Below are 54,098 nucleotides of genomic sequence, written 5' to 3' on the forward strand. Positions count from 1 at the left end.
GTCGGGCGACTTCGCCAAGCCTCGAATCGGATGGCCATCCGGTTCGAGGCTCAGTCGCTCTTCTCGCACAAAGTTTCCTCCGTGCAGATACAAGGGGTGTTCCAGCGGAGCGAGACGTCGGCTTTCCTGGGAAAAACCCTCATGCGACCTAGCTTCGCGAGGCCGCGGCCCTGGGCGAGTCACGAGCCTCGCCCGCCGCACAGGGGGGCAAAAGAAGTGAGTCTCAATACCCCAGCAGTTCCTTCAGCGGGATGACGCGCCAGACTTGCTTGATGGCGTAGCGGTTGAAGGTCAGCGTCTTGGGCGGATTGTATTGTTCGACCACCAGCTCGCCCGCCGTGCGCCGGACCAGTTTCTTGATGAAGGCCTTGCCGTTCTTCTCGTTCTCTTCCGGAAAGGTCTCGATCACCACATGGTCGCCCGGCACCGCGTCGCGGCCGCCGCAATAGATCATGTCGCCGGGCTCATAGCGCGGCACCATGGAATCCGAGAGCACATGCAGCGCGAACACTTTCGGCAGGTTGCGGACCCCTGGCGGACGCTGGACGTATCCCGCAGGCTCGCCATTGAAGGTGAAGTCGCCGTCATCGCCGCCGACGGCGGCGCCGAGCACCGGAATATCCATGGCTCCGGCCGGCAGGGGGCCGGCATCGGTGACGATCTCGGCGTCCGCCACCGGGCCGGCATCGTCGAGGAAAACGACCTCGCCCTTGCCGAGCGCCACGGGGTCGACACGCAGGAAGGCGGCGGTCTTCAACAGGTTCTCGGTCTTGGGCAGGTTGCGCCCGGTTTCCCAGTTGCCGACGGCGGCGACATCGGTGTCGTTGTGCTCGGCGATGTGGCGCATGACCAGGCCGCGCTGCTTGCGTGCCTGGCGGATCGCGGCCCCGACCCTGATCGACAGTTGCGTTTTCACCATGGCCTCATGTGACCAACAAGTCCTGCTTTCGTCCATGAAAGAATAGCTTGCGTCAATTTTTGAGTTATGCTTATATCACCTCATGCAAAAGCTCAACCCCTCAGAGTCGACAGCGCCTCCAGCCCGGCCTTGCCGGGCTGCCCTTTCCCTTCCGCCCCGGCCGCCTCCTCCCCGGCCGGGGCGAAGCGCGACGCCCGATTGCCTTGGTGCATCGGCCTCGCGTCCGGTCCGCCCGTCACTGGCGGCCGGAACGGCCGGAGCCGCCGCTCCCCGCGGCTCCGGCCCCCCATTCGACCCGGCCGCGGGTTGTTCCCTGATCCGCACCCAGGACGGCACCGTCATCCCTGACGAGCCCAAGACGGGCAGGGCGGTCTCCGCCCCTGACGGGGACATGGCGCGGGCGCGGTTTGCGCACCTCGCCGCGCCGGCCGACCGGCGGGGCTGACAGCAGCCCTTCCACGGCAATCCCAGCGGCCGACAGGCCGGACCAAGCCCGGCAGCGCCCATGGCGTCCGCGGGCGAAACCCGACGCTTGCCTGACGGTGCCGTGCGCGGCGGCCGCTGGCCGCGCAATGGAGACGGACATGGCAGGCTACAGCGACAGCGAATTGCAGGCGATTGCCGCCTGGCTGAAGGACGGGCTTTCGGCATCGAGGATCGCGGCCGCGTTCAGCGCACAACGTGGCGCGCGCGTATCGCGCAACGCCATTATCGGCATCGTCCACCGCAACGGCATGCTGGGCGCGATCGGCTTTGCCAATGGCAAGGGCCTGCCGGCGGCCGGTGCGGCGACGGCCAAGGCAGCGCGCCGCGCCGCCAAGGCGGAAACCAACCGTGCCGGCGCCGCGCTGCAGCCGGCCAAACCCGCCGCGCGGCCGAAGCGGGCTCCTTCGCCCGTCCGGCCACGGCTTTTCCAGCGCGAGGCGGGCGTGCTGATCGCCGATGGGGAAACCTACCGTTTCAAGGTACCCGCACCGCCACGTGGTCCCATCGGCCGACAGCCGCATGGCGTGGCCATGCGCTTCATCGACTGCCTGTTCAGCCGCTGCCGAGCGCCGCTCGACCTGGCGCTGGAGGAAGACCCTCAAAATGGTGCGTCCGGCGGGCGGCCGGGCCAGGACATGCTGTGCTGCGGCATGCGCACCAGGGCGATGAAAAGCTACTGCACCTATCATCAGGCGCGCTTCCAGCGCCGTGTTTGCGAGGCCGGGTGAAGCTTGGTCCCTGCTTCCAGTTTACGGGGAGAAAGTCGCTCCTGCGTGCCGTCGCCAGTCCCGATCGCCGGGGAATATTGGGAGAATTGCTTTGAACAGCTATCGCGCCGCACCGCTATTTCGGTATCTGGCGGCCCTGTTTGGGCAGGCGGCTCTGCACCGTTCGTTGCTCCAGCACCGTCGCCGGGCCGCCGCCGGCAACCAGGATGCCGGCAACGCGGGCAAAGCCGGTGAACACTTTTATCGCATCGGACTGCGAGATTTGCGCCGCGATGGCCGCGCTGCAGGCGTTGAGCGCGCTACGATAGACGTGGCCCCGCCGCTCGATGGGCCAGCGCTGCAGGAAATCGGCGGCATCGCTGACGTTTTCGATCTCCTCGACATGTCCGTCCAGGGACACTTTGAGCGGTACTCCGGTTTTCATCGTACCCACGGCGTTCACCTTCGGTCCAGGCGCGGCATTCAAGCCGACGCTCATAAACGCACAAGGCCGGCAAGCGGTTGCATCGCCGCCCTCTCAGGGGCTCGCCGCGGCGTCGAGCCACTCATGCGCGCGGCTTCTTGGCTTGGCCACCAATATGCCCTGTTGCCTTGCCGCCTCTCGAAAGGCCTCGAAGGCGGGGCGCGGGCAGCAAGTACCCTCGACCGCAAGCCGGATGAGCCGAACTGCCTCGAGATAGGCCGGCGCGGTCTTGTCGGGCCATTGGTGACGAAGCGCCGTTGCCGCATCGGCCACCGAGCCGACCAGCATGGTCTTGTTGTCGCAAAAACGCAGGGTCACCGGCATGAAAGCCGTCATGGGCGGTCCTCCCGTTCGCAGGAACGCGTCATAACGTGCGGACCGGCGGCTGGTTCCATCAGCGCGGCTGGAAGCACGGCGTGGAGCGCGGCATGAGCGAACGGCCCTTCATGCAGCTCTACGTCTCTGATTTTGTCAGGCGACACGCTGCAGCTCTCCACCGAGCAGATCGGCGCCTACATGCTGCTGCTGATGGCAATGTGGAATGCCGGCGGCGGCTTGCCCGACGATGACGCCAGGCTGGCGCGCGTGGCGCGGCTGCCGTTGAAACGATGGCGGGCGATCAGCGCCGAGCTGCTGGCCTTCTTCGAGCGCGAGAGCGGCGAGATCGGCCACAAAAGGCTGACGAAGGAGCTGCGCAAGGCGCGGCTCAAGAGCGAGGCGAGGGCGGCCGCCGGCGCGCGCGGTGGGGCCGCCACCGCCTTGAAAACAAAGGCGCATGCCGGGGCAAATGCCGATGTTTTGATGCGGCATTCTCCAGAATCCAGAAACCAGATGGAAAAAGCTCCCGCTTTTTCAGCGCACGGGGCGCGCGAAAGACCGGGGATTTCGATCGGGGGCCGTGGGACGGCTTCGGGATCGCGCGGCCCGGGCCGGCCCAAGAAACCGCCGGGTTGGATCAGGCCAAAAACCCACAGCGACGCCGCCAACGCCATCATCGAGGAGATCCGCGGATATGACCACGGCCGAACTGCAGCAGGCGACGAAGGCGCTGGCGGCAATGTTCTCCTGCTTCCCGCAATCCACCCTGACTGATGTCGAGATGCAGATGCGCGGCTATCTCGGCGCCGTCAGGGATGCCGAGCTGGCTGACTTGCAGGCCGCCATCCAGCGCTTCGTGCGCGGCGAGGTGAGGAGCGGCAACGCGCAGTTCTGCCCTTCGAGCGCGCAGCTCTGCATCGAAGTGCGCGAGCGGCGCTTGATGCGGGAGCTGCTGGCGCGGCGCGGCGTCGAGGCGGCTGCAAAGCTGGCGAAGCGATGAGGAGTTTCGATCGACAGGTCGGCGCGAAGGATCGCGACCTTCCAAGGAAACACACCCCAACAGGAGCCACATCCATGCCCAAGAAAACCAAAGCCGCCAGGCCGCAGGCGCCGAAACTGCCGAAGGGCGAGGCCGAGCAGGTGCGCATCCGCCGCGAGGTCGGCCATGATTTCGCGCTGAAGGATGATGCCTTCGGCCGTAAGCGGCTGACATCAGGCACGGCCGAGGCGCGGCGCGTCTACGAGGTGTCGAATGACGGCCACACTTCCACCGGCGGCATCGTACGGGTGCGCAATGTCGACCCGCTCCTGGGCATCACCTCGCTGTCGCGCCAGCAGCGCGAGGCCGGCCTGCGCTACCGCGAGCATTTCCAGTCCAGCCAGCGGGCTGATATCAAGCCGATGCGCTGGACGGAGCGCGTCGACGGCGGTCGCATCGGCGGCGGCATCGCCGACAGCGTGCTCAACGCCGGCCGCGCGCATGCCGCGGCGACCCGGGCGCTCGGGCATTGGGACGTGGCGGCGATCGTGCAGAAAGTCGTGTGTCTGGAACAGCCGGTGAAGACCGTGGCCGAGCAGAATGGCGAAGGACGCGACGTGGTGGCGAAGCTGCTGAAGGTGGGGCTCGACCTGCTGGCCGTGCATTATGGGATGATGGGGCGGTGAGGTGGTCCCACACCGCCGAATGCTTCTGCAACGGCTATGATTGATCCGGCCGACGGCATGCCGGCCAGATCAATTTGGACGGTCAATAGCGGCAGACACGCACTCTTTCGATGATCCGGTGGTGATGACGCCAGTGCTTCACCACCTCGGTGTGGCAGCGACGACTGTGCATGCCGTAATAGCGCGGCCGATAGCCGTTATCGTACATGCTGTAACGGTAGTGGTGACGGCCGTAATAGGGACCATAGTCGGAGTAGTCGCGGTAATAGTCCCCATAGTAGTCGCGATGTCTGGGAACGTAATAATCGTCATCATAGCCGTTTCCGATGCCGAGCGTGATGCTGGCGGCATTCGCGGGGGCCATCACCGCCACCGCCGAAGCAACTGCAATCACGGAAGCGAGCAAGAGTTTTTTCATGACAACCTCCTCTTTCAAGGTGTGTCTAATAAACGCTGAGGTCGCAGCCCTGTTCCCATAAATCGGTGAATCGATGGGTTCGAGCGGTGTGACGTGGCCGCGAAAGCACCTGCCACTGGGCAGTGCCTGCACCTGTCAGCAGTCACAAAAAGACAACCCCGCGAGCGGGGCTGTCTCCATGGCCGCGCCGCGTTGTCAGCTGCCGCCAATCAATTTCACGCTGCTGCAGAATTCCGGATGCGTGTTGGTGGGGTTGGCGTTCTTGACCTCGTCAGCGCAGGCGGTTCTCATCGCCGTCTGGTCTTCGGGCGTCAGCGCCTTCCAGGCTCTCGCGAAGGCGTCGTTGCTGACCATCGTCTTCATGCCGGAGTCCGTGTAGAACGGCTTCATCTTGGCAGGATCATCGAGAGCGGACGTTCCCTTGCTGGATCCCGCGAGAGCCGAACCGGTGACCATTGAAAGCGCCATCGCGCCAAGACAGATCATCTTGATGTTCATGGTGAGATCCTTCCCTGTTGCTTTGTGACCGTCGAAGCAACGATCAAGCTTTTTAACGAAACAGTTTGCCCGGAAGTTCCGGATTGTCAGGTCAAAATTGCTCAAACAAGCCAAAACCTATTCCAGAAAGTTCTAAAATGTTCGAGAAATTCGAACGCAGGGCAGAGCGGTCCAGGACTTTGTTATGTTCGGCAACCTTCTCCCAGTTTCGCGATTTGCGGATGGGGCCGGAAGCGGTCTCGGCTCGGCAAAAAAGCCTCGCCGGCGAGCCAGCGAGGCATTGTCGTCGCCCGGAAAGCGATCACGCAGCAACGAGGGCGGCTCGCGGAAAGTTTCAGCGCTCCCTCTCTGTTTTCGCGGCCATGGTTAAGCCGGTCTCTGCCGGCTCCTGCCCGGCTTCCCCGCGCGGCTGCGCCATCGACCGTGCCGCATCCGCTCCGGCCGCCAGGATGCGATCCGACAGGTCCGCACCCTCCACCGCGCGGGCCAGTTGAAGCGCGCCGATGAGCGTCGCGAAGATACCGAATGCCACCGCCTCCGGATCGCTTGTATGCGGCGGGAGAGCGGCCGACACCTGGCGCACCAAAGTCATCAAGCGTTCGGTGTAGAGTTGTCGCGTTTCCGGCTGCTCCCGCGCGATTTCCGGCAACAGGGCGGCGGAAGCGCAGCCCGTGCCCGGATTGTCGCGATGTTGCGCCGACAGATAGGCGTCTATGGCCGTTGCCAGGCCGCCGGAGGCCAGCGCCTGCGCGATCTGACCCGACTGACCCTCCAGCGCCCCCGCCACGCATTCCCGGACAAGTGCCGCCTTGGAGGGGAAGTGCGGATAGAAGGCGCCGTTGGTCAGCCCGGCGTCGCTCATGATGCTTGCCAGTCCCGAGGCGGCGATGCCGTCGCTCCGGAACCGCTGCGTGGCGACCTCCATGATCCCGCTGCGCGATGCGTCCTTCCGGCCCTTTTCGTACCGCATGTCCTGTCCTTCCCAAGCCTCTATTGCATTATGGTCATAATATGATATTACGAACATAATTCAACGCCTGGAAGAAAGCTAGCCCTGATGGGCTCTGGAGCATCGAAATGAAAGCGCATTCCGGAAAGATCGCGATCGTGAAAGAGCGAGTACGATGAAAACCTTTGTCGCCGACAAATATGAGAAGAAAGGCGCGCTGCGGCTCGCCGATATGCCGAAGCCGGAATTGCAAGACAATGATGTCCTGGTCGAGGTCCACGCCGCCGGCGTGAACCTTCTGGATTCCAAGCTGCGGGACGGGGAGTTCAAACTCATTGTGCCTTATCGACCGCCTTTCGTCCTTGGCCACGACGTGGCCGGCATTGTCGTGCGGGCCGGATCGAAGGTCCGCAAGTTCAAAGCCGGCGACGAAGTCTATGCGAGGCCGCGCGACGGCCGGATTGGGACATTCGCCGAATTCATCGCCATGGATGAGGCCGACGTCGCCTTGAAGCCAAAAAACCTCAGCATGGAGGAAGCCGCTTCCATTCCCTTAGTTGGTCTGACCGCCTGGCAGGTGCTGGTCGAAAGGGCAGGGCTGACGTCTTGGCATCCTGGCTGTTCACGACGACGTCATAGCCCTGCAGGACCTTCTCGAAATCGTCCTTCCGATAGTCGACGACGACATCGGCGGCCTTGCTTCCTGGCGAACCCGGGATCCGGCGGACCGGAAATGGATATCAGCTTGCCGCCCGGCTTCAGCACGCGCAGCGATTTTTCAAGCGCCGCAGGGCCAAACGCGCCGGTGTGGACTATTCCTTCCTGTTCATGTGGGCGCCTCAACGTCGTGCTGAAGCTGGTGCTGCGGCTGCTTAGTCTCGGCATACCCGGCTCCGGCGGGGTGGGCACGTTTGCTATCCAACTGGCGAAGCATCTCGGCGCGACGGTTGCGACAACGGCGAGCGCGGCGAACATGGGCCTGGTGAAAAGTCTCGGCCTCCCGGCCGCCTCTATCTGACCTTCACGACCACCTTGCCCTTGGCACGCCCCGTTTCGACATAGGCCAAGGCTTCGTTGGTCTGTTCAAACGGAAAAGTCCGGTCCATGACGGGACGTATGACGCCGGTTTCGATGAGCGACGTGATCCGGCTCAGCTGGTCGCCCTGCGGGCCGCAGGACCCAATGTCGCGGCGACGGCCGGTTCGCTAGCCGGCGCTAACCGCCGGCCCTGTTTCGATCTCCTGAAGATAAAAAACCTTGCTCGGCTGCAGATGGTCGACGCAGAGCTGCGCCAGCACCCAATTGTCGCTGCGTTTCAGCGCCTCGATCATCATCAGGTGGTGCTGGCGCGAGATGTCGAGCTTGTCCCGGTCGGCCAGCGAATTGGCCCGCACAGGCAGGCTGAGGCGCATATAGTGCTCGATCGAGGACACCAGATAGGCATTGCCGCAAGCCGAGAACATGGTGAGGTGGAAACGGTCATTGGCTTCGTGAATGCCTCTGAGATAGCCGGCGTCGACATGGGCGCTGTAAACGTGGTGGATCTCGGTCAATTCCGCGATCAGCGCGTCGCTCGCCGGCAGGCGGATCATCAGCGCGGCCTGGCGCTGCAGCATCTCGCGCACCTCGTAGATCTGGCGGACCTCCTCGGGCGCGAGCCGGCGCACCATGGCGCCCTTGTTGCGCTCGCGCGTGGCGACGCCGAGCCTTTCCAGCTGGTAGAGGGCCTGGCGGATGGTGTGGCGCGAGACTGGGAAACGGGCCAGAAGCACGTCCTCGACCAGGCGCGTGCCGGGCGCCAGCCGGCCGAAGATGATGTCTTCCTCCAGCGCGTGGACGATATCGGCTTCCTTGCCGCCATAGTCGACCGTGTTGAGCATCGCGACCCTCTTGTTGGTCCGGCCAATGAGGATTGACCCCGGCCAATTTTTTATTGGCCGCAAGCCAGTCTAGAGCATTTCCGGCGAAAACAGGATGCTCCATCCCTTTGTTCGCTGCTTGCGGGCCGACAGGGAAAGGCCCGCCACCGACGCGACTCGTGACGGGCCTTCTGGAGTACGCCGGGCTTCCCACCGCCCGGCCATTTGCAAAACCTGCCGGCGGCGCGATCGTTCCATCACAACAGGAAGCTTACCCCGGGGGGAACGGGCCTTGCGGAGGTGCAGCTATCCGCGGTAACCGCCGACAGTCTCTCACGCTTCAAAAGCGTCGGCTTATTTGTGAATGAGCCATTCTATCAAGCCGGTCTCGACCCGCTCGCAGCCGGTAAACTCGGACACCAGGTTTTTGGCCAGATCGCGCCATTGACACTCGGGCAGGTTCGCTTCCCTGACCAAATCTCGAAATACAGCGCGGAGAATGTCGGCATCGAACGCGGAGACGGCAACGGGAGCCGCGTCTTCCCAGGCTTGGCCGGTGTTATCGCGATGGCGTCGGCGAAGCCGTTCCAGAAGCTCGCGTGATTGCGCGATCGCGCGCCGGGAATGGTCCAAATCGCGGCGAAAGGCGGCTTTTCCAGCAATGGAACGATGCCGTAACAGGAAGCTGGCTTCGATAGCTGCCTGCGCCATGTCTATATGGCTTTCAACCATCGCTACCTCCCTCAGGACTAATCTACTCCTCCGAAGGGGTATCTCAAAGAGGATTCAACGTACGATTTGGTACGAGGGGGAAGCTTGGCGGAGTATTGAACGGACCGGCCCGAACAGCGCAGGCGTGCGCAACGGCGACGCCCGCTTTGGTCGGGTGTAATGTCCCGACGACCATGTCAGCCCCTGGGCGACATGCATCAGTTCCTGTCCGATGGCTTCGAGCGCATCCTCGACACTGTCTCGCGCTCGGCGCGTTTGGAGCGCAGCGGCGGCAGGCCGCGATCGATCAGGTCCATGTCTTCCAGCACCATGTCACCCATGCGCTTGAAGGCGATGTCGAGGGCGCCGGCGCGGTGGGCGGAGCGCAGGAAGCCGGGCAGCGCGCGCACGGGATGGTCGCCTGCCAGCGGCTCTTCGGGGAAGACGTCGCTGGCGGCGAGGATGTGGCCGCTCTTCACCGCCGCCATCAAGGCGGGGAAGTCGACCACGCCGGCACGGCTGAGCAGGATGAAGGCAGCGCCCTTTCGCATGCTGGCCAAAGCATCGGCACCCAGAAAACCCTGGTTCTCGGAAGTCACTGAGGCGACGACGAAAACGAAGTCGCTTTGCGACAGCACCTCGTCCAGCGAGGCCGGCTCGACGCCATTTTCCCTCAGTATCGACGGCGGCAGCCAGGGGTCGAACACCTTCGTACGGGTGCGGAAGCCCGACAGCAGGCGGTTGAGCGCGCGGCCGAGATCGCCGAAGCCGATGATGCCGACATCGGCGCCCGAAAGCAGCCGCGCCGTCTGGTTGCCGTCGCCGCCCCATAGTTCCTGCCCCTGGCGGAAAGCGAGGTCGGCATCGACGACGCCGCGGGCAAGGTTGAGCGCCATGGCCAAGCCGAGTTCAGCCACCGGCTCGGCGAAGACCAGGCCCGTCGTGACGACATGGATGCCGCGCGAAAACAGCGTTTCATAGGGCATGTTGTCGAGGAGATTGCTCTCGACATTGAAGACGCAGCGCAGCGCCGTCATCGCGTCAAGCGTCTCCGGCGAGATCGGCGGTTGGCCGACGATGTAGCGGGCCTCGGCCAGCACCTCGGCCGGCAGCCGCGCCACGCCGTCCGGCGTCGTCTCGACGATGCGGTAACGCGCCTTGAGCCGCGCCAGCTGCGGCGGCGTGAAGATCAGCTCGAGCGTGCGCGGCTCCGGCGCGCTGATGACCAGCGGCAAGGCGGTCTCTGACATGGCAAGCTCCTCCCGAAACGGCTTGTGGCGCTTTCTCGGTCCTAAATCTATCCCGGACTAGCGGATTTAAAAGCACGGTAGACCGATTTACTCGGCGCAGGAGCGTTTCGCTCAAAATCAGAGAGCCGTCCCGGCACGATTGACATTGGCGGTAAAGCCGGTCTTCTCTGCGTATCCAACAAAGGGGGAATAGCTGATGAAGAAATACGAGAAGCCAAGCTGGCGGAAGCGCGAACGGCTTTCGGCCGTCACTGCCGCCGTTGTATTTTCGGTAACGCTGACCTGACGGCATTCGCTTGCCGTGACAAAGGCGCGACCGGTCGCGCCGTTTGCTTTGGGAAAAGCACGCCTCACCCCCGCGGCTTTGGCGGTGCGGGCTTCTGTTCCTCGCCGCTTGGCTCGGCGGACAGCCGCTGCTTGCGAAGGCGGGCTGTCTTTGCGTCGCGGGCCTTTCGTTCGGCGTCGAGGATGATCCGCGACTCTCGATCCGCTCTCTCAAGCTTTTTCTTGTCGACCAATCGGGCCACTTCGTTCTCCGGCGGCATGTCGCATTCCATAAAACCAATCGTGTGCGGCAAGGTTCCGCCGGATGCCGGCTGCGAGCGATCGCGTCAGGATTTTGCCTGGCCTGATCGCTCGGCGCGATGACCGGATTGCCAGCTGGTAAGTTGGCGCTCGGCTTCGGATATGGTCACGCTCATCAAGCCGTCAAATTCGGCCATGGCTTCCATGTGCCCATGATCAATGATGGATTTGCGAAGGATGCGCATCGCCAGAATGGCATCCTGCAACGCTCGGTCGATGTTCTTGACCATGACAGGATCTCCTGCGGGCATAACCTGTCTGCGCGCCGCTGGTTCCGGCTGAACGGCACTGGATTTGCCTTTTTTCAGCGCTATGTCATTGCCCTGGGGAAGCGGTCCGGCGCTCCCCTTCCGCCGCAGGGGAGGGAGAAGGGTAGAGGTGCTGTCCTTGGGACAGCACCAGGGGAGGGGCTTCTGACGATAGAGGGCGGGAGCGCCCTCATGCCATGCCCGGCTCCCGCCGCAGTCCCAAATGGCGCACCTTGCGGCCGACGATCACCAGCCGGCGTGCCATGTTGTTGCGCAGGCGCCGCGCGCGCCATTCCAGTCCGGTTTCGGTGGTGATCCGCTTGGCATATACGCTCACACGCATGCCTGCCTCATCGGAAGCTAGCTTGACCGGATCGTCATAGAAGGTGCCGATCTTGTCAGCCGCCATGCCTGGTGTTTCCAGCCAGCGCGGAATGTGGACGGAATGGAGCCGATCGACGTCGATCATGACCCGTCCTATGCCGACGCCCGGCGTCGGGCATGTCGTACAGAACGCGTCGCCGATGAAGACGACCCCGTCGCGACGGTGGCCTTGCGTCGTGGTCAGATTGACCTGCCGGACCTCGACGGGACTTGCGACAGCGAAGTTGCCGCATTGTGCCGATATTTCGGGCATCAACTCGCAAAGCATCTTTTGCGGATCGGCCCGGAAATCCCTCGTCCATTGGTCGGCCACGGTGCGATAGACGAACATGTTGGCCCGCATCTTGTCGCCGAGAGGGAAGATGCTGATGTAGGCTACGCGGTCGCTCGCCCGCCTGCCGTAGCAGGTGACGGCCCGAAAGCCGCAGTCGCGCTGGGAGACAGCGAGGTCGAAACCCATCGACAACGAATGGGCCTTCGATTGCTCCACGCGTTCGACGCCGATGGCGCGCCGCACCGCTTCGCCGTAGCCGGTGGCGACCACCAGCAGGCGGGCGATGATGACGCTGCCGTCGCTCAGCACCAGGCGCTGCCGGTCCGGTCCGGTCGAGACCTCGACGACCTTGCCGACCGTTAGCGGCACTTGCGGGGGAAGGGCGTCACGAAGCCCGTTGATCAACGCGCCGTAGGAAAATGCGTATTCCGGCCTGCGCTCACGCGCGAACAGCTGGCCAAGGCGGAAGACGTGAATGTCGTCAAACGGTGTGACGAGACGTTTGATCGTTTCGTCGAGGCCGAGCTTCTCGAACAGCCGTATCTGGTCGGTACCGATTTTCTCGGCCCGGAACTCGTCGTGATGGATCCGGTGCGGATCGATCAGCGCCACCTTGCGGCCGGCTTTTCCCAAGGCGGTGGCCAGCGTGGTGCCGGCCATTCCGGCGCCAACGATCGCCACGTCGACTTCGGCCGGGACAGCCTCGACGGTGGTCATCTCGCTGCCCTTCATGCCAGTCACCTTTTGTCTCCACAAAGTGTGGTGGAAAATATCTTCCGGGCCGTATCAACCTCAAGCAACCAGCACGGGTGGCTGGTAGTAACAAATGTTTAGGTTAACTACGGTCGGATCTTCTGTTTCCAGCGCGGCGCGACCGCCGAGCCATCGATGAACTCCAGGCCGCCCGCCTCGTTGAGCGTGTGCAGCTTACGCCCGCTCCATAGCGCGCCAGGGGTTAAGATCGTCTCGACACGCTGGTCCATGCCGTTCAAATCAAGGTGAGTGACGCGTGCGATGCCAAGGGCGCCGCCGTAGCTCCTGCGGCAGTCCTGCACCGGGCGCAGCAACTGGCCGCCGCGCTCCACCATGCGTCCGGCCGGCCGCGCCGAGGCGATATCGATCAGCACCGGATTCTTGGGATGCGGCGTCCAGGGGCCGCGAAAGTCCGGCGCCGACCACAGATGCAGCGCGTCGGAGAAAGCGCCGCCTCCGTCCCGGGCAGTGCCTTCACCGTCCCGGACGGTGGTAAACATCCACCACGAGCCACCATGCTCGACCAAGGTGGCGTCGCTGGCGACGATATCGGACAGCAGCGTCGCTTCCTTGACCCATCCGCCGGGGAAGGCGGTGGCGCGGTAGAGATCCACCGTGCGGTTGGCGCAGCTTTCCGGCACCATCCAGACCTCGCCGTCGCGCTCGAAGACGAAGGGGTAGGACAGGTGATAGGACAGGTCGAGCACCGGCTCCGGGCGGCCGATCGGCCCCGACGGGCCGAACGGCACGGCGGAGATGATGGCTCGGCCCAGACGGTGGATATAGTCCTCGACGAACAAGGTTACCTGTCCCTGGTAAAGGATCGGGAACGGATCGGCATAGAAGCGGCTGCCGTCGTCGGGCAGCTCTTGCCAACCCGATGCCGGATGCGCGCGCAGGTCGAACAGATCCCGCCCTCCGGTCTCGCGCCAGCCGACCTTCCAGTGCGGAGCATTGTAGCAGAGATGGTAGATCTTCTGGGCGACGCGCCGCGCCAGCGCCTTGCCCGCCCTGACCCCGAGCTTGCCGGCCGAGGGCAGCGACGGCGCAGCCCTACCGTCCATCGGCTCGGGCAGGACGGGCAGGGCACCGCGTGCGGCACCCGTCACCGCCGCCAGGATCAGGCTTGCCGTGCGCGCCAGCATGTCCTGGAAGGCGGCAAGCGCGATGCCGCCATATTCGGTGCCCAGGCGTCCTTCGGCGACGACGGCACCATTCTCCTCGACGCGGGCCAGCGGGGTCCGGCCATCGAGGATCGACGCCAGCAGGGCGGCTTCGCCGCCGGCGCCGTCATAGGTCAAACGCCAGACGCGTGTTCCCTCCACTTGCACGTCCCCGCAGAGGTCGAGCACGAGGTCCGGCGAGACGGGCGTCCGCGTTTGGAAGGGTGCCAGCGCCGACAGCGGCAGGCGCTTGGCCAACCCATCCGCGGGCAAGCCGTGGATGACCGTTTCAAGCTGGAACAGCGCGGCTATGCTGCCTGGAATGCCGCTGCCGGCCGGGCGTGCGTCGACGCTGACCTCGACATCGGCGAGCGCGGCCAGGCGCTGCAGCAGCAGCAGGTGAAAAGCACGGAGGCAGTCGCTGTCCAGGCGCAGGCTGACCTGCATGTCGCACCCCTAGAATTCTGATGTTCGGTAACGGCCGGTGTTCGATTTTTGGGCACGATAGGTGGGCGATGGTCGGACTGGAGGGAGATGTTGCTCCATTTCCATTCGTTTCCCGCTCGCTTGCGCCCTGTCAACACGGCCCGTGCCTTTGCTACGCAAACTCCGTGCCAAAAAACAGAAGAGCTCCCAACATAATTAATAGTGTTTTAACAGTTGGAGTAATAGCTAGGCTGAAGCCGCAATTTAGTCTTTTGAGGCATATGGAGTGTTGTCGGAGCGACCTTTGCAATCATCCCTGCTCTCGTTGCCGCAACAACAAGCTCCGCAGGCGATGCAATATGCGCCGGAGCCGCCTCCGGCCGCGTCGTATCCGTCCTCGTCCGTCGAGCTGGGTGACCTGAAGCGTATATTGGTGCGCCGCCGTTTCCTGATCCTCGCCACAGCCGCACTGCTGACCCTTGCAGCGCTGCTCTATGGACTGTTCACGCCGGCGCTCTACAGCTCGGTGGCGGAGATCATCGTCGATCCGCAAGACCTGCAGGTGGTCACCAACGACGTCAATCCGAGCCGGGTTCCGCCCGATGGCGGCATCACCATGGTGGAAAGCCAGGTTGCCGTCGTCCAGTCGAGCGGCGTGCTGCTCAGGGCTATCGCGGCGACCAACCTGACCGAGGATCCGGAATTCAACGGGCAAGGTGGGTTGTTGAGCCGTTTGCTCGGCGGCGTGCTAGGCTCGGAGTCGACCGAGACGGACAAGACGGGCGAAACCGACAAGACGGGGACGACGCTCGATGCACTGCGCCGGCGGCTGGCGGTCAAGCGGGCCGACAAGGTGCTGGTCCTCGACGTGATCGTCACCGCTAAGAGCGCCGACAAGGCGGCGAAGCTCGCCAATGCCATCGCGCAGGCCTACCTGGCCGACCAGGCCGCGGCGCGCGCGAAGATGGCCACGGACGCTTCCGACTCGATCACCGCGCGGCTGGAAGAGCAGCGCAAGCGCGTCCAGCGGGCCGAGAATGCGGTCGAGGCCTACAAGTCCGCCAACAACATGGTGATGGCTGCGGGCAATCTGGTCAGCGACCAGGAACTGACCGAGATCAACACGCAGCTGGCGGCCGCGCAAAGCCGCACCGCGACGCTGAAGGCGCAGGTCGACCAGTTGCGCCGGTCCGGCGGCGCACCGGACGCGACCTCGGAAGCGATGCGCTCGGCGGTGATTTCGAGCCTGCGGGCACAGGAGGCGACGCTTGTCGACCAGGTCTCGCAGCTCGGCACGGAACTCGGGCCGCGCCATCCCTCGATGATGGCGGCCCAGCAGCAATTGCGCGACACGCGCGCGCTCATCGCGCGCGAACTCGGCCGCATCGGCGCCGCCGCCGAAACCGACTATGAGCGGGCACTGGCCAACCAGCAGGCGCTGGAGGCCAAGGTCGCGGGCATGAAGAGCAAGTCGCTCGACACCGACCAGGCCTCGGTCAAGCTGCGCGAACTGCAGCGCGATCTCGAGGCGGTGCGCTCGGTCTACGCCACCTACCTGCAGCGGGCGCAGGAAACGCGCGAGCAGGTCAATGTCGACAGCACCAATGCGCGCATCATCTCCGACGCCATGCCGGCCCTGAAGAAGAGCTGGCCGCCGCTGCTGCTGCTGGTATTCGGCGCGTTCTTCGGCGGGCTGGGGCTCGGCACCGGCATGGCGCTGATCGCGGAATATTCATCGCCGACGGTGCTTTCCAGCGCGCAGATGCAATCGGCGATCGACGCGCCCGTGGTGGGCGTGCTGCCGGCAAAATCGGCGCGCCGCCGCTGGTGGCCTTTCGGTGGCGCCGCCGCGCAGGCCGGACAAAAAATGGACGCCGTCGCCGGCCTGGCGTTGAGGCGCCTGTTCTCCTCCAGCCGGCGTCCGCCGGACTGGCCGCTGGTGCCGTCCATCCTGCTGACGTCGGCGCCGGAAGATGCCGCGCAACGGGGCCGGGTGGCGCGCCTGCTGGCCAACGCCGCGGCTGCCAGGGGCAGCCGTGTCCTGTTCATCGACACCAATGCCGGCAAGGGCCACAAGGAACCGCAGCCCGGCCTGCTTGACGTGCTGCGCGGCGAATATGCCTTCGAGGCGCTGAGCCAGTACGCGCCCGGCAGCAACGTCGCGGTTCTCGGCAAGGGTCGGCCAAAGGCTGCCTTCTCCGAGGCGAAGGGCGTCTATTACACGCAGCACATGCTGGCTCAGGCGAGCCGCAATTTCGAACTCGTCGTCGTCGACGGCGGCGCGCTGGCCGACAATCTCAACGCCTCGCCTCTGGTCGCCATGGTCGACGAGATCGTGCTTGTCGCCACGCTGAACGCGACGCCGATGCGCGATGTCACGGCGGCCGCGCAGGCCATTTCCGTCATGGGACGGTTGCCGACCGGCGCCTTGCTGGTCGACGAGGCGGCCTGACATGTCTGCCATCCGGGGTGCCGCCCGGTCCGCCACCCCGGCAGCCGGCTGGGCCGGCCAGGATCAAGCAGCGGCTTCGCGCCGCACCGGCAATTCACTCGACTGGGTGACCGGCTATGGCCTGGTTGCGGTGGTGGCGTTGCTGTTCAGCATCTCGGGCGGCATGCTGTGGCTGGTGGGCTACAATTACGACGGGCTGACCGGCAATCCGGCGACCAAGATCCATCCCTCCACCTATCTGCTCGTGCTGATGTTTGCCTGGCGCGCCTGCACGTTCGGCAACCCGGTCGGCTACACGCTGGCCATCGCCGACAGGCGGCCGGCGAGCGCGCTGCTGGCCGTCATGTCGATCATGCTGCTGGTCATCGTCATCATCAGGCAGCGCCCCGGCATGGCCGGCATGATCGACACGTTCGTGGCGCCGGCGCTGCTGGTGATGATGCTGGCCGAGGCCGATGAAAAGATATTCGCCCGCATGCAAACGGTGGTGCACGCGGTGATGACGGTGAACGCGCTGCTCGCATTGTTCGAATTCGCCACCAAGACGCTGGTCTTTCCCTACCGGCTCGACGGCGTGGTGTTCATGAACGACCTGCGCTCGACGGCGCTTCAGGGGCATCCGTTGTCCAACGCCACGATCACCGCGATCTACGTGCTGGCGCTGCTTTCGGGTTCGCGATCGCTGTCCATGCCGCTGCGGCTCNGGCTGATCGGCCTGCAATGCGCGGCGCTGGTCGTGTTCGGCGGGCGCTCGGCGATGGTGACGACGATCGCGCTCGGCGGCATCTATCTGCTTTTCAGCGGCGTCGCTTATCTGCGGCGAGGACGCATCAGCCTGCCGGGTGCGGCCCTTGCGGTCATGCTCGCCTCGCTGCTGCCAGTCGTGCTCGCCATGCTGTTCTCCTACGGCTTCTTCGACGCGCTGCTGGAACGCTTCGTGTCGGACAGCGGCAGCGCCAATGCCCGCGTCGAAATGTTCGAGCTCTTCAAGCATTTCGAACTGCGCGACTTGATCGTCGGGCCCGATATCGATCTCATCGAAAGCCTGCGCCGCATCAACGGCCTCGAACAGGGCATCGAGAACCCGATCATCCGCCTGCTCCTCTATCAGGGCGCCTTCTTCACCCTGCTGTTGTTTCTGGGCTTCGCACTGTTCATGCACGAAGTGGCGCGCCGCTGCCATCCCGGCATCTGGCTGACGGTGCTGGGCTGGCTGATCCTGCTCAACACCTCCGAAAGCCTGGCGTCCAAGACGACGCTGATGACCAAGTTCGTGGTGATCGCGCTGGCGCTGTACCGGCCGGTGAGGGTGGGGGTACGACGCCCGGCGCAAGTGCCGCGAGCGTAGCGCTCTCTACTCCGGCATCCTCAGCCCCAGCGCATCCACCATCGCAGGGTCGAGCGCCCGCGTCGTGTCGTCCATCATGCCCATGCCGTCGAAGAGGTCCCAGAAGGCCCAGGGAAAGCCTGATGCCTCGGCGCTCTGCCTGACATCTGATATGTAGCGGGCGCGGTCGGGGTTGGGGGCGGCGACGTAGCGGGCGTCGGTGCGCAGCGCGCCGAATTCGCCCATGATGACGCGCTGCGGCGCGATGCCGTGGCTGTCGGCCCAATCGCGCGCCTGGCTCAGATATTTGTCGATGAACCAGCGGCCGGGCCTGGCGTCGAAATAGACCTTCAGCACGCGTTCGGTCTCGGCATAGGCGGCCTGCTTGTCCGCTTCGGAGGTCTTGGTGTCCTGAGCCATGCGCGCCCTGACCGAAGCCAGCGTCCGTTCGAACGAACCGGCGGAGGCCGGCCATGGCACGTTGTTGAGCGCGCGGTAGACGGGCTCGCGCATCCAGGGCGCGCCCTGATGGCTGAACAGATAGGGTTCGTAGAAATGGAAGGTGAAGAGGATCGGCTCGAAGGCCGCCAGCGGCTCCGGGTCGAGCGCGGCGAGCCCGCTCACCATCGAGCCGCAGCCGCCGGTGACGACAAGCGGCAAGATCCGGGACGACGCCCTGGCCGCCGTCAAGAAGGCCGCCTGGACATTCGACCAGACATTGGAGGAGCAGGATTGCGGCGGTTCGTTGACGGGTTCCAGCGCCACCATGCCCTGTGCGAACCGCTGCAGCCTGCCGGCAAGCGTGCCGACCAGCGCGCGATAGGCTTCGAATTCCGGCGCGGCGGTGCTGGAGACCATGCGGTCGGGAGTCCAGTAATGGGTGGCGCCGTTGGCCTGCACGTTGACGATGATGCCCAGACCGGCATCGATGACGGCCGCCACGGCATCGTCCAGCATCGTCAGCAATTTTGCACGCGTGGCGGCGTCGGCGGCCAGGAACGGGCCGGGATCGACGGGCAGGCGGATGAAATCGAGCCCGGTCTGACGCAGCCGGCGAAGGTCGTCCGGTGTCGGCACCGGCCGCTGCGGCTGGAAGGGCGGCCAGTCATAATCGGTGCGCGGCGCCGGAAATTCGCGTGTCAGCGCGAACCAGGGCCAGGCATTGACGCCGCGGCGAAAGCGCCATTCGCCAGTGGCGGCCAGCGCGGGCGCTGCGGTCGAAAGCGCCGCCGTGGCGGGCACCAGCGCCGTCGACAGCGCGGTCCTCAGCAGCCGCCGTCGCGACCAACCCGTCATACGGCGCCGGGCGAGGGGCGATCGACCGGCACGGCCGCAGCGGCGGGCACGCCCAGAAGCCGATAGGCTTCGCTTTCATAGGCAAGCAGGACGTCGTCCCAGCGAAAGGCTTCGTTGGCGCGGGCCCTCGCGGCGTCGCCACAAGTCCTGACCAGGGCGTCATCCTCCATCGCCTGCCGCATCCGCTCAGCGCAGCTCCGCGCGTCGGTGAAATAGATGGCTGCCGCACCCGCGGTCCATCGGTTGTAGGGGTTGTCGTGGGCGATCACCATGTTGCCGGCGGCCAGCGCCTCGACCAGCGACGGGTTGGTGCCGCCGACCGTGTGGCCATGCAAATAGGCGCGCGCGTGAAAACGCAGCGCCTTCACCGCCGCCTGGTCGTAGATGGCGCCGGGCAGCACCACCGAGGCGTTCGCCGCCTTGCGAACGGCGACATGATAAGGGATCTGGTCGGAAAGCGTGCCCAGGACCACCAGCTTCATGTCGCGCTTCTGGCTGCAGAAGGCTTCGACGAGGGGCAGGATGTTGTTGTCGGGCTCGATGCGCGCGATCGAGATCAGATATTTGCCGGGCTCGAGGCCGAGCGCGCGCACCGGCGCCTCCGGTGCCGATGTCACGGGGTCGGCGCCATAGGTGATGGTGGCTATGGCGCTGCGCGGCCGGCGCGTCGCCAGGTGGTCCGCGATCACGGGATGGTCGGCGACCAGGCGGTGCGAGGCCCAGGCGCCGATCCACTCGTTGAGCCAGAACCATGTGCGCGCCGCCACACCCCATTTGGGCCGGCGCCACTCAATGCCGTCCATGTTGGTGATGATCTTGCGCCGCATCAGCCTCAGCCAGGTCAGGAAGACCGCGCCATTATAGCCGAGTACCAGGCAGACACCGGGCCGACGGGCAGCGTCGAGCACGCATTGCCAGTCGAATTCCAGCGTCGCGCGCGGGCCCTTCGAGGCGACCTGGACATGGATGAGCTCGATGCCTTTCCAGGTGTCGACGCGCACCCTCTGGTCGACCCGCTCGACTTCATCCTGGCAGTAGACGCCGACCTTCCAGCCGCGCCCGGCAAGAAACAGCGCCACCTTCTCGGCGAAGGTTTCAAAGCCGCCATGGGCAGCGGGAATGCCGCGCGTCCCGAGGATCAGGATGGTGGTTTCCGGTTTCATGGCTGGTGGCGCTTTCAAATCCGCTTGCTCCGCAATGCGCGGGCCGTCTCGTCTGGAAACCACAGTCCAGCGATATCCATGCCAGACTCAGTTCCGCTCATTATGGCACCGGGGTGTAAAATATTTCTTCCAGCGGCCGGAGTTGTTTCACTATCGGTCAACTATCCCGGCGTATGTGTATCGAAACAAGGCAATGCCGCGACCTGGCGACCAGCAGACGGTCAAGTCAGGGCCGGCATGATCCTTGCTCATGGACTTCTGTGCGCCACATCGGCGGAGGACGTGCAGCATTGGCATGGTGATCCGGGTTCCACATCCGCTCGTCACCATGCCGGCTATAAGTGAAGTCCAAAGGGGTGTTGGGCTTGAAATTTCCAGTCGCCTGATCCGTCAGGTGGCGGGAACATCAAACTACCCCTGGCAGAAAGATGCATGGGAATATGCGGATTGCATGCGTCCATCAGGGCTATGAACTCTATGGTTCCGACCGCAGCTTCGCGGAGAGCGTGGCCGCGCTGCGCGCCGCGTTTCCCTCAGCCGACATCGAAGTGGTCCTGCCGCGCGGCGGACCGATCGTACGGATTCTCGAACCGCATGCGACCCGGATCGTCTTCGAGCCGCTCTGGGTGTTGAGGCGCCAGGCCATTGCGCGCCTTGCCACGATCGAGATGGCGCGGCTGCCGGTCGCGGTGCTGAGGGCCTGGCGGCGGCTCAGGGATTGCGATCTCACCTATGTCAACACCTCGATCGTGGCCGACTACGCGCTGGCCGCGCGCCTTCTGCCGCACAAGGCCGTGCTGCACGTCCACGAAATTCCCGAAGGCGCCATGCGCAGGATCCTTGTCGGCCTGATGCACTGGAGCCATGCCGATCTCATCTTCAACTCGCGCGCCACCCGCGCCGCGTTCGGCGAGCCCAGATCCGCGCGCTCCCATGTGATCTATAACGGCGTCGCCGGCCCGGCCGCGGCCGAAGCGACGACCTATGACAACAAGCGCCCGCTCAAGGTGCTGCTGCTTGGCCGCATCAACAGGATCAAGGGCCAGGAAGTGCTTTTGGAGGCGATCGCCTCGCTGCCGGCGGAACTCAAGTCGAGGATCGAGGTGCGGCTGGTCGGCGGGGCCTTCGAAAGCGTCGAACGCGAACGCGCGCTCGCCGAACTGGTCGGGAGCATGGGACTCACCGGACGCGTCAGCGTGCTGCCCTTCATCCCCGACCCGTCCGAGCATTATCGCTGGGCCGATATCGTCACCGTGCCGTCGCGGCGTCCCGAATCGCTCGGCCGTGTCGCCATCGAGGCGATGGCCTATGGCCGGCCGCCGCTGGTGTCGGCGATCGGCGGGCTGGTCGAGGTGGTAGCCGACGGCGAAACCGGCTGGCATGTTCCGCCCGGCGATGCCGCCGCCCTTGCCGGCAAACTCGAGGAAATCATCCTGCGGCCGGAGGCATGGCGCTCCTTTGTCGCCGCCGGGCGGGCGCGCTACGAGGCGGTCTTCAGCGAGCCGGTCGCGGCTGCGGCGATCGCGGTAATAGCCGCGGACAAGCTGAAGGCGGCCATCGCCAAGCCGGGCCGGACGGCAACCGCCCGCCAGGCGGAGACACGGCCGTGAAACTGCCTGGCCATCTTGTGCGGCGCCTCGTGCTGATGATCGGCGGCGAGGCGATGCAGAGCGGCTTCCACTTTGCCCTCAACATCGCGCTGCTGCACATGCTGTCGGCGCAAGGCTACGGCCTCTTCGCCATCGGCATGGTGATGGGCGGCGTCGGCCTGTCCTACATCAGGTCGCTCACCGCCGTTCCCGCCTCGATATGGATGAGCAAGAGCACCAACAGCGCCGGCGTCAATGCCTATGACGTGGCCTTCGGGACGGCGGCGCTGGTCGTTGCGTTGCTGATGGCCATCGGCACGGCGATCGTGATGCGTCTTTTGGGCGATCCCAGCGGAATTGCCGCCGGCTGTTTCGTCGGCACATGGTCCCTGCGCAGCCACATGCGCACGGCCTTCTTCGCACGCCGCCAGCAGGTGATCGTTTCCATCAGCGATGCCGCTTTCACGATCGCCGGCACCGTCATGGCCGGCCTGGCGATCTGGCTGGCCAGGGATGCGCTGCAGACCGTGTTCTATGCACTTGCGGCGGCCAACCTGTTTGGCATCTTCGTCCTTGTCCGGCTGGCGCGCCGCACGATGCGCATCAGCTTCCGCATGCCGACGCGGCGGCGCTATGCAAGGCTCTGGTCGCAGCTCTGCTGGTCGGCCTTCAGCGCCACCACCACCAACATCCAGGGCCAATGCCTGGCGCTGCTGGTCGCGGGCATTGCCGGGCCGGCCGCCTATGCGCCGCTGGCGGCGGTGCTCGTGCTGTTCGCGCCGCTGCGCATCATCAGCCTCGCCTTCGTGAACATGACGCAGCCGGAACTGGCCAAGCTGATGCGCGGCAACGAAACGCGCCGTGTCTGGGCGCAGGCAAAGCTGTGGGCTGTCGTCATGGGATTCGGCGCGGTGGCCTATGGATGCGCCATCATGTTCGTCCTGCCGATGATAAAGTCCCAGGCTCTCCAGGATGCCTCGGTCGGGTTCATCGGGCTTTTCGTGATCGCGAATTTCGTCCCGATCATGCTCTACATCATGCCCCGCGTAGTGCTCGAGATAATGGGTGACTTCCGCATCGTCGCGTTCATCACCTTGGGCGGCGCCATTGTCGGACTGGCGTTGATCGCGATCCTGCTGGCGGTCGCGTCTCCGCCCTGGTCGCTGGCGGGTTCCGCGGTCTCCGAGATCTTCGTGCTCGTGGCATCATGGTACTTCGTGCATCACCGCATGTGGAACATCGAACACCCGGACCAGCAGCACGACAGCCGGCTGGGCTCGTGGCGGCGGGCGGTTTCGTTCGCCGCGGCAAGACGATAGGAGAGAGATGTGTCAGGCCAGGCAGTGCAAATTGCTGCGGTGACGGACTTGCCCGGCGGGCAGGTTCGGCATCCCGCCGCGATCGCGGCGAACGGCACCTATACGGCGAAACTGCACACCAGCCTGGAGGCGGTCAGGCCGCTCTGGCTGCGCCTCCAGGCGGATGGCGTGTGCACCGGCCACCAGATTTTCGCCTGGGCGGAAGGGATCGTGGCGCGGCTGTTGCCGGAAAGCGCGGAACTCCTCATCGTGGAGGTGGGCGACGCCGCGACCGGCGAACCCAGAATGCTGGTGCCGCTGATGCGGCGTAGGGCGTTCCAGCATTGGGTGGTCGAATGGTTGAGCGGTGGCGTCTGCGACTACGCGGCGCCGCTGCTGGCCGATGCCACCCCGTGGACCAGGCAATCCGCGCAGGCTGCGTGGGCGGCGGTGCGCTCGGCGCTGCCGCCGTCGGACCGCGTCCACATCGTGGGGATTCCGCGACAGATCCACGGCGTCGCCAATCCGCTGGCCTTGCTCCCGGACACGCGCGATTCCATCCAGACCGCCTTCGGCCTCGACATCGACGGCGACCCGGAAACAGTCCTCAAGCGTCATTGCAGGCCATCCTTCGTCAAGGAATTCGGCAAGGACTGGCGTCGCCTGGAACGGCTTGGCAGTGTGGAACTGGTCGAGGCCGACGCGCCGGCCGAGGTTGAGCGTATCTTCGGTGAATTGGTGCGGATGCGGCTCGATCGCTTTCGCGAGCTTGGTCGCTTCGACTTGCTGACGCAGCAGAAGATCGTCGATTTCTACCGGAGCGCGGCCATTCAGGGCCTGTCGGATGGCTCCGTGCGGCTTTTCGGGCTGCGCGTCGGCGAGGCCCTGATCGCGGTTCAATATCTGCTGGTTCATCAAGGGACCGTTCATGCTCTCCTGATAGCGATGGACCAGAGCGTCGCGCCCAATGTCTCACCAGGGCTTGCAATCATGGGCAGGTTGATCGGCTGGGGGCGCGAACAGGGCTTTGGGTATTTCGACCTGTCCGTCGGAAACCAGGGCTACAAGGAACATATGGGTGCAAAGGGTTCGGTATTGGTCGAACTCTGCCATGGGTTCACGATGCGGGGCAGTGTGGCCAATGCCGTCATCGAGTTCCGCAGGCGGGCCGAGGCTTTCGTGCGCACCAAGCCGGGGCTTTACAAGGCCGTACAGGGCGTGATGCGCCGTTTGCGGCGGTTGAAGAACTGAAGGACGCCCGCGAAATTGACAGGGCCTCGCGTCTCCGCCATCCTTGGGGGCAGTCGCCGGGCCGCCAGGAGCGGCCGAGTTCCTTGTCGGGCGACCGAGGGCGAAGCGCATGTCCACTGCCGTGAACAGCCAGAACTCCAAGCGCGCCGCGGTGCGCAAGGCGCTCGACCGCCACAAGGTCTACATCACCGCGCAGCGTTTCTCCGATGGCACCTACAGTGCGCGCGTGCTGGTCGACGGCGAGGCCTACTGGGTCGACGAATTCCGCTTGAGCCAGTTGCAGCAGGGGCTGTCGCCGGCCGAGCTGGAGCTGACGCCGGCGATTGACGATTGAGACCAAGTGAAAAATCGCGAATGGTGCAAACGTAGCGCCCTACGGCGCCCCCCTCTGTCCTGCCGGACATCTCCCCCTCTCGTGGGGAGATCGGCAATTTCGCCTGCCGCGCTATTCTTTCAACGTCCGATATTCGCGAAGGTCGCCGTGAAGTTCGATCTCCCCTCTAGAGGGGGAGATGCCCGGCAGGGCAGAGGGGGGCGCGAAGGAACGAGGCGGTTGTTGATTTCCGCCAGGCTCGGCTTTTGACATGCCGCCCGCCAAGCTCCAGACCTATCGCGCCAAGCGCGAATTCTCGAAGACGCCGGAGCCGGCGGGCGGGTCGATGGCCGGCGACGGCAACCGCTTCGTCATCCATAAGCACCATGCGACGGCGGACCATTACGATCTGCGCCTGCAAGTCGGCGATGTCTTGAAAAGCTGGGCGGTGCCGCGCGGGCCCTCGCTCAACCCTGCCGACAAAAGGCTGGCCGTGGAGACCGAGGATCATCCGCTCGAATATATCGATTTCGAGGGCGTCATCCCCGAGGGCGAATATGGCGGCGGGCCGATGATCGTCTGGGACACCGGCATCTGGGCGCCGATGGACGATGTCGACAAAAGCCTGCGCACCGGCGCCTTCAAGTTCCGGCTGGCCGGCGAAAAGCTCAATGGCGGCTGGATGCTGACGCGCCTGAAGCCCAAGCCGGGCGAGGACGAGAACAAGACGAACTGGCTGCTGTTCAAGGAGCGCGACCTCGCCGCCGACACGGCGCTGAACATCCTCGAAGCGCGACCGGAAAGCGTGAAATCCGGCCTGCGCATCGAGGAGCTGGTGGCGCCGCCGAAGCCGGCCGCGAAGTCCGCGCCAAAGCCTGGGTCGTTGAGGCCGGGCGACCTGCCGGGCGCGGCCAAGGCGCCGGCACTGAGCCGTATCGAGCCGCAACTGGCCACGCAGGTGCCGAAGCCGCCGGGTGGCGAAAGCCTTGCCGACAATACCAACGAGCTCTGGCTGCATGAGATCAAGTTCGACGGCTACCGCACCATGGCGCATGTCTCCAACGGGGAGGTGCGGCTGATCACCCGTGGCGGCATCGACTGGACGAAGCGCTATGGCGACCTTCCCCATGCGTTCGCCAAGCTGCCGTGCCGCGAGGCGATCATCGACGGCGAGATCGTCGTGCTTGATGCCAAGGGCATTTCCCGCTTTGCGCTGCTGCAGGACGCGTTGGCGGCGGGCGCCGGCAGCAAGCTGCACTTCTACGCCTTCGATCTCCTGCAACTCGATGGCTGGGACCTGATGAAGGTGCCGCTCATCCGGCGCAAGGCGCTGCTGGCCGAACTGCTTGGCGGGCTTGGTGCCAACTCCGCCATCCAGTTCTCCGACCATGTCGAAGGTTCGGGGCAGGGGCTCTACGACCAGGTGACGGAACTCGGCCTGGAGGGCGTGGTTTCCAAGCGCGCGACCGCGGTCTATCAGAGCGGCCGCACCAAGAGCTGGACCAAGACCAAGGCGCTCGAAAAGGGCGATTTTGTCATCGCCGGCTACACCACTTCGGACGCGGCCGAGGGGCTGGCCGCGCTCGGCATGGCCGAGTGGGTGGACGGCGAACTGCACTATCGCGGCAAGGTTGGCACCGGCTTCGATGCCGGGACCGCGGCCGACCTGCTGGCCCGGCTGGAGCCGCTCACGTCCGGCGCGACGCCGCCGGAAGGCGTACCGCGCGAAATCATGCGCGAGATGCACTGGGTCAAGCCGCTGTTTTCGGCGCGCATCCATTTTGCCAACCGAACAGCGGACAATGCGCTGCGCCATGGTGTGTTTCGCGGTCTGCGTGACGTTGGCCTGTCGACGCCGGTGTCGGCAAAACGCAAGCGGCTGATCGCCGAAGCCGACCTTGCCACGATCTGGGTGACGAACCCGACGCGGCGGCTGTTCGGCAGGAACGGCCCGACCAAGCTCGACATCGCCGTCTATTACGCGCTGGTCGGCGACTTCATGCTGCCGCACATCCTTGGCCGCCCGGTGTCGCTGGTGCGCTGCCCGACCGGCCTGCCCAAGGATTGCTTCTTCCAGCGCCACGCCTTCACCGGCATGCCGCCTTCGGTGGTGACGTTCCAGGCGACCAATTCCGAGGGCGAGACCAAGTCCTATCTCTCCGTCGAGGGCGCCAAGGGCTATCTGGCGCTGGCGCAGTTCGGCGTCGTCGAGTTCCACACCTGGGGCACCCATCGCACCAGCCTCGACAAGCCCGACCAGATCGTCTTCGACCTCGACCCGGGCGAGGGGATTTCCTGGCGCGAGGTGGTCGAGGCCGCCGTCCACCTCAAGGGCGAGCTGGAGGGGCTGGGGCTGGTGCCATTCGCAAAGACTTCGGGCGGCAGCGGCATCCACATCACGGTTCCGGTGACCGGCAAGCAGAACTGGAAGAAGCTGCACCAGGCGACCAGCGCGATATCGACGCATCTTACGGCCACCGCGCCAGACACCTTCACCACCACCATGGGCAAGGAAAACCGCAAGCGCCGCATCTTCATCGACTATCACCGCAACGCGCGCGGCCACACCTCGGCCGCCCCTTATTCGCTGCGCGCCCGCACCAACCTGCCGGCCTCGACACCGGTGAGCTGGAGCGATCTGGAGGCGATCGATGCGCCGCAGGATTTGAATTACGCGTCGCTGCCGGGGTTGCTGGAGACATCGGGCGATCCGTGGGCAGAGATTGACGAGTTCGCGCGGGATTTGCCCGCCTCCCTTTCCTAGGTCGTCGCCGTGTCGCTCCGCTCCTTGCTTCGCCGTAGGAACAAGGCATGCCCGCCCAGGCTAACGGCCAGCGCCACACCAATTCCATCGACGCTTCCGACAATTTGAATTATTCTCCGCCCGTGACCCCCGAAAACCGGCGGGAAGATTTCGTCAGGAATTTGCCGCTATTGTGCCGGGTCGGTGTAGGATTTGCGCAGCCTTGTTCGTCCTTCGGACGAAGCGCTGCGAAGTAACTGTCAGCGCGTGGCCGCGTAGGAGTTCATCATGGCGCCCAGGGCAAGTTGGAAAGGTTACCTCAAACTCAGTCTGGTCAGCTGTCCGGTGCGGCTATACCCCGCCACCAGCGCCAGCGAACGCATCTCGTTCAACCAGCTGCACAAGAAGACCCATAACCGCATCAACATGAAGCCGGTCGACCCTGAACTGGGGCTCGTCGAACGCGCGGATCTGGTCAAGGGCTATGAGTACGAGGACAAGCAGTACATCATCATCGACGATGCCGACCTTGACGCGGTGCGCATCGAATCCAATCACACGATGAACATCGAGGCCTTCGTCGACGAGGACGAGGTCGACGTCATCTACCAGGACGCGCCCTATTACATGGCGCCGGACGGGGCGATGGCGGAAGAGACCTTCGCCGTGCTGCGCGAGGCGATGCGCAAATCCGGCAAGCTCGCCATCGCCCGGCTGGTGCTGTCCAGCCGCGAGCGCGTGGTGACGATCGGCGCGCGTGAGAACGGCATGTTCGTGTGCACGTTGAGGAACCCGAACGAAGTGCGTGGCACAGCTGAATATTTCGGCAACATTCCGGCCATGAAGCCTGACCCGGAAATGCTGCAGCTTGCCGAAGCGCTGATCAAGCAGAAGGAAACCACCTTCGATCCGAAGAATTACGAGGACCGCTACGAAGTCGCATTGATGTCGATGATCCGCGAGAAGCTGAAGGGCCACAAGCCGATCATCGCGGCGGCGCCGGAACGCGGCAATGTCATCAACCTGATGGATGCGCTGAAGGCCAGCCTGTCGCAGTCGAAGCCGCCGGCCAAGTCGAAGAGCAAGGCCGACGAGGCCGCCAAGCCCGCCGCCAAGAAGGCGGCAGCGGGCGGTGCGCCTGAAAATCCGCTCAAGGCCAACCTGCTCAAGGCGGTCGGCAAGAGCAAGAAATGACGGCACCGGCCGTTCCGGGGGCTGTTTTTGGGACGATCGGCGCGCTGGCGGCGTTTCCGCTCAGGCTCGCCGCGCGCGAGGTGGAGCGGCAGCACGGCCAGCTCAGGCGCGGTGTCACCAGGCGTACCACCCATGTCGTGTTCGGACGGACTTTGTTGGCTAAGGCTGGGCTGGCCAAGACCGGGCTGACCAAGAATAGCGACGGCGAGATCGAACGCCGCCTCGGCGCCGAGCGTGCGGCCGGGCGCATTCTCTTGAGCGAGAACGGTTTCCTGCGGCTGCTCGGGCTGATGAAGGCGCCCGAGGCGCCCTCACTGTCGCGCCAATCGCTGATCGACCAGTCCAGGCTGTCCGGCGCCGATCTCGACCGGCTCAGCCTGTTCGATGCCTTCGAGCATGATGGCGAGCCCTATTCCTTCCGCGACCTGATCCTGGCACGCAAATATGCCGGGCTGATCGCCGGCGGCGCCACATGGGGCGCGATCGCGCGCTCAGTCCACCGCTCCGGCCCCGTCGCTTCGCTCACCGCCAAGTCGCTCAATGTCGGCTCGCAGCATGGCCGTCCCGACGCCATTTATCTCGAAGGCGGCCAGAGCGAACTCGACGGGCAATTGCTGTTCGATCTGGGATATGCGGCACAAGGCGACGACACGCTGGAAGATCTGTTCGCCGAGGCGGAAGTGGCGGAGGAGGGCGGCGACCATGACGGTGCCGCCGCACTCTACCAGCGCTGCCTCGCCATCGATCCTACCGACGCCATCGCCGCCTTCAACCGCGCCAACTGCTTGCGCGGGTCCGGGCGCGTGGCGGAAGCCGCGCACGATTATGCCAGGGCGATCAAACTCGACCCGGCCTTCGTCGAGGCCTGGTTCAACCTCGCCGGCCTGATGAGCGAGCAAGGCCGCGACGCCTCGGCGCGAAGGCATTTGCAGAAGGCGATCGGGCTCGACAGGAATTATGCCGATCCTGTCTTCAACCTGGCGCGGCTGGAGTTTGACGCGGGCAATCTGCTTGAGGCGCGACGGCTGTGGGTGCGGTATCTGGAGCTCGACGCGGCATCGGAATGGGCTGGAGTGGCGGCCAGGGGCGTGCAGTTCGTGGATATGCAGCTGGCGAAATCGGCGGGGTGAGGGTCTTTCCTTCTCCCCTTGTGGGAGAAGGTGGCCTCGCGAAGCGAGGTCGGATGAGGGGTGNTCCAGGGAACGCCAACGTCTCACTTCGCTGGAACACCCCTCAACCGTCTCGGCGCTACGCGCCGATCCACCTTCTCCCACAAGGGGAGAAGGAGTCACCAAGGCCGAGCCACGGGAGTTCTGTATCCATGACCACCTTCCTCTTCGACGGCCACGACACCGCTCCCGTCACCATCCTGCTTGCCCATGGCGCCGGCGCCTCGATGGATTCGCCCTCGATGACCGCCGCCGCCAAGGCATTCGCCGCCGTGGGCTTCCAGGTCGCGCGCTTTGAATTCCACTACATGGCGGCCCGCCGTTATGGCCAGCGCAAGCCGCCGCCGCGCGCCGAGACGGTGAACCCGGAATACATCAAGGCGATCGCCGACCTCAGGGGCAAGGGCGTTTCGGGCAAGCTCATCATCGGCGGCAAGTCGATGGGCGGGCGCGTCGCTTCCATGGTCGCCGACGAGATGGCTTCCAAGGGGGAGATATCGGGGCTGGTCTGCCTGGGCTATCCCTTCCATCCGCCTGGCAAGCCCGAGCAATTGCGGACAAAACATCTCGCCGGGCTGAAGACGCCGACGCTGATTTTTCAAGGGACGCGCGACGAGTTCGGCACGAAGGACGAGGTCGCGACCTACGGCCTTTCCGATGCGATCGAAGTGATCTGGCTTGAGGACGGCGACCATGATCTCAAGCCGCGCAAGAGCATTTCGGGCTTCTCGACTGCGGATCATCTGACGACGCTGGCGGAGACGGTGAAGGCGTGGGTGGGCAGGATCGCCCCCTGATCCCCGATGAAGATCGCCAGCTTCAACATCAACAACATCAACAGCCGGCTGGACAATCTGCTGGCGTGGCTCGCCACCGCAAAACCCGATGTCGTCTGCCTGCAGGAATTGAAGGCGCGCGACACGCAGTTTCCGCGTACCGCGCTTGCCTATGCCGGCTATGGGGCGGTGTGGAAGGGCGAGCCGACCTGGAACGGCGTCGCCATACTCGCGCGCGGTGCCGAGCCGGTGCTGACCCGCGATGCCTTGCCCGGCGACGATGCCGACCGGCAGAGCCGCTATATCGAGGCGGCGGTGAACGGCATCGTTATCGCCTGTCTCTATGCGCCGAACGGCAATCCGCAGCCGGGGCCGAAATTCACCTACAAACTCGCCTGGCACGCGCGGCTGGAGGCGCATGCCGAACAGCTTCTCGAAACCGGTCTGCCTGTGGTGCTGGCCGGCGACTACAACATCGTGCCCGAGCCGCGCGACATCTACGCCACCCGCTCCTATGACGACAACGCGCTGGTGCAGCCGCAAAGTCGCGCTGCCTTCGCCGCGCTGCTGGAACAAGGCTGGACCGATGCGTTACGGAAGAAATATCCGAAGGAGACGCTCTACACCTTCTGGGATTACCGCCGGAACCGCTGGCAGCGCGACGCCGGCCTGCGGCTCGATCATATCCTGCTGTCGAAGACGCTCGTGCGCCGGCTGAAGGGAGCGGGCATAGACCGCGACGTGCGCGGGCAGGACGGCGCCAGCGACCACGCGCCGGTCTGGGTGGAACTGGGGTGAGGGGCTTTCCGGCCGCTGATCATCCTTTTCGTCACTCCTCACGGCCGCAAGCAACCCTTTTCCGCAAGTCATCTCTCGCGCTAAGCTGGCGGCCCAGCGGGCTGGCAGCAAAGCCGTGACACCCAGGCGCTTGCCATGGTCGGCGCGGACGGGGGGGCGCATTGTTGGGGTGTGCTCGGCGCCCGCGCCAACCAGGGCGGCTCGTACCGCCGCAACAACTTTATCGCACATCCCCTAGACGTCCGAAACTTCCGCGAAAGCGGAATAGGCAGGGGCTGCAAGGCCCTGCATTCTAGCCGGGCACAATCGGCCAATCATCAGGCGGCATTGCGAGCATGGCGATGACGCGCGATGGCAAAGGGCCGGCGCCTCTGGACCGACCGGCGCGCGTTGCCTGCGCGTCGCGGATCGAACCATCCGGTTTCTCTTGTAGGACCAAGGTCTTGGGTGGTGCGCGCAAAAGTCCGAGGGGCCCTGTTCGGTTCCGGCAATGTCCATTGGATGTTCCGCTATTTCATCCAATCGAGATATAATCATGCGGCCTTACAGCGGGGTTGAGAAGGGGCAAAAGCCTGGTCGAACGGCCATGAACTGGTGACCCGTCCGGCAGGGAAGGCAAGCGCAAAATTCCAGCGAGAGCAGTTGCCAGTCAGCCTGCCCGACCGAAAGCTGGCAGTCGGTGAGGCCGTTTGTTTTGGGAGCGAAAAACTCGGCCCGCTCCACGCAGGCAGGCGCGCCTGGGCTTGCGGTCAGCCCAGCCACCACCACAATGCCGCGATCACCGCCGCGATGGCAGCCACCGTCAGTCCCAGCATGATGTAGGAGCCCCTGATGATGTCGCGGATGATCTTCTTGATCGTTTCGCGGTCGTTCAGGTTTGGGAAGGGTTCGTTCGGCTGCGCCACGTCGAGAAAATGGCAGAGCGGAGCCCAGCCCTCACTGACCTTGAACACCAGCAGCTTTTCCGGCGGCACGGCTGCCTTCACTTCGTCGACATAGGCATTGTAGCGGGCAACCGCCCTATCCCGGTCGCCCATGACACCGGCCAATGTGCGGCCCCAGATGAGCTTGCGCGACATGTCGCCGAACTTCCGGCCGAACGGGGTGAGCCATTCCAGGATCTTGAACTGCCACAGGTTCTCGGTGAAGTAGATGGTGTCGATCGTGCTTTCGTACCACGCCTCGGCGCCGCGTGGGTGCAATGTCAGCAGCACCTTGGCGTCGGGGTAGGCCACCATCAGTTCGCGCCACACGCAGCAGCCTGGATTGTCGACCGTGGCGGTGTAATTGGCGAACACCTTGCCCCAGTCCTGCTGCGAACCGGGCGGGCTGTTGGCCACCTTGCGCCAGAAATCGAGATGGCCTGTGTTGGCCTTGTTCATGATCACTTCCTGCATGTGATAGCAGGGCAGGCCGAGCTTGTTCAACGCGGCAAAGGTCGACCATGTGCCGGTGCGGCCGAAACCGGCCCCAATCAATTTGAGCGTCATTCCCAATTCCCCCCCCCCGGACTTCTTTTCCCGACTACCGTGGTCCGTGAGCATCAAACTGCTCCTGCCAGCGCTACCGTGCAAGAAATTTCTAAGGGGATGTCGAGCCGGGCAGCGCGTACTTGCGTAGTTGCTAAAATAATGAAAGCCTGTGCGCGGATGGAGATTTGGGCAGGGAGTCGCCCGGACCGGGACGGGTTCGGCGATCTTGAAGGTCGATGTATTTTGGGCCATTTCTCGTCGGAATGTCGGCGACCACGATCCTTGTCGCGGTCTGGACCTATATTGCTACCGGTTCCTTGTGGGAGGCGCTTGCCTGGACAGCGGTGGTCCTGGTCGTCCTGCAGGTCGGCTACTTCGTGCTCGTCCTGGGGCTAATCTACAGGCGCGCACAAGACACCGCGATGGGCCAGGATGCAGTCAACCCGGTGCCGCCGTTACACCGGGACGGCGTCCGGCATTAACGGCGCCACCCGCGGCTCGCGTCCCTCCGCCCCCGGGAGAATCTCAGGGCCTTGCTGGCCAGCGTATTCAGCATCGCGCAGAATTCGCCCGCGGCGCACTTCCGGTAAATCGCGGCGGCCACGGTGGAACGAAGCCGCGGCGCGTGCGTTTTCCTACCTCGATCGGTGAGGCGCCACCTCCACCGGTCCGTTGGAGGCCCGCTCCTGCTCCCGGCAGGGCGGGCCTTTTTTGGAGGCGAGGTAAAGCATGGGAACGACACCCCTCGCTATACGTTAGTTGTTGCCAAGGCGGTGTACGGAGCGAATGGCCCGAAAAACAGGCGTCATTTCTTTCCTTTGCAGGGCGATATGCCTTGATTGTTCCGCAATACAGAAGAAGTTTTGTCAAAGATGCAAAGCATGCGAGTGCTGATATCTTCACTTATATTTGTAACAAAATGTGGCTTATTGTTGGTTAGGCGCCACATTTATTTCACAAGCAGACATGGAACCTCCGACTTGCGTGAGAGTTTCCCTCCAGGCGGAGCGAATAGCCAATCATGGAGGTTGTCATGAAACATTATCTCACGAGTGCTGCGGCTGCGATCGTCCTGCTGGGCGGCGCCGGCGCGGCTCTGGCGGACACCATCGTGGTCCAGCCGGAACAGGAGACGGTCGTTCGCGAATATATCAAGAGGGAGCCGTTGGCGTCGGTGAACCTTCTGGGCGTCGAACTCAAGCTCGGCTCCTCTGTGCCGGACAAGGTCGAACTGCGTGAAGTACCCAACGTCAGGTATCGCGTCGCGGTGATCAATGATCAGACCGTGCTGGTGGATCCCGACACCCGTCAGATCGTGGAAGTTCTTCACTGATCCGTCTCATGCATCAAGCAAAAAGCCCATCACCGGTTTAACGCCGGTGATGGGTTTTTGACGGAGCTTTCCTGAATCTACTCGGCGGCGAGCCTGTCCTGCGTCCTGGTGTCGAAATCACTGGCGTCATGGCGTTCGTGCAGCTGCATGGCCGGTTCGCCGAAGGCGCGGTTGACCATGCGGCCACGCTTTACCGCGGGTCGTTCGTCGATCGCCTTCGCCCAGCGCTGCACGTTTTTATACTCGTGCACCGACAGGAAGGTGGCGGAATCATTATACTGCCGGCCGAGCGCCAGCCCGCCATACCAGGGCCAGACCGCCATGTCGGCGATGGTGTAATCCTTGCCGCCAAGATATTCCGTTTCGGCCAGACGGCGGTCGAGAACGTCCATCTGGCGCTTCACCTCCATCGAGAAGCGGTCGATGGCATATTCGATCTTTTCCGGTGCATAGGCGTAGAAATGGCCGAAGCCGCCGCCGAGATAGGGGGCCGAGCCCATCTGCCAGAACAGCCAGGATAGCACTTCCGCCCGCGCCGGCTGCTCGGCCGGCAGGAATTCGCCGAATTTCTCGGCGAGATAGACCAGGATCGAGCCGGATTCGAAGACGCGCACCGGGGACTTGCCGCTGTGGTCCATCAGCGCCGGGATCTTGGAATTGGGGTTGACCTCGACAAAGCCGCTGCCAAACTGGTCGCCATCGTTGATGCGGATCAGCCATGCATCGTATTCGGCGCCCTTGTGGCCAAGCGCCAGGAGCTCTTCGAGCATCACCGTCACCTTGACGCCGTTTGGCGTCGCCAGCGAATAAAGCTGCAGCGGGTGCTTGCCGACCGGCAGTTCCTTGTCGTGCGTCGGTCCGGCGATCGGCCGGTTGATACTGGCAAAGGCGCCACCATTGCCCTTGTTCCAGATCCATACTTTCGGCGGGGTATATTCGGTCATGTCGGCTCTCGTATCGTGGGAGGATGGCAGGTCACCCATAGCTAGGGCTGCGGAGAGGGAAGTTCAACTTGTGTTGAACTATTGTCAATGCGGGGCGCGACGCATCGCCCGCCGGGCGTTCGAAATACGAAAAGCCAAGCAGTTGGCTTTTCCTGCCCAATCGCCACCGTTTCTCACCCCTTGCAGCATCTCCCCCGTGGCATACCTATAGAAGAAGCCGCCAGGCATTCGCATCGCAGGACAAAATCATGATCATCAATCCCAATCCGCGTTCCGTCGTTGCCGTGCGGGCGACCGTTCCGGAGGATGCCTTCACGGCCGGGGCACTGGGCACGCTCAGGGAAGGCAGCGGCGTCGTCATCCGCAATGACGGGCTGGTGCTGACCATCGGCTATCTCATCACAGAGGCGGAGGAGGTCTGGCTGACCTCGCATGACGGCCGCGTCATCCCCGCTCACGCGCTCGCCTACGACCAGGAATCGGGCTTCGGCCTCGTTCAGGCGCTGGCGCCGACCGGTCTGCCGGCCGTGGCGCTGGGTGATGCCGGTAAGGCCAGGATCGGCGACGCGGTGGTGCTTGCCGACGGCATTGGCCGGGCGGTCGAGGCCAAGATCGTCACCAAGCAGGAATTCGCCGGCTATTGGGAGTATCTGCTCGACGAAGCGATCTTCATCGCGCCGGCGCATCCGTCCTGGGGCGGCGCGCCATTGTTCAACGCCGAGGGCGCGCTGCTCGGGATCGGTTCGCTGCGCTTGCAGATGAGCCGCGCCGGTGAGGTTGCCGATATCAACATGGTGGTGCCGATCGACCTGTTGCCGCCGATCCTCGACGACCTGCTGACGCGTGGCCACGTGGCCAAGCCGCCGCGCCCGTGGCTCGGCGCGCTGTCGGCCGAAAGCGACGGCAAGGTGGTGGTGATGAGCGTGACCGAGGGCGGCCCGGCGGCCAAGGCCGGCCTGCGCGAAGGCGACGTCATTTCCGAGGTCCGCGACGGTGCGGTCGACGGGCTCGCCGATTTCTATCGCAAGCTTTGGGAAAGCGGCTCGGCCGGTGCCGAGATCCCGATGCGGGTGGTCCGCGACGGCCGCGAGACCTGGCTGCGCGTCAAGTCCGCCGACCGCGGCAGTTTCCTGAAAAAGCCGCAGCTGCAGTAGGCCCGGCGATTTCGGCCAGCCCATGCATCCAAGACTGCTCAAGACCTTCCTCGCAGTGGCGCGCAGCCGCAACATCACGCGCGCCGCCGAGATGATTCATCTCGCCCAATCGAGCGTCAGCGACCAGGTCCAGTCGTTGGAGGCCGAGTTGGGGGCTGCCTTGTTCACACGCTCGAAATCAGGGCTGGAGTTGACGCCGGCGGGGCTGGCGCTGAGGCCCATCGCCGAAGAGCTGCTGCGGCTGGACGGCGAGGCGCGTGCCGCCGTTCAGGCGGCGTCTGGCCAGACCAGCGGCGTTCTGACCATCGGTGCGCTGGAGACGATCGCCTCGGCCCGCCTGGCGCCCTGGCTGCCGGGGTTCCAGGCCAGTCACCCCGACATCGCCGTCCGGATGAAGGTGACCGACAGCGGCACGCTGCTGCGCCAGCTGGAGGACGGCGACATCGATGTCGCCTTCTGCTTCAATCGCCGCGATGTTCCAAATGGCGGCGTCGATCAACGCTTCGCCAGGTATACGATAGCGGCCGAGCCGTTGGTGCTGATCGCCGCGCCGGGGCAGAATCTGGTTCCGTGCGATCTGGCCGCCCTTGCCGCAAAACGTTTCGTGGCAACGGAGCCTGGATGCATCTACCGGCACATGTTCGACACCGCCTTCGCCGAGGCGGGCATCGGAGCCTCGGGATTTGCCGCCGAAGTCGGCAGCATCGGCGCCATTGCCCGGCTGGTCGCGGCCGGCTCGGGGCTCGGCCTCGTTCCACGTCTGGCCGTCAGCGACGCGCTTCAGCGTGGTGAGCTGATCGAACTGCCATGGCCTGGGCGAGCGCAAGTGGCGCCGCTGACGATGATCTGGCGGCGCCGGCGCGTCCAGCCGCCGGCACTCCGGCACCTGCTTGCCGCCGCGCGCGACACACTGGCGCCGCCGCACTCCGGAACCGGCTCAGGATCTGAATCGGCGAACCGCTCCAAGGCCTTGTTTCCAAACAATTCCGGGAAAGCCGTCGTCACCTAGTCTAGACCAAGCGATGCCCGCCCTCGACATGCAGCGTCGTGCCAGTCGTAAAACCATTGCCCATGAGGAAGAAAATCGCGTCGGCGATGTCGTCGGGCTGGCCGATCCTGCCGACCGGCAGCCGCTCGGCCATCGCCGCAAGTGTCTCTGCTTTCCTGTCGCCGGCCACCTGCACCCAAATCTCGGTATCGACCCAGCCGGGCGACACGGCGTTGACGCGGATCGGCGCGAGTTCCACCGCCAGCGCCCGCACCATCCCTTCGAGGGCGGCATTGACGGCGGCGACGACCGAACCGCGCGCGGCCGGCCGGTAGGCGGCGATGCCGGAAACGAAGGTCATCGAGCCGGCCACTGCCAGCCGTGGCGCGCCGTGCTTGGCGAGCAGCAGCGGGCCGAAGATCTTGCTGTCGACCACGCGTTGCGCCGCCGCGAGATCGAGCTCCGGCAGCAGCCGGTAGGCGCCTTCGATGTCGGCGGCGGTGCTGATGATATGGTCGAGGCCGCCGATCCCGGCGAACAACGCCGCGACCTGATCTTCCCGCGTGATGTCGACAGTGGTTGTTTCGAGGGCGGCGCTATTGCCCAGCGCCTCACGAGCCTGCCGCAGCCTGTCTTCGCCGCGCCCGGCGATGATGACTTCGGCCCCGGCTTCGAGGCAGCGCCTTGCAAGCGCCAGGCCCATGCCGGATCCTCCGCCGACGATCAGGATCTTTTGGTTCGAAATGCTCATACCCGCTCTGCCTTCGTTTGGTTGGACAAGGGCAGGGAATTGGCAGCTCGATGCGGAAAGCGAAAACGGAAGAAACCGATAGTGTCATCGGACGGGCCGATTATGCCAGCCCATATGAGCCTCGTCCCGTCAGCGTACCAGCGGGCTATCCCAAACGACGAACAACAGCGCCTTTAACTGGGCGAAGCGCTGCGGTCCGAGTTCGGTGCGCCACTCCTCCTCGATGTCGCGCAATATGTCGACCATTTTCCAGAAAGCGGCGTGGCCGCGCTCGGTGGAGCGCACCACGCGCGCGCTGCCTTCACCGTCGGAGCGGACGAGATAGCCGTAGCCTTCCAGACTGCTGAGCAACTGGTTGATGGCTTGCTTGCTCATGCCGGCCCGCTCGGCGATCGTGCCGGGCCGCGCCCCGTCCGGGCCGGGAAACTGCAGCACGGCCATGTGCGGCAGGCGCAATTCGTCGAAACCCGCGTCGTTGAGCTCCTTGATCAGCCGGCGCTGGATCGCCTGCGCCGGCACGCGCAACAGGGCGCCGATCAAAAGGTCCTCGGTCTTGGTCTGCAGAACTTCGGTGGACGTGGCCATTGACGATCCGGTAAATTGAGTTTACTGATTGCTAGTAAATGTAATTTACCGGAGGGGTTTGCGCAATGTCATCCATGAATCTTCAGGTCAATCCAGCCGAAGAGGCCATCGGCGACAAGATGCTATCGATTCGCTTCCTGGTGACGGGCGACAGTTCGAACGGCAGCGTCGCCGCCTTCGAGTTGAAAGTGGCTGGCGGATCGCGGCTGCTGGCGCCGGCGCACAGCCACGATCATTATGAAGAGACGATCTACGGCGTTGACGGGGTGCTGACCTGGACCGTAGACGGCAAGGCGATCGATGTCGGAGCGGGAGAGGCGCTATGCATTCCACGCGGCGCCGTCCACCGGTTCGACAACAAGGGCGTCAACGACGCGACGGTACTATGTATCGTGACCCCGGCGGCGATCGGTCCGGACTATTTCCGCGAGATTTTCGCAATGTTCCATGCCGCCGCCGGTGGCCCGCCTGACAAGGCCAGCATGATGGAGATCATGCGTCGCCACGGGCTGACGCCGGCGGCACCGACACCGGCCTAGAACACGAGCGCTGGGGCTGCGGCGACTCTATTCCCGCTCCGCACTCGCAAACACCACCAGATTGCCATCGGGATCGCGCATGCGCATGATCCAGGAACGGTCGGCCTTCTCGATCGGGCCGGGTTCGAGGCCCGCATCCACCAGTCTCTGCCGTTCTGGCGCCAGGGGCAGCACGCCGAGCGTCAGCGTCGAGGTGCCGGCTTTTTCCTTGTCCTCGAAGAGCTGCACCTCGGCGCTTTCCGTGAACTGCCATTCGGCAAGGCCAGGCATCGGCCGGCACAGCGGCGGCTTGCCGAAGAGTTTTCCATACCAGTCGATGCTGGGCTCGAGGTCGGAGCAACTGACATGGGCGAAAACGGTCTGCACGGCCATCGCGATCCTCCATGGCGATTGCACTCTCCTGTCGGAACGCGGCGATGGATGGTGTGTTCCGTTGCCTGGCGGCAGCGTGCCCCACTGCTGACGAAAATTGGCAGTGAACATGCCATCATGATGCGGGGAATCGCACGATGCCGGAGGCAAGATTACAGTGATGCCAGCGACAACGACACTGATCCGGCAGGTGCACTGATGGCACCCGTCAAGGTCGACCCCGACAAGGTGCGGGAATTTCCCGACGCGGCGAGCTTTTACGCCTGGCTCAGCGAACACCACGCCACGGAAACCGAAGTGTGGATCAAGGTGCATAAGGTGGGGTCGGGACTGAAGTCGATCACACCGAAGGAGGCCATCGATGTCGTGCTGTGCTTCGGCTGGATCGATGCCGTGCGCAAGGGGCTGGACGAGAACAGTTTCCTGCAGCGCTACACGCCGCGCGGCAAAAAAAGCATCTGGAGCAAGATCAACGTCGACAATGTGGCGCGCCTCGTCGAGGAGGGCCGCATGACCGGGCATGGGCTGAGAGAGGTCGAGGCGGCCAAGGCCGACGGGCGCTGGGCGCGCGCCTATGGCAGCGGCAAGGAAATGAAAATCCCCGATGATCTGCAGGCGGCGATCGACGCCGAGCCGGCGGCGAAGGCGATGCTGGAAAAGCTCAGCGCGCAGAACCGCTTCGCGCTCGCCTTCCGCACCCACAACATGAAGACCGAGGCTGGCCGCAAGAAGAAGATCGAAGCCTTCGTCGCGATGCTGAAGCGCGGCGAGACGATCCATCCACAGGGGAAGAAGTAGGCCCTTCAGGCGCCCGAATGCGGGTCGATGCCGTAGGGATGGACGGGGTAGCCGGGTCCGATGGCATCGCGTACGCGGTCGGTCCATGCTGCGAACGCCGGATAGTCCGCGAGCGAAAAGCCGCAATCGCCGGCGCGGTGGCTGTAGGCATAGACGGCGATGTCGGCGATGGTGAGGTCGCTGCCAGCGAGAAACGGCGCCTCGCCAAGGCTGCGGTTCAAGGCGGCGAGCGTGCGGGCTCCGGCTTCGCGCTTGCCGGCAACCATGGCCTGGTTACGTTCGAGCCGTCCGGTCAGGGTCCAGAAGCGCAGCGAGCCGATGACGGGCTCGACGTTGTACTGTTCGAAGAACAGCCACTGCATGACCTTGGCACGCCGATAGCGGTCCGACGGCAGGAAGGGCGTGCCCTCGGCAAGGTAGGTGAGGATCGCATTGGATTCGGCGATGGCGCTGCCGTCCTCGAGTTGAAGGACCGGGACCGCGCCTGCCGGGTTGAGCGCCAGGAAGGCATCGGTATGGCTCTCGCCCTCGAAAATCGAGACGGGGTGCGTGACGTGAGGGATCTTCAGCAGCCCTAGCAGGACCCGGACCTTCCAGCCGTTCTGCGACGGTAGATAATCGTGAAGCGTGAGCATGACCGGTCCTCTTGATGGGTGAACGATCGCATATAGCTGCGCCCGCCGACACCCGATTCCTGCGCAACCAACTCACGCGCGTCATCGCATGATGACTGCTATCTCCTCCCTCTAATAAAACAGGTCCACCCGTGCCATTTTGTCCCGAGATGACCGACAAAGAGGCTTCCCATGAACACCCACAAAGTCGCCCTCGTCACCGGCGCAAATCGCGGCATCGGGCTTGAAACCGGGCGGCAACTCGCGGCGCTCGGCTTCACCGTTCTGCTCGGCGTGCGCGATCTCGCCAAGGGCGAGGCGGCGGCGAAAGGGCTTGATGGCCGTGTCGAGGCCATCGCGCTCGATGTCGCCGCGCCCGACGCGGCGGCGAGAGCAGCCGACGACGTGCAGCGCCGGTTCGGCCGGCTCGACGTGCTGATCAACAACGCCGCCATCCACTACGACACCGGCTCGCGCGCCCTGCAGGCCGACTGGACTGTCATCCGCGAGGCGTTCGAGACCAATGTCTTCGGCGCCTGGCGGGTGGCCGCCGCCTTCGCGCCGCTGCTCGGGGCGGGCGGCCATGGCAGGCTGGTCAATGTCTCCTCCGAAGGCGGTTCTCTGGCCTCGATGGACGCGGGCGCGCCAGCCTATTCGACCTCGAAGGCGACGCTCAATGCACTGACCCGCGTGCTGGCGGCCGAACTGCGCGGCTCGGGCGTGCTGGTCAACGCGATCTGCCCGGGCTGGGTCGCCACAGACATGGGCGGGCCGGGCGGGCGCCCAGTGGCGCAAGGGGCGGCGGGCATCGTGTGGGCCGCGACCTTGCCCGACGACGGCCCGACCGGCGGCTTTTTTCGCGATGGCAAGAGGCTGCCGTGGTGACGGCGAGACGCGGGCAGGTTCGGTCGGCGCCCGGCATTGCGTAACGGCGTTCAGCATCTGAATCGGGAAATTGTGCCAAACGATTGTTTTCGCATCAATCTCGCCGGACATCCCTGCATCACCCCCTCCATGGCGGGTGGACGAAGGCCGGCATGGCGGCTATTTTTTCGAGCCCGCGACCAGATCGCGCGGCGCAATCGGTCGCCGGGAGTTGTTGCCGTTGAGAAGGATTGCTTCGTGGACGATGGCGCTGATCCTCGTTGCCGTCGCCGCGTGCGTCGGGGCTGGCGCCGCCGTCGGCCAGGCACAAACGCCTGCCGAGCTGCCTTTGCCGGCGGACGTGGCGTCGAAGGACATATCGGTCGGGGTAAAGGCCGCGCCGCCCTTCGCCTTCAAGCTGCAGGACGGCACCTGGTCGGGATTGAGCATCGACCTCTGGCAGAAGATGGCCGGCGGCTCAACCTTCGCTTCCACTATGTCGAAGTGCCTGGCGTGCAGGACCAGATCGACGGCGTCGTCAGCGGCAAATTCGACGTGGCGATGGCCGCGATCACGGTCACGGCAGACCGCGAAAAGGCCGTCGACTTCACGCAGCCCTTTTTCACCACCGGGCTCGGCATCGCCACACCGCTCAACAGCCAGCCGTCATGGCGGCCGATTTTGCACGCGCTGACCTCGTTCGGCTTCCTGCAGGCCGTGCTGGCGCTGATCGTCATCTCGGTCGTGGTCGGCGTCCTGATCTGGATGTTCGAGCGCCGCCACAATGAGGATTTCGGCGGCGGCGTCGCCAAGGGCCTGTTTTCCAGCATGTGGTGGTCGACGATTGCCGCGACCCAGGCCAGCACCGGTGATTTCGGTCCGCGAACCGTGCCGGGGCGTGTGCTGGCCGCGCTGTGGATGATGGGATCGATCATCGCCATCGCGGTGTTCACCGCCGGCGTCACATCGGTGCTGACCGTGACGCAGATGGAAGGCATGGTGCAGGGCGAAAGCGACCTCGCCACGGTCCGGGCGCCGTGCGGAATTCCTCGACCGCGTCCTACCTGGATTCCACCCATATCCGCCATCAGGACTTTGCCACCGTCCGGCAGGGCCTGGACACGCTGCGCGCCGGCAAGATCGATGCACTGGTCCACGACAAGCCGCTGCTTGGCTGGCTGGTCGGACAGAACTACGGCGCGAGCCTGCGGGTCCTCGACGCGACCTTCGACCAACAGCAATATGCCATCGCCCTGCCGCTCGGCAGTAGGCTTCGCAAGCCGCTCGATGTCGCCCTGCTGCAAACCATGGAAAGCGACTGGTGGAAACAGGCGGTCTTCCAGTATCTGGGCGAGAAATAGCCATCGGCATGAGAGCGGGGACGGACAGCTCGCGGCATTGCGCGCAAGAAAAAGCCGCCCGCTTTCAGGACGGGTCGTCGGGTGATGGCTGCCGTCACTGATCGAGGTCGACCGGGGTCACCCCGAGGAGCTTCAGGGCGTTGGCGTAGATCCGGATGCCTTGCGCCTGCTTGCTCCCGGCGCAGAACCGGTTCGCCTTGTCCTGCAGTGCCGTTACCTCGGCGATCTGGCTCGCACTGGCATCCGGTTTGGCCTTGGCCTGGATGGCAGCGTCGAGTTGGAGGCCGAGCCGGCTGCAATATTCGGTCCGGGTGACCGCCGCCTCCGCGTCCGACTGTACGACCGCAAGCATGGCGAGCGAAATGCCTGTCAGGGCACCCATCCATCCGGCCGAACGTCGTTGCATTGCAGGCACTATCCCTTGGTGTCCGGCCGCCGCTGCCCGGCTGCCACGGGATGGTTATCGCAGGCGATCTTTTCGCCAGTTTTTCCCGGATGTTGAATCTTGTTTCTGGAGTGTGTCTGGGGCCGGGTTCACACTTCGTCGGCGTCGAACAGCAGCATCGTCAGATCGTCGTCGCCCGGGGCCAATATCCGCCGGTCGGCGGCGCAGGCAACGCCGACTTCGCTGGCGAACGCGGCACGGATATCGTCGAGGCTGTCGAAATACAATGTCCCCACAAGGTAAGGCATCTCGCCCGCCGAGAGTTTGACGATGGGCCGCCTGCTGACATCGTAGCGCCGCAGGCCGGGGAGCTTCTTGGCGAGCGGTATATGAACATCGAAATAGTGCCGGTCGAAAGCGGCCGGATCGGCCGGGGTTTTGTAGATCACAAGCATCTTGGCCATTGCCCGTATTCCTGTCCTGTTGATGTCGATGGTCAAGCCGTGCGGGCCGCCAAACCGAAGTCGTTCGACACTGGCGGATTTCGACCGCCGGTCGATTTTTATCTGCGCGGGCCGGGGGGCGGGCTATGCGACAGCCGATTTCCCGACTTGAGGAGACCGGCGCCTCGCGCTCCCGCGGGCACTGCGGCGCTTCTGCCTCTTCCCCCGGCACCGTCATTCGCGTAAGGGCGCGGGCAAATCCCAATTCCGCATCGATACCCCCGGAACATCATGATCAGACTTGAAAACATCGGCAAGCAGAACGGCCGTCAGCTTGTCTTCATCGAGGCGTCGGCCTCCCTGCAGAAGGGCGAGAAGATCGGCCTCGTCGGCCCCAACGGTGCCGGCAAGACGACTTTGTTTCGCATGATCACCGGCCAGGAGCAGCCCGATGAGGGCCAGGTGCAGGTCGATCGCGGCGTCACCATCGGCTATTTCAGCCAGGATGTCGGCGACATGGCGGGCCACAGCGCGGTGGCCGAAGTGATGAACGGCGCCGGACCGGTCAGCGACGTGGCGGCCGAGATGGCGGAACTCGAGGCGGCCATGGCCGATCCCGACCAGGCCGACCGGATGGACGAGATCATCGAACAATATGGCGAGGCGCAGAACCGCTTCGAGGAACTCGACGGCTATGCGCTGGACGGACGCGCGCGGGAGGTCCTCGATGGTCTCGGATTTTCGCAAGAGATGATGGACGGCGATGTCGGCAAGCTGTCGGGCGGCTGGAAGATGCGCGTGGCGCTGGCCCGCATCCTGCTGATGCGCCCCGATGTCATGCTGCTCGACGAGCCGTCGAACCATCTCGACCTCGAAAGCCTGATCTGGCTTGAGCAGTTCCTGAAGGGCTATGACGGCGCGCTGCTGATGACCTCGCACGACCGCGAGTTCATGAACCGCATCGTCAACAAGATCGTCGAGATCGATGCGGGATCGCTCACCGCCTATTCCGGCAATTATGAATTCTACCAGCAACAGCGGGCGATCGCCGACAAGCAGCAGCAGGCGCAGTTCGAGCGCCAGCAGGCGATGCTGGCCAAGGAAATCGCGTTCATCGAGCGTTTCAAGGCGCGCGCCTCGCACGCCGCCCAGGTGCAGAGCCGGGTGAAGAAGCTCGACAAGATCGACCGCGTCGAGCCGCCAAAGCGCCGCCATGTGGTGAATTTCGAGTTCCAGCCGGCGCCGCGCTGCGGCGAGGACGTCGTCACCTTGAAGAACGTGCACAAGGCCTATGGCAGCCGCACCATCTATGAAGGGCTCGACTTCCAGGTCCGCCGTCGCGAGCGCTGGTGCATCATGGGCGTCAACGGCGCCGGCAAGTCGACGCTCCTGAAGCTGGTGGCCGGCGCCTCCGATCCCGATACCGGCACGGTGGCGCGGGGCCCGAGCGTGAAAATGGGCTATTTCGCCCAGCACGCCATGGAGCTCCTAGAAGGCGAGCGCACCGTGTTCCAGACGCTGGAGGACAATTTCCCGCAGGCCGGTCAGGCGCCGCTTCGGGCACTCGCCGGCTGCTTCGGCTTTTCCGGTGACGAGATCGAGAAGAAGTGCCGGGTGCTGTCAGGCGGCGAGAAGGCGCGGCTGGTGATGGCGCTGATGCTATTCGACCCGCCCAACCTGCTGGTGCTGGACGAGCCGACCAACCACCTCGACATCACCACCAAGCAGATGCTGATCGAGGCGCTGTCGCAATATGAAGGCACGATGCTGTTCGTCTCGCACGACCGGCATTTCCTGGCGGCGCTGTCGAACCGCGTGCTCGAATTGACGCCGGAAGGCATCCACACCTATGGCGGCGGCTATACGGAATATGTCGAGCGCACCGGACAGGAAGCGCCGGGGCTGAGGAGCTGAGCGGGTAGGGCGCCGCCGAAGCGGGACCTAAAGCAGGCCGTGTTTCCTGAATTCGGCCTGCTCGTCCCCGCTGATCCAGCCGAACACTTTCAGCTTCCCGTCACGCCTTTCGAGGAGATAGCTGACCTCGAAATCAATGGTGATGAGAGCGGCCTTCTTGTTCTGGTACTCCCCGGACCATTGCACCTTTGCCACGCAGTGGTCCTGATCGATCGGCGTCACGGATACGTCCCTGCACGTCATCTTCCCGGCGCCCATTGCCCTGTAGCCCTCGAAGCCCTTCTTCATGATTTCGATCAGTTGCTTGCCGTTTTCGCCGGCCATTACCGCGCCAGGGGTGACTGAGATGAAAGCGGACGAATAGATATCGGCGACATCCTTCAAACCGGCATCCGACACGAGCGCGTCATTGTAGAATTCCGCATAGGCCTCGAAGAATTTCGCGACCTCGGCCTTGGCGATCATCGTCTTCCTCTCCCCTAAACGGGACGGGAAACCGCTTCGCACTTCTCCTGGAACCGCTCCGAGGGGGGTGACGCGCCTACCTCAGCGCGATGCTCATGCCGCTGAGATCGGCGTTCACTTGCAGGCCCACCTGTCTGCCCGTGAGTTGGAGTTGGGCGCCCTTGTCGTTGGTCATCACGATCACCTGAGCGCCTCTGCCGAGCGCGCCGCCGCCGCCGGCCGCGCCATATACGCCAGTCACGTCCCGGGCGCGCCTGATGTGGCGCACGGTGCCCTGGAAATAGGTCTTGGAGACGCCGAAGGCGAGGCCGCCCGAGACGCCGCCGATCGAGATCGGATATTTCCGGCCATGGAAGGTCAGCGTGCCCTCGCCACCGGAGCCGCCGACGAAGAAAGCCGCCTTGTAGACGGAGAAGCGGATCGTGCCGCTGTCGGCATGCGCGGCGCTGGCAAGGCTGACGCCTACCGTGGCGATGGCGGCTACGGCGATTGAACGAAATCCGGAGGAAATAGTCATGATGGGAGCTCCTGAAGGGTGGCTGCCTTGCTCGCCGGCAAGAATATCGGCGTGGCATCAACTTACAACTGAACAGTCTCGCCCATCATTTGTTCCAAGCGGCGGTCTGAATCTGGCGGCGGGAAGGCCGCCACGAAAAGAGGCCAGGCTCTCTGGTCGCGGCGGTCTTCTTGTGGGATGGAGACGTCGGTGTACTCTCCACGGCGGCTGGCAAAGGGGTTCGGGATGAGAATTGCGACGGGGCTTGCGATGTCCGCGTTGGCCGCGACAATGGCCGGATGCGCGACGTCTCCGGTCGACTATGGAGCCTCGCTTTCGCAGCAGGACCAGAAATGGGCGACGCCGCAATGCCAACAAGCCCGGGCGGCGGCTTCGGACTACGCGGTCCGCGAAAAACAGCACCCGGGTTGGGAATTCGTCGCACTTGGCCCCTACGGGTTGGGGATCATAGCGGCGACCAAGGAGCACGAGCAGAAGCAACGAAAGCTGCTCGCCCGCGACGTGCATCTGCAATGTTCGAGCCTACCCCTGCCAAAGGCATTGCAAGGTGATTTGAGCCCTGCCAGTCCGGCGAAATATCCATAGCCGGGAACCGGTGCGGATGCGACCCTCGACGAAAAACCGTTACACGCTTTTCCTGGGAGTTGCTCTAACGCAGCAATCCGTCCGCCTCGAATGTGTCCCAACCTTCGAGCTTTGGCGCATCGTCCTTTCCCGCATTTCTGGTCTTGCGGGCGTTGCCCGTCCGCTTGCCTGCTCGCGTCAGTGCGGCCTTGCCGGCCCCGCGCCGTCTGTTCTCGGACACTTCCAGCGCATCCTCCTCCCGCCAGGCGGTCGCCAGGTCGCGATCGAGAACGTCCTCGATGTGGCGTGGATCGAAGACGTGGAAGGTCACGGCCTTGGATCGCCCGCGCATCTTCACGGTACGCGTGCCGATGCTTTTCAGGCGACCATCCCTGAGCCATTTGTGCCGCTCTCGGGAGGAGATGGTGAGGATGTCCTCTGCCTCTCGCGGAAGCACGGGCAGTGCCTCGATTCCCTCCAGCGTCCTGGAGATGGTTGCCGAGGCGGTCTTGAACGCATCCGCCTCGGTTCGCAACATGCACAAGACGACGCGACCCGTCTCGGCCTTGGCAAATTTCCGCACCGTCCACGGCAGGCGGGCCCGAACTTCGCGTTCGATCCCCTTCAGGCGCAAGGAAGACCCAAGCGTCGCCGCTGGCGGCAGCGGCCATTCGGCGACCATTGACGCGGTGCCCGTGCCTTGCTCGGCCGTGCGATCAGAGGCGGTGGCAATTTTCGCCGCGATGCCGCTCAGGATCTTCCGAATGGAGCCGCGCTTCTTGTCCGCAGGGCTCATGTCTCGTTTTCGCTCATTGGGTGCCTGCCGTGGAACGATCGTTCGCACGACAGACAACCGAAATCAGCATCAACAGTTCCTTTTAGCATGTGGAACCGGCAGAAGAGTCGATTTCATCGGCGAGGCCCTTCGCCAAACCACCGCGACGCGGCCTTGGCAACTCCCTCACGGTCCGGATCAGCATCAGTGGCCCAGGCGACGAAGCCGTCGGGGCGCACGAGCAGGGCGCTCAGGCCCAGCCGTTCCCTGGCGTTGCCGGCGACATAGGTGATCCGCCCGCTCCAGCGGCTGGCAAGCGCCTGAAGCGGGGCGCGGCCGTCGAAGTCCAGCAGCAGGCCTTGCCCGTTCCTGAGCAGTTCGCCGAGCCTCGTTCCGTCAGCCAGCTCGAAATCGGGCGCGCTGCGGCCGACCAGCGGATGGGCGCCGCCGAGATCGTAGCGCAGGCAAACGCCCCAGACGCGCTCGGCGAAATATGTCGCGCTGTCGCGCGTGGCGATGAGATCGCGGATGATGGCTGCGAGCGCGCGAGAACTGCGGCTCGGCCGCATCAGCGCGACCTGGGCGCGCGACCAGTCCAGCACATCAGCGCCGATGGGATGCCGCTCATCGAAATAGCTGTCGAGCAGGCCGGCGGGCGCGTCGCCACGGACGGTCGCGGCAAGCTTCCAGCCGAGGTTCATCGCGTCGCCAAGCCCGAGATTGAGACCCTGGCCGCCCAAGGGGGAATGGATGTGCGCGGCGTCGCCGGCGAGCAGCACGCGCCCGTTGCGGTAGGCCGTCGCCTGGTAGGCGCGGTCCGTCCAGGTGGTGGCGAGCCGGAGGGCCGTCAGGGTGACGTCGGTGTCGGAGACGCGGCGCAACACGGCCTGCACATGGTCTGGCGTGATCGGCTGGGTGCGGTGAAAAGCGCCGCCGTCGAACTCGACCATTGCGATCGTGCCCGGCCGCGCGTAAGTGTACATGCCCGTCGCGGTGTAGTGGCGGCCGGGGGTGAGCTTGTCGGGATCGGCCAGGTCGACTTCGACGGAATAGCCGGTGAATTCGGGATCGGTGCCGACGAACGCGAAGCCGCCAAGCTTGCGAACCGTGCTGCGGCCGCCGTCGCAACCGACGAGCCAGCGAGCGCGAAAAAGCTCGCCGCCGGCGCGGATGGTCACGTCCTCATCCGACTGGTCGAAGCCCTCGACGCCGAGGCCGCGCCTGATTTCGGCGCCCATCGCGCTTGCCCGCGCGGCCAGCACGGTTTCGAGCGCCTCCATGTCGGACACGATGTGGGTGCCGGCCGCATCCGGCAGCCGATACGGCCATTTTGAAGTATCGACGGTGTCGAGGTAGAACTGGATGCCGGCGAAGTGGCCGCCCGGCCGGCGCGCCTGCTGCATCCAGTGCGCCGCGGCCGCAACTTCGCCACCCGCCTGTTGCGGCGCGGCGATGTCGCCGAGCAGGCCACGACGGTGAAAAGATTCGATGGTGGGCGCTGAAAGGCCGCGCATGCCGAAAGGCAGCCGCTTGAGCGGCGAGCCGGGATGCTCGGCCTGCTCCAGCACCAGCACGGAGAGACCCGCGAGGCGCAGCTCGCAGGCGAGAAACAGGCCGACAGGGCCGGCGCCGGCAATCACGATATCATATGGATTGGGGTTGTGCATGAACTGCTCCTTGGTCGATGTTCGACCGGAGCGTTCCTCGCGTTGAGAACCACACGGACGAACAATTGGACGCGATCAGCGTCCGATGTTCGTCGCGGGGATCCTGTGCACGAAGCCAAAGACCAGAGCTTTCTCAGCGAAACGATTCGCTGGCGAAAGGAGTTGGGCTTACCAAACCAACTCTGCCTTTTCCGACATGGGCTGTATAAGGATGTGGCCATTGATAGGCAACAGGGTGGACCCATGATCTTCTGGATAGCGAACGTGGCTGGACTGGCGATCGCCTATCTCTTCGGTTCCATTCCCACGGGCTATCTGGCGGGAAAGTTGCTCAAGGGCATCGACATCCGGGAGCATGGCTCAAGATCGACCGGCGCAACCAACGTGTTGCGGACGCTTGGCAAAGGGCCTGCCCTGGCGGTGCTGCTGGTCGATGTGTTGAAAGGCGTGGCGGCGATCGTCTTTATCCGCTGGCTCTGCGCATTGCCATACCTCACGCCACCGGCCGGGCTTGAGCCGCAAAGGTTTGTGCCCTGGGCTGTCTGCCTCGCCGGACTTGCCGTGCTGCTGGGGCATGGCCGCTCGATCTGGTTGAATTTCACCGGCGGCAAATCCGCGGCGACCGGGCTCGGCGTGCTCCTGGCGATGTCCTGGCCGATCGGTCTGGGTGCGGCGGCGGTTTTCTGCGTTGTGCTGGTGATTTCCAGGATTGTTTCCCTGAGTTCGATGCTCGCGGCGTTGACCGCGATCGCCCTCGTCTGCGGCATGCAGCAACCGTTGCCATATTGGCTGCTGGTGTTTGCCGGCGGGCTCTACGTGATCGCGCGCCATAACGCCAATATCTGGCGGGACGGAGCCTCGGCTTGAGCAAAACAGCCCGAAGACGGAACCGCAGGTTTAAGCTATCAGGTTAGAGGACATGGGGACGGTTCCGAACAACAATGGCTAGGCGGTTTGCGTTTCTCCTCGTGCGCGACTTCACGCTGTCGCCGCTGTCGCTGTTCATCGACACGCTGCGGCTGGCGGGCGATGAGGGCGATCGCAGCCGCAGGATAGAGTTCGACTGGGAGATCGTCGGCGAACGCGGTCTGCCGATCCGGGCAAGTTGCGGCGTCGAACTGCTGCCGACCGGGGGGGTCGGCAATCCCGAGGATTTCGATAATGTCGTCGTGGTCGGCGGCCTGCTCGACACCAACCGCAGCCTGAGTTCCGAAAAGGAGGCCTTCCTGTTGCGGGCCGCAGGGAAGGGCGTGCCGCTGACGGCGCTCTGCACGGGCAGCTTCGTGCTGGCGCGCTACGGCCTGCTCGATGGCTATAGCGCCGCCGTCAGCTGGTTCCACATCAAGGATTTCCGCAGCCGGTTCCCGGAGGTCAACGCCCATGCCGACAGCCTGTTTACCGTCGACCGTGGCCGCTCGACATGCGCGGGCGGCACGGGTGCCGCCGACCTTGCAGGCCATTTCGTGTGCCAGTTCATCGGCCAGAAGGCGGCGGAAAAGGCCGCCAAGATCCTGGTGCTCGACCGGATCAGAAGCAGCAGGGATGTGCAGCCCGTCGGCGACCTGTTTCCGGAGGCGTCGAGCCGGGCGGTGAAGCGCGCTTTGCTGTTGATGGAGAGCAATCTCCAGGAGACGCTGTCGGTCGCCGAGATCGCGACCCGCCTGAACTGCTCGCGGCGCCAGCTCGAACGGCTCTTCGGGTTGGAACTGGGCATCGGCCCGATGGCGGCATATCTCGCGTTACGAGTGCAGCATGCGAAGTCGCTGCTCGAAGGCAGCGACCTGCAGATCGGCGAAATCGCCTACCGCTGCGGCTTTACCAATGCCGGCCATTTCAGCCGCGTGTTCCGCCAGCAGACCGGCACCACGCCAACCTATCTCAGGCATCCCAACCGCAGGCCCGGCGGCGCGACGATACAATGAAGTCCGATACGTGCGGCGCCTATGAAATCCGCTGCCCGTCCTCGTCGAGCAGAACGCAGCCCTCGGGATCGAATCCGAGGTCGGCCGTCTCGCCTTCGCGAAGGACGCGGCCATTGATCGGCGCGTTGGCGCGGAGGCTGGTCTTGCCGCCGATGTCGATCTCGTAGATTGCGCTGCCGCCCAGATACGAGGCCGAGACGACACGGCCAGTGAGCCGGTTGACGCTCGTTCCAGCGCCGACCGAAAATTTCTGCGGCCGCACCACGACGGTGACCTTGCTGCCGTCGCCAAGCGGCCTTGGACAAGCCACGTTGATCGTCTGGCCGGTGGCAAGCACCACCGCTTGGCCGGACCTGCTCACGGTCCCGGCAAGCATGTTGGCCTTGCCGAGGAAGTCGGCGACGAAGGCCGTGGCCGGCGTCTCATAGACCTCCTCCGGAGTACCGATCTGTTCCACCGCGCCGGCGTTCATCACCACGATGCGATCCGACATGGAGAGCGCTTCTTCCTGGTCGTGCGTGACGAAGATGGCGGTGATGCCCGTTTCCTTCTGGATCTTCTTGATCTCGACGCGCATCTCCTCGCGCATGTTGGCGTCCAGCGCCGATAGCGGTTCGTCCAGCAGCAGCACCTGCGGCTCGAAGACGATGGCGCGGGCAAGCGCGATGCGCTGCTGCTGCCCGCCCGACAGCTGCGACGGCAGCTTCTTCTCGCTGCCCGGCAGCCGCACCATTTCGAGCGCCTTGCCGACCTTGCGGGCGATCTCTGGCTTCGGCACGTTGCGGTACTTCAGGCCGAAGGCGACGTTGTCGAACACGTTCTTGTGCGGGAACAGCGCGTAGCTCTGGAAGACCAGCCCGATGTTGCGCTTGTAGATCGGGACGTCGTCAACCCGCCGCCCGTCGATCATGATCTGGCCGCCCGAAATATCGACCAGGCCGGCTATAGAGCGCAGGATCGTGGTCTTGCCGCAGCCCGAGGGCCCGAGCAAGGTGACGAAGCTGCCCTTGCGGATCGAGAGCGAGAAATCGCGCACCGCGACGAACTTGCCGTAGGCGATGTCGATGTCGCGGAACTCGACCGCCGGGCTGTTCGCCTCGGCGGCCGCGCTCGCGCCGGCTGCCCCGGCCGGGACAGGCCGGGGATGGAGTTTCGTGCCCTGGCTTTCAGGCACCTTTGGAGATCCTGTTCCACTGCTTGGTCCAGGCGTCCTCGTTGGTCGCCCAGTAGGTCGGATCGGCGAAGGTCAGCGACTTCATCGTGCCGGTCTTGTCGAACGCCGGCAGCTTCTCGATCTTCTCGGTCAGCTTGACCTTGTTCGGGTCGAGCGACGGCGGATAGCTCTGGCCCTCGGCCACCGCGATCGAGGTCGCCGGGTCGAGCATGAAGTTGATGAGCTCCTCGCACTCGGCCATGGGCGAGCCCTTCAGGATCAGCATGTCCTCCATCCAGGCGTAGGAGCCGGCCGGATCGAGATAGCCGATCGGATGGCCCTGGTCCTGCAGCGCGGCGACGCGTCCCGACCACGCATCGGTCACCACGATCTCGCCCTTGGAAAGCAGGTCCATCAGCTCCGCGCCGGAGCTCCAGAACTTCTTGGCGAGGTCGCGCGTCTCGCGCACCTTGGCCCAGATGGCGTCCATGTCCTTGAGGTTGTTGGGATCCTGCCCGGTGGCAAGCGCCGCATACCAGACGCGCGTCGTCATGTCGGAATAGCCGCCAACCTTGCCGGCATATTTCTTGTCGAGAAGCAGGGCCGCGCCTTTTTCCTTGGCTTCCTCCGGCGAGATCACCTTGGTGTTGTAGGCGATACCCGTCGTGCCATAGTCGTAGGGTATGGCCGAAAGCTTTGGCGTCAGCTTGCGGAACGGCTCGATCATCGGCTGCAGCACATTCGCCATGTTGGGAATGTTGGCCTCGTTGATCTCCGAGGTCAGGCCGGCGTTCACATATTTGATGTAGTAGTTGACGCCCGAGGAATGGATGACCTGGTAGTCGCCGGGCTTGGCGGTCTTGATCTTGGTGATGATCTCGTCCTCGTCGCCGAACGTGCCCTGGACCACCTTGATCTTGGTCTTGGTCGTGTAGGGCTGGAAGGCGAACTTGTCGATCGCGTCCTGCACCGTGCCGCCCCAGCCATCGAAGCGAACCTCCTGGACAGCGGCGAGCGCCCGGCCCATCCATGGCATGGAAAGGCCCGCCGAT

Annotated in this window: 58 protein-coding genes and 4 pseudogenes (1 of these 62 running past the window's edge); 30 read left to right on the forward strand and 32 right to left on the reverse strand. The window is 64.5% G+C overall.

Annotated elements, in window-relative coordinates; genetic code table 11:
* Nucleotides 1-223: 223 nt before the first annotated feature.
* Complete coding sequence (locus tag M653_RS0115665; protein ID WP_027144203.1) at nt 224-919, reverse strand: helix-turn-helix transcriptional regulator; 696 nt, start codon at nt 917-919, stop codon at nt 224-226.
* 584 nt (nt 920-1,503) lie between these two features.
* Between M653_RS0115665 and M653_RS0115670 the strand changes: the two genes are divergently transcribed.
* Nucleotides 1,504-2,133: a GcrA cell cycle regulator gene (locus M653_RS0115670; protein WP_027144204.1), complete on the forward strand. Its 630-nt coding sequence runs from the start codon at nt 1,504-1,506 to the stop codon at nt 2,131-2,133.
* A 115-nt stretch (nt 2,134-2,248) separates the two neighbouring features.
* On the opposite strand, the gene M653_RS0115675 is transcribed toward M653_RS0115670, so the two are convergent.
* Together M653_RS0115675 and M653_RS0115680 are read right to left on the reverse strand one after the other, a co-directional pair.
* A complete protein-coding gene (locus M653_RS0115675) occupies nt 2,249-2,611 on the reverse strand; it encodes a DUF982 domain-containing protein (RefSeq protein WP_027144205.1) in 363 nt (120 codons plus the stop codon).
* Between the two features lie 39 nt (nt 2,612-2,650).
* Complete coding sequence (locus M653_RS0115680; protein WP_027144206.1) at nt 2,651-2,932, reverse strand: DUF982 domain-containing protein; 282 nt, start codon at nt 2,930-2,932, stop codon at nt 2,651-2,653.
* A 198-nt stretch (nt 2,933-3,130) separates the two neighbouring features.
* Here M653_RS0115680 and M653_RS1000000134455 point away from each other — a divergent pair, with 198 nt between their 5' ends.
* From M653_RS1000000134455 to M653_RS0115695, 3 genes are all read left to right on the forward strand, one after another.
* Entirely contained in the window at nt 3,131-3,688 is a 558-nt protein-coding gene (locus M653_RS1000000134455; protein ID WP_245262165.1) for a DUF1376 domain-containing protein, read from the forward strand.
* Nucleotides 3,609-3,914 (forward strand): hypothetical protein, encoded by a 306-nt coding sequence (locus M653_RS01000000132655; RefSeq protein WP_156938203.1) that lies wholly within the window; start codon nt 3,609-3,611, stop codon nt 3,912-3,914. The genes M653_RS1000000134455 and M653_RS01000000132655 overlap by 80 nt, the downstream gene beginning before the upstream one ends.
* A gap of 74 nt (nt 3,915-3,988) precedes the next feature.
* Nucleotides 3,989-4,579, forward strand: a complete 591-nt coding sequence (locus M653_RS0115695) for a DUF6456 domain-containing protein (RefSeq protein WP_027144207.1) — start codon at nt 3,989-3,991, stop codon at nt 4,577-4,579.
* 82 nt (nt 4,580-4,661) lie between these two features.
* Here M653_RS0115695 and M653_RS0115700 read toward each other — a convergent pair whose 3' ends face one another.
* The 3 genes from M653_RS0115700 to M653_RS01000000132660 all read right to left on the reverse strand — a co-directional run bounded on the left by M653_RS0115700 (nt 4,662) and on the right by M653_RS01000000132660 (nt 6,465).
* Nucleotides 4,662-4,997, reverse strand: coding sequence for a hypothetical protein (locus M653_RS0115700; RefSeq protein ID WP_027144208.1), 336 nt, complete (start codon nt 4,995-4,997; stop codon nt 4,662-4,664).
* A gap of 195 nt (nt 4,998-5,192) precedes the next feature.
* Entirely contained in the window at nt 5,193-5,495 is a 303-nt protein-coding gene (locus tag M653_RS0115705; RefSeq protein WP_027144209.1) for a hypothetical protein, read from the reverse strand.
* A gap of 334 nt (nt 5,496-5,829) precedes the next feature.
* The gene (locus M653_RS01000000132660) at nt 5,830-6,465 is read right to left on the reverse strand and encodes a TetR/AcrR family transcriptional regulator (RefSeq protein WP_051442689.1); all 636 of its coding nucleotides are present in this window, start codon (nt 6,463-6,465) and stop codon (nt 5,830-5,832) included.
* A 154-nt stretch (nt 6,466-6,619) separates the two neighbouring features.
* Here M653_RS01000000132660 and M653_RS1000000138225 point away from each other — a divergent pair.
* Together M653_RS1000000138225 and M653_RS1000000138230 are read left to right on the forward strand one after the other, a co-directional pair.
* A pseudogene (locus M653_RS1000000138225) lies at nt 6,620-7,033 on the forward strand (NADP-dependent oxidoreductase); the annotation flags it as partial.
* 300 nt (nt 7,034-7,333) lie between these two features.
* A pseudogene (locus M653_RS1000000138230) lies at nt 7,334-7,441 on the forward strand (NADP-dependent oxidoreductase); the annotation flags it as partial.
* 13 nt (nt 7,442-7,454) lie between these two features.
* On the opposite strand, the pseudogene M653_RS1000000135635 reads toward M653_RS1000000138230, so the two are convergent.
* The 9 genes and pseudogenes from M653_RS1000000135635 to M653_RS0115760 all read right to left on the reverse strand — a co-directional run.
* Nucleotides 7,455-7,607 (reverse strand): annotated as a pseudogene (locus M653_RS1000000135635) (zinc-binding dehydrogenase); the annotation flags it as partial.
* A gap of 42 nt (nt 7,608-7,649) precedes the next feature.
* On the reverse strand, nt 7,650-8,324 hold the full coding sequence (locus tag M653_RS0115725) for a GntR family transcriptional regulator (RefSeq protein WP_027144210.1): 675 nt from the start codon (nt 8,322-8,324) through the stop codon (nt 7,650-7,652).
* A 333-nt stretch (nt 8,325-8,657) separates the two neighbouring features.
* Nucleotides 8,658-9,035, reverse strand: coding sequence for a hypothetical protein (locus M653_RS1000000135640; protein WP_084636711.1), 378 nt, complete (start codon nt 9,033-9,035; stop codon nt 8,658-8,660).
* 197 nt (nt 9,036-9,232) lie between these two features.
* Nucleotides 9,233-10,264, reverse strand: coding sequence for a hydroxyacid dehydrogenase (locus M653_RS0115735; RefSeq protein WP_027144212.1), 1,032 nt, complete (start codon nt 10,262-10,264; stop codon nt 9,233-9,235).
* Nucleotides 10,265-10,381: 117 nt separating this feature from the next.
* Nucleotides 10,382-10,618 (reverse strand): hypothetical protein, encoded by a 237-nt coding sequence (locus tag M653_RS01000000132670; RefSeq protein WP_032935345.1) that lies wholly within the window; start codon nt 10,616-10,618, stop codon nt 10,382-10,384.
* Nucleotides 10,615-10,842 carry a hypothetical protein gene (locus tag M653_RS0115745; RefSeq protein ID WP_245262156.1) on the reverse strand — a complete coding sequence of 76 codons (228 nt, stop codon included), beginning with the start codon at nt 10,840-10,842 and terminating at the stop codon, nt 10,615-10,617. The genes M653_RS01000000132670 and M653_RS0115745 overlap by 4 nt, the downstream gene beginning before the upstream one ends.
* Nucleotides 10,843-10,875: 33 nt before the next feature.
* Nucleotides 10,876-11,079, reverse strand: coding sequence for a hypothetical protein (locus M653_RS0115750; RefSeq protein ID WP_027144214.1), 204 nt, complete (start codon nt 11,077-11,079; stop codon nt 10,876-10,878).
* A gap of 208 nt (nt 11,080-11,287) precedes the next feature.
* The gene (locus M653_RS0115755; protein ID WP_245262166.1) at nt 11,288-12,487 is read right to left on the reverse strand and encodes an NAD(P)/FAD-dependent oxidoreductase; all 1,200 of its coding nucleotides are present in this window, start codon (nt 12,485-12,487) and stop codon (nt 11,288-11,290) included.
* A 107-nt stretch (nt 12,488-12,594) separates the two neighbouring features.
* On the reverse strand, nt 12,595-14,118 hold the full coding sequence (locus M653_RS0115760; RefSeq protein ID WP_027144216.1) for a hypothetical protein: 1,524 nt from the start codon (nt 14,116-14,118) through the stop codon (nt 12,595-12,597).
* Nucleotides 14,119-14,401: 283 nt separating this feature from the next.
* Between M653_RS0115760 and M653_RS0115765 the strand changes: the two genes are divergently transcribed.
* Nucleotides 14,402-16,549 (forward strand): Wzz/FepE/Etk N-terminal domain-containing protein, encoded by a 2,148-nt coding sequence (locus tag M653_RS0115765; protein ID WP_027144217.1) that lies wholly within the window; start codon nt 14,402-14,404, stop codon nt 16,547-16,549.
* A gap of 1 nt (nt 16,550) precedes the next feature.
* Nucleotides 16,551-17,897 (forward strand): VpsF family polysaccharide biosynthesis protein, encoded by a 1,347-nt coding sequence (locus tag M653_RS01000000132675; protein ID WP_032935346.1) that lies wholly within the window; start codon nt 16,551-16,553, stop codon nt 17,895-17,897.
* A gap of 6 nt (nt 17,898-17,903) precedes the next feature.
* On the opposite strand, the gene M653_RS0115775 is transcribed toward M653_RS01000000132675, so the two are convergent.
* A complete protein-coding gene (locus M653_RS0115775) occupies nt 17,904-19,172 on the reverse strand; it encodes a cellulase family glycosylhydrolase (RefSeq protein WP_027144218.1) in 1,269 nt (422 codons plus the stop codon).
* Nucleotides 19,169-20,335, reverse strand: a complete 1,167-nt coding sequence (locus M653_RS0115780) for a DUF1972 domain-containing protein (protein WP_027144219.1) — start codon at nt 20,333-20,335, stop codon at nt 19,169-19,171. Before M653_RS0115780 ends, M653_RS0115775 begins: the two co-directional genes overlap by 4 nt.
* A gap of 440 nt (nt 20,336-20,775) precedes the next feature.
* On the opposite strand from M653_RS0115780, the gene M653_RS0115785 reads away from it, so the two are divergent.
* The 9 genes from M653_RS0115785 to M653_RS0115825 all read left to right on the forward strand — a co-directional run bounded on the left by M653_RS0115785 (nt 20,776) and on the right by M653_RS0115825 (nt 31,466).
* Entirely contained in the window at nt 20,776-21,945 is a 1,170-nt protein-coding gene (locus M653_RS0115785) for a glycosyltransferase family 4 protein (RefSeq protein WP_032935347.1), read from the forward strand.
* Nucleotides 21,942-23,243 carry a hypothetical protein gene (locus M653_RS0115790; protein WP_027144221.1) on the forward strand — a complete coding sequence of 434 codons (1,302 nt, stop codon included), beginning with the start codon at nt 21,942-21,944 and terminating at the stop codon, nt 23,241-23,243. The genes M653_RS0115785 and M653_RS0115790 overlap by 4 nt, the downstream gene beginning before the upstream one ends.
* A 9-nt stretch (nt 23,244-23,252) precedes the next feature.
* Nucleotides 23,253-24,473, forward strand: a complete 1,221-nt coding sequence (locus M653_RS0115795) for a GNAT family N-acetyltransferase (protein WP_027144222.1) — start codon at nt 23,253-23,255, stop codon at nt 24,471-24,473.
* A 109-nt stretch (nt 24,474-24,582) separates the two neighbouring features.
* Nucleotides 24,583-24,807, forward strand: a complete 225-nt coding sequence (locus M653_RS0115800; protein WP_027144223.1) for a hypothetical protein — start codon at nt 24,583-24,585, stop codon at nt 24,805-24,807.
* A gap of 250 nt (nt 24,808-25,057) precedes the next feature.
* Nucleotides 25,058-27,550 (forward strand): DNA ligase D, encoded by a 2,493-nt coding sequence (gene ligD, locus M653_RS0115805; RefSeq protein ID WP_027144224.1) that lies wholly within the window; start codon nt 25,058-25,060, stop codon nt 27,548-27,550.
* A gap of 267 nt (nt 27,551-27,817) precedes the next feature.
* Nucleotides 27,818-28,723, forward strand: a complete 906-nt coding sequence (locus M653_RS0115810) for a Ku protein (protein WP_027144225.1) — start codon at nt 27,818-27,820, stop codon at nt 28,721-28,723.
* Nucleotides 28,720-29,853, forward strand: coding sequence for a tetratricopeptide repeat protein (locus tag M653_RS0115815; RefSeq protein ID WP_027144226.1), 1,134 nt, complete (start codon nt 28,720-28,722; stop codon nt 29,851-29,853). The genes M653_RS0115810 and M653_RS0115815 overlap by 4 nt, the downstream gene beginning before the upstream one ends.
* A gap of 191 nt (nt 29,854-30,044) precedes the next feature.
* Entirely contained in the window at nt 30,045-30,689 is a 645-nt protein-coding gene (locus M653_RS0115820) for an alpha/beta family hydrolase (RefSeq protein WP_027144227.1), read from the forward strand.
* 6 nt (nt 30,690-30,695) lie between these two features.
* Nucleotides 30,696-31,466 (forward strand): exodeoxyribonuclease III, encoded by a 771-nt coding sequence (locus M653_RS0115825; RefSeq protein WP_027144228.1) that lies wholly within the window; start codon nt 30,696-30,698, stop codon nt 31,464-31,466.
* Nucleotides 31,467-32,215: 749 nt separating this feature from the next.
* Here M653_RS0115825 and M653_RS0115830 read toward each other — a convergent pair.
* Entirely contained in the window at nt 32,216-32,956 is a 741-nt protein-coding gene (locus M653_RS0115830; RefSeq protein ID WP_027144229.1) for a sulfotransferase family protein, read from the reverse strand.
* Between the two features lie 218 nt (nt 32,957-33,174).
* Here M653_RS0115830 and M653_RS0115835 point away from each other — a divergent pair, with 218 nt between their 5' ends.
* Nucleotides 33,175-33,420 (forward strand): exopolysaccharide production repressor protein, encoded by a 246-nt coding sequence (locus M653_RS0115835; RefSeq protein WP_027144230.1) that lies wholly within the window; start codon nt 33,175-33,177, stop codon nt 33,418-33,420.
* Nucleotides 33,421-33,971: 551 nt separating this feature from the next.
* Nucleotides 33,972-34,271 carry a DUF1236 domain-containing protein gene (locus M653_RS0115840; RefSeq protein WP_027144231.1) on the forward strand — a complete coding sequence of 100 codons (300 nt, stop codon included), beginning with the start codon at nt 33,972-33,974 and terminating at the stop codon, nt 34,269-34,271.
* Between the two features lie 77 nt (nt 34,272-34,348).
* On the opposite strand, the gene yghU is transcribed toward M653_RS0115840, so the two are convergent.
* On the reverse strand, nt 34,349-35,215 hold the full coding sequence (gene yghU / locus M653_RS0115845) for a glutathione-dependent disulfide-bond oxidoreductase (RefSeq protein ID WP_027144232.1): 867 nt from the start codon (nt 35,213-35,215) through the stop codon (nt 34,349-34,351).
* A gap of 248 nt (nt 35,216-35,463) precedes the next feature.
* On the opposite strand from yghU, the gene M653_RS0115850 reads away from it, so the two are divergent.
* Both M653_RS0115850 and M653_RS01000000132680 read left to right on the forward strand, forming a co-directional pair.
* Nucleotides 35,464-36,369: a S1C family serine protease gene (locus M653_RS0115850; RefSeq protein ID WP_027144233.1), complete on the forward strand. Its 906-nt coding sequence runs from the start codon at nt 35,464-35,466 to the stop codon at nt 36,367-36,369.
* 22 nt (nt 36,370-36,391) lie between these two features.
* Nucleotides 36,392-37,378 carry a LysR family transcriptional regulator gene (locus M653_RS01000000132680; RefSeq protein WP_032935348.1) on the forward strand — a complete coding sequence of 329 codons (987 nt, stop codon included), beginning with the start codon at nt 36,392-36,394 and terminating at the stop codon, nt 37,376-37,378.
* Nucleotide 37,379: 1 nt separating this feature from the next.
* Here the strand turns inward: M653_RS01000000132680 and M653_RS0115860 are convergent, their stop codons facing one another.
* Nucleotides 37,380-38,108, reverse strand: coding sequence for an SDR family oxidoreductase (locus M653_RS0115860; protein ID WP_027144234.1), 729 nt, complete (start codon nt 38,106-38,108; stop codon nt 37,380-37,382).
* A gap of 129 nt (nt 38,109-38,237) precedes the next feature.
* A complete protein-coding gene (locus tag M653_RS0115865; RefSeq protein WP_027144235.1) occupies nt 38,238-38,693 on the reverse strand; it encodes a MarR family winged helix-turn-helix transcriptional regulator in 456 nt (151 codons plus the stop codon).
* Between the two features lie 65 nt (nt 38,694-38,758).
* On the opposite strand from M653_RS0115865, the gene M653_RS0115870 reads away from it, so the two are divergent.
* Nucleotides 38,759-39,232, forward strand: coding sequence for a cupin domain-containing protein (locus M653_RS0115870; protein WP_027144236.1), 474 nt, complete (start codon nt 38,759-38,761; stop codon nt 39,230-39,232).
* Nucleotides 39,233-39,259: 27 nt separating this feature from the next.
* Here M653_RS0115870 and M653_RS0115875 read toward each other — a convergent pair whose 3' ends face one another.
* Nucleotides 39,260-39,604, reverse strand: coding sequence for a VOC family protein (locus tag M653_RS0115875; RefSeq protein ID WP_027144237.1), 345 nt, complete (start codon nt 39,602-39,604; stop codon nt 39,260-39,262).
* A 198-nt stretch (nt 39,605-39,802) separates the two neighbouring features.
* On the opposite strand from M653_RS0115875, the gene M653_RS0115880 reads away from it, so the two are divergent.
* Nucleotides 39,803-40,402 (forward strand): YdeI family protein, encoded by a 600-nt coding sequence (locus tag M653_RS0115880; RefSeq protein ID WP_027144238.1) that lies wholly within the window; start codon nt 39,803-39,805, stop codon nt 40,400-40,402.
* Between the two features lie 5 nt (nt 40,403-40,407).
* Here M653_RS0115880 and M653_RS0115885 read toward each other — a convergent pair whose 3' ends face one another.
* Complete coding sequence (locus M653_RS0115885) at nt 40,408-41,037, reverse strand: glutathione S-transferase family protein (protein WP_027144239.1); 630 nt, start codon at nt 41,035-41,037, stop codon at nt 40,408-40,410.
* A 171-nt stretch (nt 41,038-41,208) separates the two neighbouring features.
* Here M653_RS0115885 and M653_RS0115890 point away from each other — a divergent pair, with 171 nt between their 5' ends.
* Nucleotides 41,209-41,901 (forward strand): SDR family NAD(P)-dependent oxidoreductase, encoded by a 693-nt coding sequence (locus tag M653_RS0115890; RefSeq protein ID WP_027144240.1) that lies wholly within the window; start codon nt 41,209-41,211, stop codon nt 41,899-41,901.
* Nucleotides 41,902-42,060: 159 nt separating this feature from the next.
* Here the strand turns inward: M653_RS0115890 and M653_RS1000000137680 are convergent, their stop codons facing one another.
* Nucleotides 42,061-42,330, reverse strand: a complete 270-nt coding sequence (locus tag M653_RS1000000137680) for a hypothetical protein (protein WP_245262158.1) — start codon at nt 42,328-42,330, stop codon at nt 42,061-42,063.
* A gap of 6 nt (nt 42,331-42,336) precedes the next feature.
* Between M653_RS1000000137680 and M653_RS1000000137685 the strand changes: the two are divergent.
* Both M653_RS1000000137685 and M653_RS1000000137690 read left to right on the forward strand, forming a co-directional pair.
* Nucleotides 42,337-42,483, forward strand: a pseudogene (locus M653_RS1000000137685) (transporter substrate-binding domain-containing protein); the annotation flags it as partial.
* A gap of 434 nt (nt 42,484-42,917) precedes the next feature.
* Nucleotides 42,918-43,241 carry a transporter substrate-binding domain-containing protein gene (locus M653_RS1000000137690; RefSeq protein WP_027144243.1) on the forward strand — a complete coding sequence of 108 codons (324 nt, stop codon included), beginning with the start codon at nt 42,918-42,920 and terminating at the stop codon, nt 43,239-43,241.
* Nucleotides 43,242-43,335: 94 nt separating this feature from the next.
* On the opposite strand, the gene M653_RS0115910 is transcribed toward M653_RS1000000137690, so the two are convergent.
* Nucleotides 43,336-43,647 carry a hypothetical protein gene (locus M653_RS0115910; RefSeq protein WP_027144244.1) on the reverse strand — a complete coding sequence of 104 codons (312 nt, stop codon included), beginning with the start codon at nt 43,645-43,647 and terminating at the stop codon, nt 43,336-43,338.
* Between the two features lie 128 nt (nt 43,648-43,775).
* The gene (locus M653_RS0115915; protein ID WP_015316871.1) at nt 43,776-44,090 is read right to left on the reverse strand and encodes an EthD family reductase; all 315 of its coding nucleotides are present in this window, start codon (nt 44,088-44,090) and stop codon (nt 43,776-43,778) included.
* A 270-nt stretch (nt 44,091-44,360) separates the two neighbouring features.
* Between M653_RS0115915 and M653_RS0115920 the strand changes: the two genes are divergently transcribed.
* Nucleotides 44,361-45,983 (forward strand): ABC-F family ATP-binding cassette domain-containing protein, encoded by a 1,623-nt coding sequence (locus tag M653_RS0115920; protein ID WP_027144245.1) that lies wholly within the window; start codon nt 44,361-44,363, stop codon nt 45,981-45,983.
* A gap of 27 nt (nt 45,984-46,010) precedes the next feature.
* Here M653_RS0115920 and M653_RS0115925 read toward each other — a convergent pair whose 3' ends face one another.
* Together M653_RS0115925 and M653_RS0115930 are read right to left on the reverse strand one after the other, a co-directional pair.
* Complete coding sequence (locus M653_RS0115925) at nt 46,011-46,448, reverse strand: hypothetical protein (protein WP_027144246.1); 438 nt, start codon at nt 46,446-46,448, stop codon at nt 46,011-46,013.
* Between the two features lie 76 nt (nt 46,449-46,524).
* Complete coding sequence (locus M653_RS0115930) at nt 46,525-46,965, reverse strand: hypothetical protein (RefSeq protein ID WP_027144247.1); 441 nt, start codon at nt 46,963-46,965, stop codon at nt 46,525-46,527.
* A 225-nt stretch (nt 46,966-47,190) separates the two neighbouring features.
* Between M653_RS0115930 and M653_RS0115935 the strand changes: the two genes are divergently transcribed.
* Nucleotides 47,191-47,550: a hypothetical protein gene (locus M653_RS0115935; protein WP_027144248.1), complete on the forward strand. Its 360-nt coding sequence runs from the start codon at nt 47,191-47,193 to the stop codon at nt 47,548-47,550.
* Between the two features lie 64 nt (nt 47,551-47,614).
* On the opposite strand, the gene M653_RS0115940 is transcribed toward M653_RS0115935, so the two are convergent.
* Complete coding sequence (locus M653_RS0115940) at nt 47,615-48,325, reverse strand: hypothetical protein (protein ID WP_084636713.1); 711 nt, start codon at nt 48,323-48,325, stop codon at nt 47,615-47,617.
* A gap of 113 nt (nt 48,326-48,438) precedes the next feature.
* A complete protein-coding gene (locus M653_RS0115945; RefSeq protein ID WP_027144250.1) occupies nt 48,439-49,971 on the reverse strand; it encodes an FAD-dependent monooxygenase in 1,533 nt (510 codons plus the stop codon).
* A gap of 105 nt (nt 49,972-50,076) precedes the next feature.
* Between M653_RS0115945 and plsY the strand changes: the two genes are divergently transcribed.
* Nucleotides 50,077-50,838: a glycerol-3-phosphate 1-O-acyltransferase PlsY gene (gene plsY / locus M653_RS0115950; protein ID WP_245262159.1), complete on the forward strand. Its 762-nt coding sequence runs from the start codon at nt 50,077-50,079 to the stop codon at nt 50,836-50,838.
* Nucleotides 50,839-50,912: 74 nt separating this feature from the next.
* On the forward strand, nt 50,913-51,893 hold the full coding sequence (locus tag M653_RS0115955; RefSeq protein WP_027144252.1) for a GlxA family transcriptional regulator: 981 nt from the start codon (nt 50,913-50,915) through the stop codon (nt 51,891-51,893).
* 19 nt (nt 51,894-51,912) lie between these two features.
* Here M653_RS0115955 and M653_RS0115960 read toward each other — a convergent pair whose 3' ends face one another.
* Nucleotides 51,913-53,067: an ABC transporter ATP-binding protein gene (locus M653_RS0115960; protein ID WP_027144253.1), complete on the reverse strand. Its 1,155-nt coding sequence runs from the start codon at nt 53,065-53,067 to the stop codon at nt 51,913-51,915.
* Nucleotides 53,060-54,098 carry the 3' portion of an ABC transporter substrate-binding protein gene (locus tag M653_RS0115965; RefSeq protein WP_027144254.1) on the reverse strand. The gene runs 104 nt beyond the window's last position, so the window shows 1,039 of its 1,143 coding nt (coding positions 105-1,143); the start codon falls outside the window, past its right edge; it ends in the stop codon at nt 53,060-53,062. Before M653_RS0115965 ends, M653_RS0115960 begins: the two co-directional genes overlap by 8 nt.

The organism is Mesorhizobium sp. WSM3626 (genome assembly GCF_000513935.1).
Taxonomy (GTDB): Bacteria; Pseudomonadota; Alphaproteobacteria; order Rhizobiales; family Rhizobiaceae; genus Mesorhizobium; species Mesorhizobium salmacidum.

What these genes read in the sequence shown, in the direction of transcription:
- M653_RS0115665 (WP_027144203.1), bottom strand. Translation starts at nt 919, where the DNA reads ATGGTGAAAACGCAACTGTCGATCAGGGTCGGGGCCGCGATCCGCCAG.
- M653_RS0115670 (WP_027144204.1), top strand. Translation starts at nt 1,504, where the DNA reads ATGGCAGGCTACAGCGACAGCGAATTGCAGGCGATTGCCGCCTGGCTG.
- M653_RS0115675 (WP_027144205.1), bottom strand. Translation starts at nt 2,611, where the DNA reads ATGAGCGTCGGCTTGAATGCCGCGCCTGGACCGAAGGTGAACGCCGTG.
- M653_RS0115680 (WP_027144206.1), bottom strand. Translation starts at nt 2,932, where the DNA reads ATGACGGCTTTCATGCCGGTGACCCTGCGTTTTTGCGACAACAAGACC.
- M653_RS1000000134455 (WP_245262165.1), top strand. Translation starts at nt 3,131, where the DNA reads ATGTGGAATGCCGGCGGCGGCTTGCCCGACGATGACGCCAGGCTGGCG.
- M653_RS01000000132655 (WP_156938203.1), top strand. Translation starts at nt 3,609, where the DNA reads ATGACCACGGCCGAACTGCAGCAGGCGACGAAGGCGCTGGCGGCAATG.
- M653_RS0115695 (WP_027144207.1), top strand. Translation starts at nt 3,989, where the DNA reads ATGCCCAAGAAAACCAAAGCCGCCAGGCCGCAGGCGCCGAAACTGCCG.
- M653_RS0115700 (WP_027144208.1), bottom strand. Translation starts at nt 4,997, where the DNA reads ATGAAAAAACTCTTGCTCGCTTCCGTGATTGCAGTTGCTTCGGCGGTG.
- M653_RS0115705 (WP_027144209.1), bottom strand. Translation starts at nt 5,495, where the DNA reads ATGAACATCAAGATGATCTGTCTTGGCGCGATGGCGCTTTCAATGGTC.
- M653_RS01000000132660 (WP_051442689.1), bottom strand. Translation starts at nt 6,465, where the DNA reads ATGCGGTACGAAAAGGGCCGGAAGGACGCATCGCGCAGCGGGATCATG.
- M653_RS0115725 (WP_027144210.1), bottom strand. Translation starts at nt 8,324, where the DNA reads ATGCTCAACACGGTCGACTATGGCGGCAAGGAAGCCGATATCGTCCAC.
- M653_RS1000000135640 (WP_084636711.1), bottom strand. Translation starts at nt 9,035, where the DNA reads ATGGTTGAAAGCCATATAGACATGGCGCAGGCAGCTATCGAAGCCAGC.
- M653_RS0115735 (WP_027144212.1), bottom strand. Translation starts at nt 10,264, where the DNA reads ATGTCAGAGACCGCCTTGCCGCTGGTCATCAGCGCGCCGGAGCCGCGC.
- M653_RS0115750 (WP_027144214.1), bottom strand. Translation starts at nt 11,079, where the DNA reads ATGGTCAAGAACATCGACCGAGCGTTGCAGGATGCCATTCTGGCGATG.
- M653_RS0115755 (WP_245262166.1), bottom strand. Translation starts at nt 12,487, where the DNA reads ATGAAGGGCAGCGAGATGACCACCGTCGAGGCTGTCCCGGCCGAAGTC.
- M653_RS0115760 (WP_027144216.1), bottom strand. Translation starts at nt 14,118, where the DNA reads ATGCAGGTCAGCCTGCGCCTGGACAGCGACTGCCTCCGTGCTTTTCAC.
- M653_RS0115775 (WP_027144218.1), bottom strand. Translation starts at nt 19,172, where the DNA reads ATGACGGGTTGGTCGCGACGGCGGCTGCTGAGGACCGCGCTGTCGACG.
- M653_RS0115780 (WP_027144219.1), bottom strand. Translation starts at nt 20,335, where the DNA reads ATGAAACCGGAAACCACCATCCTGATCCTCGGGACGCGCGGCATTCCC.
- M653_RS0115785 (WP_032935347.1), top strand. Translation starts at nt 20,776, where the DNA reads ATGCGGATTGCATGCGTCCATCAGGGCTATGAACTCTATGGTTCCGAC.
- M653_RS0115800 (WP_027144223.1), top strand. Translation starts at nt 24,583, where the DNA reads ATGTCCACTGCCGTGAACAGCCAGAACTCCAAGCGCGCCGCGGTGCGC.
- ligD (WP_027144224.1), top strand. Translation starts at nt 25,058, where the DNA reads ATGCCGCCCGCCAAGCTCCAGACCTATCGCGCCAAGCGCGAATTCTCG.
- M653_RS0115810 (WP_027144225.1), top strand. Translation starts at nt 27,818, where the DNA reads ATGGCGCCCAGGGCAAGTTGGAAAGGTTACCTCAAACTCAGTCTGGTC.
- M653_RS0115815 (WP_027144226.1), top strand. Translation starts at nt 28,720, where the DNA reads ATGACGGCACCGGCCGTTCCGGGGGCTGTTTTTGGGACGATCGGCGCG.
- M653_RS0115820 (WP_027144227.1), top strand. Translation starts at nt 30,045, where the DNA reads ATGACCACCTTCCTCTTCGACGGCCACGACACCGCTCCCGTCACCATC.
- M653_RS0115825 (WP_027144228.1), top strand. Translation starts at nt 30,696, where the DNA reads ATGAAGATCGCCAGCTTCAACATCAACAACATCAACAGCCGGCTGGAC.
- M653_RS0115830 (WP_027144229.1), bottom strand. Translation starts at nt 32,956, where the DNA reads ATGACGCTCAAATTGATTGGGGCCGGTTTCGGCCGCACCGGCACATGG.
- M653_RS0115835 (WP_027144230.1), top strand. Translation starts at nt 33,175, where the DNA reads ATGTATTTTGGGCCATTTCTCGTCGGAATGTCGGCGACCACGATCCTT.
- M653_RS0115840 (WP_027144231.1), top strand. Translation starts at nt 33,972, where the DNA reads ATGAAACATTATCTCACGAGTGCTGCGGCTGCGATCGTCCTGCTGGGC.
- yghU (WP_027144232.1), bottom strand. Translation starts at nt 35,215, where the DNA reads ATGACCGAATATACCCCGCCGAAAGTATGGATCTGGAACAAGGGCAAT.
- M653_RS0115850 (WP_027144233.1), top strand. Translation starts at nt 35,464, where the DNA reads ATGATCATCAATCCCAATCCGCGTTCCGTCGTTGCCGTGCGGGCGACC.
- M653_RS01000000132680 (WP_032935348.1), top strand. Translation starts at nt 36,392, where the DNA reads ATGCATCCAAGACTGCTCAAGACCTTCCTCGCAGTGGCGCGCAGCCGC.
- M653_RS0115860 (WP_027144234.1), bottom strand. Translation starts at nt 38,108, where the DNA reads ATGAGCATTTCGAACCAAAAGATCCTGATCGTCGGCGGAGGATCCGGC.
- M653_RS0115865 (WP_027144235.1), bottom strand. Translation starts at nt 38,693, where the DNA reads ATGGCCACGTCCACCGAAGTTCTGCAGACCAAGACCGAGGACCTTTTG.
- M653_RS0115870 (WP_027144236.1), top strand. Translation starts at nt 38,759, where the DNA reads ATGTCATCCATGAATCTTCAGGTCAATCCAGCCGAAGAGGCCATCGGC.
- M653_RS0115875 (WP_027144237.1), bottom strand. Translation starts at nt 39,604, where the DNA reads ATGGCCGTGCAGACCGTTTTCGCCCATGTCAGTTGCTCCGACCTCGAG.
- M653_RS0115880 (WP_027144238.1), top strand. Translation starts at nt 39,803, where the DNA reads ATGGCACCCGTCAAGGTCGACCCCGACAAGGTGCGGGAATTTCCCGAC.
- M653_RS0115885 (WP_027144239.1), bottom strand. Translation starts at nt 41,037, where the DNA reads ATGCTCACGCTTCACGATTATCTACCGTCGCAGAACGGCTGGAAGGTC.
- M653_RS0115890 (WP_027144240.1), top strand. Translation starts at nt 41,209, where the DNA reads ATGAACACCCACAAAGTCGCCCTCGTCACCGGCGCAAATCGCGGCATC.
- M653_RS1000000137680 (WP_245262158.1), bottom strand. Translation starts at nt 42,330, where the DNA reads ATGCTCAATCCCGACCAGGTGCCGTCCTGCAGCTTGAAGGCGAAGGGC.
- M653_RS0115910 (WP_027144244.1), bottom strand. Translation starts at nt 43,647, where the DNA reads ATGCAACGACGTTCGGCCGGATGGATGGGTGCCCTGACAGGCATTTCG.
- M653_RS0115915 (WP_015316871.1), bottom strand. Translation starts at nt 44,090, where the DNA reads ATGGCCAAGATGCTTGTGATCTACAAAACCCCGGCCGATCCGGCCGCT.
- M653_RS0115920 (WP_027144245.1), top strand. Translation starts at nt 44,361, where the DNA reads ATGATCAGACTTGAAAACATCGGCAAGCAGAACGGCCGTCAGCTTGTC.
- M653_RS0115925 (WP_027144246.1), bottom strand. Translation starts at nt 46,448, where the DNA reads ATGATCGCCAAGGCCGAGGTCGCGAAATTCTTCGAGGCCTATGCGGAA.
- M653_RS0115930 (WP_027144247.1), bottom strand. Translation starts at nt 46,965, where the DNA reads ATGACTATTTCCTCCGGATTTCGTTCAATCGCCGTAGCCGCCATCGCC.
- M653_RS0115935 (WP_027144248.1), top strand. Translation starts at nt 47,191, where the DNA reads ATGAGAATTGCGACGGGGCTTGCGATGTCCGCGTTGGCCGCGACAATG.
- M653_RS0115940 (WP_084636713.1), bottom strand. Translation starts at nt 48,325, where the DNA reads ATGAGCCCTGCGGACAAGAAGCGCGGCTCCATTCGGAAGATCCTGAGC.
- M653_RS0115945 (WP_027144250.1), bottom strand. Translation starts at nt 49,971, where the DNA reads ATGCACAACCCCAATCCATATGATATCGTGATTGCCGGCGCCGGCCCT.
- M653_RS0115955 (WP_027144252.1), top strand. Translation starts at nt 50,913, where the DNA reads ATGGCTAGGCGGTTTGCGTTTCTCCTCGTGCGCGACTTCACGCTGTCG.